Below are 57,671 nucleotides of genomic sequence, written 5' to 3'. Positions count from 1 at the left end.
CAAGTGTAGCGGAACGCACTGTGATGCGACTGTGGGGCCAATCCCGTTCCTGGTTCAGCTAGGTAACCCATTCCAATATGGCTAAAGACACCAAGGTGCGCATCCTCAATGCAGCGGAAACCCTGTTCGCGGAGCAAGGGTATGCGCAAACCTCCATGCGCACCATCACCGCCCGGGCTGATGTCAATCTGGCTTCGGTGAACTACCATTTTGGCAGTAAAAAAAATCTTATCCAGGCAGTACTCAAACGCTATTTTGATTTACTGATGCCGCAAGTGGATGAGGCCCTGCTCACGGTGCAACCCAGATTAGGCGCCCAGGGCGTTGAGGCGGTTCTGGCGGCACTGGTGCCGCCGATGATGACGCTCAGTCAGTTTCGCTCCAATGGTACCGAGATCTTTGTTCAGCTGCTTGGCCGGGGCTACAACGAAACCCAGGGGCACCTCCGCCGTTTTATCATGAACGGATATGGTGAGACGGTTGGGAACCTGGTTGCTGCCATACGGGCGTGTTTACCACAGATACCCGACCAACAAATATTCTGGCGCCTGCATTTTGCAATTGGAAGCTTCGTATTTTCCATGGCGTCGAGTAAAGCACTGAAAGAAATTGCCGCAGCCGACTACCATCAGCAGGTGGAAATCGCAGATGTGATCAATAATCTGGTTCCGTTTGTTGCCCAGGGCATTGCTGGCAGTCCGGTGGCACCCGATTGAAAAAGGCGCGGGTCCCGGATCAGAAAAGTGTGGGTTACTTAGCGAATGAATGTGTCCTCAATAAAGGGCTCTGCGTGGTATGCCATATCTTTTAAAAAAGTGGGTTGTGCTTCGCCCCGTTATAACAATTCAAAGCATATTCTCTGAAATTTCCGGTTTGCTTTGTTAAACCCGTCAGCGGACAACAGACTCTTTTTATAGATATCAATAAAAGGTTTACCCGCAACATGAAATTGACCTGAGCACGCCATCATTTTCTCGAATGCTGTCGAGACCGATCGTGGCAGGCACCCTAGGACAATCAGTTTTGGAGGCATGTGCTCATAGTACCAACCCTTGCCTCCGGAATGGTTTAACAATGCAGTCATAACACATGAACAACGGCAACCAGCGAAACCGGATTGAGATTCATACGATCACGTGCTGTCTTTTCAGAGCCAATAAAAAAGGGACCTGAACTGATCCCATTTTTGCTTTTTAGCCCGGAGTGTATCCAGGGCTTACCGCCCTAATCAACGGGGCAAGATTGCGCCGGAATTGGCGTCGGTAATTTTGCTGGCCCAAAAGTCCTTAACCGAAAAACCAGTGTCTTTGGCCTTCGGTTTCGCTTTGCGCTTGGCCGGCTTTTTGACAACGGCTTTTTTCGCAGGCGCGGCTTTCGATTTGCCGCTCATGGCGCCGATCATTTCAGCAAGCTGGGCAAGACGAACGTTTTTGCCGCCATCGACACTGTACCACCCCCCTTTTGCTTCGATGCTGGGCTCTTTTCCGTTGGCTTGTTGATACGCAGCTTTAAAGTCAGCCAGGACTTTGTCTTTATCTAATGTACTCATTATTTAGGATGACTCTGTTACCTAGGTTGATGTTAAAATACCTACTTTTTATAACGTTTTTTGTACAATTTGTCCAATTTTGAGGGGGAAACCGTGCCCATAACCACCCAGGAACTGTTGCAACAACTGAACGATGTTCTTAAACCGTGGGAGGTTTCTGACTATTGCCCCAACGGTTTACAGGTTGAAGGCAGCCCGAACATATCCAGGCTGATAACCGGAGTCACTGCGTCTCAGGCGCTCATTGATGCAGCAGTGGAACAACAGGCGGATGCGATTCTGGTCCATCATGGCTATTTCTGGAAGGGCGAGTCTGCGGCAATAACGGGCATGAAAAAACGTCGTATCCAGACCCTACTCGAACACGGTATCAACCTCATTGCCTATCATCTGCCTATCGATGTGCATCCCACCCTGGGAAATAACGCGCAGCTTGGAAGGTTGCTGGCCTTGCCCAATCCGCAGCCGCTCAGCAGCGTCAAACCATTAGGTATCGTTTTTCAGTCGCACCTGACAGAGCCGGTAAGCCAGGCTGAACTCGGTGATCGTATCGGCCAGGTTTTAGGGCGTGATCCACTGGCAGAAGGCGACCCGGGCAAGCCCATCCAGCGGGTAGCCTGGTGCACCGGTGGAGGTCAAAGTTTTATAGAGCAGGCGGTTGAAGCCGGGATGGATGCCTTCATCAGTGGTGAAGTATCAGAACAGACCATACATGTGGCCAGGGAAATGGATATTCATTTCTTTGCTGCCGGTCATCATGCTACCGAACGTTATGGCGTAAAAGCGGTGGGCGAATGGCTGAGTCAAAACCTTGGTCTGGATGTGAATTTTGTTGATATAGATAATCCGGCCTGATGAAGCATAACGATCAGTACTTCAACGGCATTGCCGATAAATTCGCTAAAAACATCTATGGCACCAGTAAGGGGCGTCTTCGTCATCAGTTGCTGGTTGAAGCCTTGTCTCCCTGGCTGTCGAAAGCACCGATGAGAATTCTGGAAGTTGGAGGGGGTACCGGCATCATGACCCGGGAACTGTTGGTAATGGGCCATGATGTGCTGCTGACGGATGCGTCGGAGGATATCCTCGGGCTGGCCCGGGAAATGTTAGCGGAATACACCACCAGGCCAGGGCAACTGGAAATCATGCAGATACCATTATGGGAACTTGAACCACAGGCAGATATTGATTTGGTTGTGTGTCATGCGGTGCTGGAATGGCTCGAGAACCCACTGCAGGCCATAGAACACCTTTATTCACTGACGCCCGCAGGTAAGCGCCTCAGCCTGAGTTTTTTTAACAGGGACGCCGCCCTGTTCGGCAATGTGCTCTACGGTAACTTTGACTATATAGCCCGGGGGATGAAAGTGAAGAATCAGGTTCGGCTTAACCCGCAAAATCCGGTTTCACCACAGCAGGCAATCGCACAGGCTGAGAAGTGCGGGTTTGTGGTGGAGCAGGTCACAGGCATCCGCTGCTTTCATGATTATCTCAAAGAGCGGTTAGGCAGTGATGAGGCGTTTGAGCAGTTACTGGCACTGGAACGCCAGTACAACCGTCAGCCACCGTTTAGCTGGCTGGGGAAATACCTTCACCTGATGTTGCACAAACCCGCCTGAAGGAAATCGTCAGAGGATTTTTCAGGTGTGGGATTCGGGCGGCGCCACCAAAAACGTGGGGCTTTCGGTTTCACCCCCGGCGACTTTATGAATGTTATTCAGGGTGGTGGAAGCGATTTGATCCAGAGCTTCCTGAGTGAAAAAACCCTGATGACCGGTGATCATTACATTGTGAAAGGTTAGCAGCCGTTCAAATACATCGTCCTGGATAATTTCAAATGAGTGGTCACGGAAAAACAGCTCTGATTCCATCTCGTACACATCAAGCCCAAGGTAGCCAATTTTGCGGCTTTTAAGACCGTTAATAACAGCGTGTGTATCGATTAAACCGCCCCGCGAAGTGTTTATCAGCATTACACCATCGCGCATTCTTGCCACCGTCTGATCGTTAATCAGGTGGTAACTCTGTTCATTCAGAGGACAGTGCAGGGTAATAATGTCAGATTGTTCCAACAAATGGTCAAACGTCACATACTGGGCGCCAGCGTCGATGAGTTCCTGCTTTGGGTAGGGGTCGAAGCAAACCACTTTGCAGCCAAAGCCCAACAGAATGTGGGCGGTGGCGTGGCCGATATTTCCGGTTCCAACTACCCCTGCTGTTTTTCCGGCCATGGTGAAACCCGTCAGACCGGTCAAATCAAAGTTGCCTTCCCTTACCCGGTTGTAGGCCTTATTCATTTTTCGGTTGAGGGTGAGCATCAGTGCTACGGCATGTTCGGCAACGGCTTCGGGGCTGTAGGCTGGTACATGGGATACTGCCAGCCCGCGAGCCTTTGCCTGCTCCAGATCGACATTATTGTATCCGGCACAGCGCAGTGCGATGTGTTTAACCCCATGATTAGCCAGGGCATCCACCACTGCTGCGCTAACGTCGTCATTGACGAAGACACAAACCACATCAAACTGGCTGCAGATGGCCACAGTGTCACAATCAAGGTGGGCCGGAATATAGTGTAGTTCTATTTCAGACGACGGGTTTGCCGAATTAAATACGGCTTCGTCATAGGCTTTTGCGCTGAATATACCAACCTTGATTGGAGACATAATGTTTCCTCTAGCTGCTGTGTTTCAGGAGATGGCGAATTTCACCGTCAATTATGGCGGGCTTGGTGGCGGGAGCGTATCTTTTTACCACTTTTCCTTTCTGATCAATCAGGAACTTGGTGAAATTCCACTTTATGCGCCTCGTGCCCATCACACCGGGCGCTTTGCTTTTCAGATAACTGTACAGCGGGTGAGCGGCTTCACCATTGACCTCAATCTTTTTGAACAGGGGAAAACTGACTCCGAAGTTGAGTTCGCAAAACTGCCGAATGTCGTCGTCGCTGCCAGGCTCCTGGTGGCCAAACTGGTCACAGGGAAACCCCAGCACTTCAAACCCCTGCGAATTGTACTTGCGGTAGAGGGATTCAAGGCCGTCGTACTGGGGCGTAAATCCGCATTTACTGGCGGTGTTGACGACCAGCAACACCTTACCCCGATAATCTGCCAAAGATTTTAACTCACCGTTATTAAGGGTAGCGCTGAATTCGTAAACCGGTGATGACATTAGATTTCCTTACCTCTGAGTATCCGGAGGAGTTGTCCGTGTGCAAAAAGTGCGAAGCACAAGCTGGGCACAAACGCTGAGTCGGTGTAAAACTCAGCCGATGCAGATTTTTTTGTTAGTATGCATTTGTTTTAAGTATAACCCTGTAATGAATAAAGAGAATCCTGATGACAATGAAAAAAATCACATTTCTGGGTCTGGGCGTGATGGGATATCCCATGGCCGGCCATCTGGTCAAAGCCGGTTTTGACGTTACAGTTTACAATCGCACACAGCGTAAGGCTGTTGAATGGCAACAGCAGTACCACGGAAATGTCGCGCAGACTATTGAACAGGCCTGTGAACAGGCCCAACTTGTGATGATGTGCGTTGGGGATGATAACGATGTACGTGACGTGGCGGGCAGGGCCATTTCTGTTATGAAACCCGGAACAGTGCTGGTAGATCACACCACGGCTTCTGCAACAGTGGCCAGAGATTTACAACAGCTTTGTAGTGAATCGGGGATAGGTTTTCTGGATGCACCAGTTTCCGGTGGCCAGGCCGGGGCAGAAAATGGCCAGCTAACCATAATGGTGGGCGGTCAGCACGGCCATTATGTTCAGGCCGAGCCGGTTATGGCGGCGTTTGCAAGGCACAGCCAGTTGCTGGGTGAATGTGGCAGCGGTCAGCTGGCCAAGATGATGAATCAGATCTGTATCGCCGGTGTAGTCCAGGGGCTGGCTGAAGCTTTGCACTTTGGGCAACAGGCGGGCCTGGACTGTAAACAGGTTATCGAGGTGATCAGTAAAGGCGCTGCACAGTCCTGGCAAATGGAAAACCGCCATGAAACCATGCTGGCAGGAAAATACGACTACGGTTTTGCGGTTGACTGGATGCGCAAGGATTTGGCGATTGCGCTGGAAGAAGGCAGAAAAAATGGCTCTACGCTAGCGCTGACCGCACTGGTAGACCAGTACTACGCCGACGTGCAAAAAATGGGTGGTGGACGGTGGGATACGTCCAGCCTGCTTGCGCGGCTGACTTCATAACTAGTCTGGCTAGGCGGATGCTTTAATTGTGGTTTCCGAAGGCCCTGAGATTTCTTCCGGGTTTGCTTCCAGAGGTGGCGTTGGCATGAATACGTCGGGCGTCGCCAGGATCTGGTTTTTAAGATTGCGAAAACGCTGGCGGTTTGAATCGTTCATCGCCAGTTTTTCAAGGCTTTCGAGCAAGGTTTTGCAGGAGCAGGAGCGAAACACGGCCCTGCCATCCTCGACCATGCTCTGCAGCAGGTTAAGTCCATAGGCAGCTACGCCAGGCATCAGTTCGTAGGCTTCATAAAACGACTGCATGGCCTGACAGAGTGCTTTTTCTAAATACAGCTTCGTTCCCTGCCGGTTCAGTACTTTTGCCTCGCTTTCCGCCAGCCCCAGAGCTCGCTGGCTGTCGAGTATCTTTGCGCCCAGGCTCATGCGGTCGGCCAGATTCAGGTCGTTTTGGTTGCGCTGTTTGGCCAGCGCGAGGACCTGCTTTGCCTGATCAGGCTGATTCAGCGCCGCGTAGACTTTGCTGGCAGTAATAAGGGTGGCGGTATCCGTGCGTTCAAAGTGGCCCATGGTGTCATCTTCGATGAGGTGACCTGCGCGCTGCAGGTCCTGATCAAGTATGGCGGTGTGAGCGAGCAGAAAATCCCGTTTCTGAACCAGCTGCAGGTCAGATTGATTACGGCCTGCCAGGCCAATAAGGCGGCGGGCATGAGCCAGCGCCTCTGTGCGGTTGTCGTGTGGTTGCTGCTCTGCGATGGCGAGATAGAACTCGGCCAGTTCAAACGTAAACTCATTAAAGCGCTCTTTAGCGGTACGGTTGTATTCCCGCTTTTTCTCGAGCAGAGCAAGCCCTTCCAAAATCCGGTCCTGTTTTTGGTAGGTAAGTGATTTCAGGCGTGTCGCGGCACCACTCAACTCACTGACTTTAATCCGATCAAGGTAATATTCGGCGTGGTCATAAGCCTGCTGTTCAAAGCACAGGCATGCAAGCCATTCAAACGCTTTGTCCCGGGCTAGGGTGGTGGTGAGCAGATTGGCCAACTGGGCCTGGCAATCGTACCAGTTTCCTTCCAGATACTGACATTTGATGCGCCCCCATTGGGCCCACAATATTTTGTCAGAATTCAGCAAAACACTTTCGAACAGGGCCTTGGCCTGAGAAGTTTTGCCAAGGCTCATCAGCAGCCTGGCTTCAAGCTTGGTCAAATCGGTATGCAGCTTTTGAGGCAGGGTCTTATGGTACAGGCTGTTGAGCTGCTCCAGTGCCTGATGATTATTATCATCGTCCATAAGCAGTAAAACGGGGCCAATCTGCTTACGCAAAGACAAATAGTGCTTCAGATTACGCAACACCAGTGCTGTTGTGTAGGGCTTTATGATCAGCATGTCTGGCTGGGCATCAATGATTTGCCCGATGGTCTGAGGCAAGCGGTCAGACGTGATGAAACCGACGCCGGTACTGGGCTTGATAAAGCGGCTGTGCCTCAGGTCCTGGACCCATTCTACGCCGTTTTTTTGCTGACCAAGATGGAAGTCGAACAGGATCAACTCAAAGTTCTGCTTCCTGAGTGCCTGTTTGAGCTCCTGGCCGCTGGCAAAGCTGCTAATCTCAAATTCACCTAGCGGCAGTATGAGGCTGCGCAGGTTGGCTCTGGCAGTGGCATTATCCTCAACAATGGCAAGGCGATAGGGCATTTCAGGGTCCTTGGTCGGTGCACTGGCAGCGGCGCTTATGATTATTGAGCAAGCTTAGCAATACCTGTCGGGATGGTCTGTATGGTATTTCATTGCATAGGTATTGGCCGGAATAACCCGGTAGCCGGTCTTTGCTGATCCTTGCGTGTCACATTATATTTACAAATGAGTTACATTGCGTTTAATGAGTGACGCTTACGTAAAGGTAAAGTTTCCGTTAGGGTGAGAACCGAGCGAAAGAATGCGTGAGGACAATATGCAAACCGTACCACTGTCTATCAATGGTGAACTGATAACCTCTTCCACCGGCCAATGGCTGGATGTGACTAACCCGGCTGATAATTCAGTAATTGCCAGAGTTCCATGCGCTACTGCCGATGAACTGGATCACGCAGTAAGGAGTGCTGCATCGGCTTTTTCCCAGTGGCGACATGTCCCTGTTACAGAGCGCGCACGTGTGATGATGCGGTACCAGGCGTTGTTGAAAGCCCATCAGCAGGAAATAGCTGAGCTTCTGTCGCAGGAAACCGGTAAAACCTATGAAGATGCTATGGGGGACGTGTGGCGCGGTATTGAAGTGGTGGAACAGGCCATGAACATTCCTTCACTGATGATGGGGGAAACCGCAGAAAATGTGGCAAGAGGAATTGATACCTTCAGCTTTACCCAGCCACTGGGCGTGTGCGTGGGTATCACACCGTTCAATTTTCCGGCAATGATTCCACTTTGGATGTTTCCTCTGGCAGTTGCCTGCGGCAATACCTTTGTTTTAAAACCGTCGGAGCAGGATCCGTTGACGCCAATGAAACTTGCGCAACTGTTTGAGAAAGCTGGTGCGCCGCCCGGGGTACTGAATGTGGTCCACGGGGGCAAGGAACAGGTAGATCGTTTGCTTCATAGCCCGGAGGTTAAAGCGGTTTCTTTCGTGGGTTCAGTTCCGGTTGGCCGGGCAATCTACCAGACGGCGACCGCCAACATGAAGCGAGCACAATGTTTCGCCGGGGCTAAAAACCATTCTGTAATTATGCCTGACGCGAATAAAGAGCATGTTCTGAATAATTTGGTCGGAGCCTCTGTAGGTGCGGCTGGGCAACGTTGTATGGCCATATCGGTAGCGGTATTTGTAGGAGAGTCAGAACACTGGATCCCCGAGCTTGCGGATCGGATAAGCCAGATAAAACCGGGTTTGTGGAATGATCAAAAAGCCGGATTCGGCCCTCTTATCAGCCCGGCAGCCAAACAGCGGGTGCTCAGTTTGATTGAAAGCGGTAAGCAGCAGGGGGCACGTTGCCTGGTCGATGGCTCTGAGGTAACGGTAGCCGGATATGAAAACGGTAACTGGATTGGGCCTACAGTGTTTACCGGTGTGACATCAGACATGGATATTTATCAGCAGGAAATTTTTGGTCCGGTGCTGAGCTGCATGTCTGTTCGTGACTTGGATGAGGCACTGGCGCTGGTGAATCGCAACCCTTACGGAAATGGCACGTCTATATTTACCAGCAGCGGCTCGGCGGCGCGCAAGTACCAGAGTGAAGTAGAAGTCGGGCAGGTGGGAGTAAACGTACCGATACCCGTACCTTTGCCATTCTTTTCATTTACGGGCTGGAAGAACTCCTTCTTTGGTGATTTGCACGCGTACGGCAAACAGGCCGTTCGTTTCTACACGGAAACCAAAACGGTAACCTCCCGATGGCTGGAAAATGACATTCCGGGCGCGCCTAACATGACGATTTCGATTGATTAGTGAGAGTGGTTGAACATGAATTTTGAGTTGAACCAGGAACAGCAGGCCTTTGCTGAAACCGCCCGCCAGTTTGCAATGCAACAGATGGTACCCTTTGCAGCTGAGTGGGACCGCAATCATACTTTTCCGCTGGAAACCCTCAGACAGGCAGGAGAACTGGGATTTTGCGGCCTCTATACACCAGAACAGGACGGGGGGCTTGGTTTGTCCCGGCTGGACGCATCTATCATTTTTGAACAGCTTGCGATGGGGTGCACCACCACAACGGCCATGCTCACCATTCACAACATGGCTACCTGGATGATTGCCCGTTGGGGGCAGTCGTCTGTCAAGCAACGTTGGGTTGAAGAACTGGTAAGTGGTGAGAAACTGGCTTCTTACTGCCTGACGGAACCCGGGGCCGGCTCTGATGCTGCATCACTGAAAACTACCGCACGTGCTCACCCAGGCGGCTATATATTAAATGGCTCAAAAGTCTTTATATCCGGTGCCGGCAGCACCGATGTGCTGGTTGTAATGGCACGTACCGGTGGAGAAGGGCCAGGAGGAATTTCTGCGTTTGCGGTTCCGGCGGATGCTACCGGTATCCTTTACGGAAAACCGGAGGACAAAATGGGCTGGAACGCGCAGCCTACCCGGATGATCACATTTGATAATGTGGAACTGGACAGCAGCTGGTTACTCGGAGAAGAGGGCGAGGGGTTCAAAATGGCGATGCAGGGGCTGGATGGTGGTCGCATCAACATAGCAACCTGTTCAGTGGGAACAGCACAACAGGCCCTCAATACAGCGCGTCAGTACATGCAGGAGCGACAGCAGTTTGGAAAGCCTCTGGCGGCATTTCAGGCTTTGCAGTTCAAGTTGGCTGATATGGCCACAGAACTGGTGGCTGCGCGCCAGTTGGTGCGACTTGCTGCCAGCAAACTGGATAATGGCGATGCGGATAAAACCGCCTACTGCGCAATGGCAAAGCGTTTTGCCACCGATGTCGGATTTACGGTTTGTAATGAAGCCCTGCAGCTTCATGGTGGCTATGGCTACATTCGGGAATACCCGCTCGAACGCCATGTGAGAGACGTGAGGGTGCACCAGATTTTGGAAGGCACCAACGAAATCATGCGGGTAATCATCGGGCGCAGGCTGATTGCCGACGAACGGGAAATTCTTTAATCAGGAGGTGTAATCAGCATGACAAAAGCCGAAGAGTCTCCACTTTTAGTCCAAGAACTGCCTACGGTATCAGGGCATGTGATTGGCCACCTCACTCTTAACAAGCCCGGTGCTCTTAATGCACTTGACCTCACCATGGCCCAGCTGATGCTGGACGCGTTACAGCGTTGGCGTTCGCGGGACGATGTGTTGTTTGTTTACATCGATGGCACCGGTGACAGGGCATTTTGTGCTGGCGGCGATGTGGTTTCCATGCATAAGGCCATGGAAAGAGAGCAGGGAACAATTCCAAAATTTCTGTGTGATTTTTTCACTACGGAATACTCCCTTGATCATACCATCCACTGTTACCCCAAACCCGTTATCGTATGGGGTAACGGTGTTGTCATGGGAGGTGGAATGGGCTTGCTGGTTGGCGCAAGCCACCGGGTTGTTACCCAGTCGTCGCGGCTGGCGATGCCGGAAATCACCATTGGTCTCTACCCGGATGTTGGAGGCAGTTATTTCCTGCCTCGCCTGCCCGGAAAAAGCGGACTGTTTCTGGGGTTGACCGGCGCCAGTCTTCACGCATCAGATGCCTTGTATCTTGGGTTGGCTAATTATCTTTGCGACGACGGAGACAAGACTGAATTGCTTGCTGCGATGGCCAGTTATCCCTGGCATCAGATTCGCGACGTTCACCTGCAAATCAGTCAACTGCTTGAAGATCACTGTTTGAGCCTGGCTGACGTACCGGAATCTAACATGAAGCATTACCAGCACACCATTAACGAACTGTGTGGTGAAGGCGACTTGCAGAGTATTGTCGGTGCTATATGCAATATGCCGGACAGCCAGGATGGCTGGCTTCAGCGCGCGAAGCAGACACTGCTGGCAGGGTCGCCTTTAACCGCTCACCTGGTTTACCAGCAGTGCATCAGGGGGGCACACATGGGGCTGGCCGACTGTTTCAGGATGGAGCTAATCATGTCTTGCCGGTGTGGCGAGTATGGTGAGTTTCAGGAGGGAGTGCGGGCGCTATTGATAGACAAGGACAGGCAGCCCCGCTGGCACTACGCCGATGTGAGCAGTGTGCCTGATGATGTAATCAATGTTTTTTTCCGCTCTCCCTGGCCAGAACATTCACATCCACTAGCAAAATTAGGAGCAGGGTCATGAGCCATATCGCCTTTATTGGTTTGGGAAACATGGGTGGGCCCATGGTTTCGAACCTGTTAAAACACGGTCAGTCGGTTTGTGTCTTTGACCTGGTGCAAGACGCCATGGCGCATTGTACCAGGCTGGGCGCACGTCAGGCCAAAACCGCAAGCGAGGCTGCCAAAGACGCCTCCGTGGTGATCAGCATGCTACCGGCCGCCACGCATGTACAGGAATTGTATCTTGGTGAAAGCGGGCTACTGGCCAGCATCGAGCCAGACACTCTGGTAATTGATTGCAGTACGATTGATGCTGAAACCGCAAGAGCAGTCGCCTGGGAAGCAAACCTCAAGGGGTGCCCATTTGTTGATGCCCCGGTTTCCGGCGGCGTTGGGGGAGCAAAGGCAGGAACGCTTACTTTCATCATGGGAGGAGATGAAAGTGCGGTAGCGCTGGCTCGCCCGGTATTGCAAAACATGGGCGTGAACCTGTTTCATGCCGGACCGGTCGGTGCAGGACAGATTGCAAAAATCTGCAATAACCTGCTCCTCGCTGTATTGATGGCCGGAACCTCCGAAGCATTGCAGCTCGCTATTCACCATGGTCTGGACCCAAAAGTAGTGTCTGAAATTATGCGCAACAGCTCGGGTGGAAACTGGACGCTGGAGAAATACAATCCCTGCCCCGGGGTGATGGATAACGTACCGGCGGCCAACGATTATCAGGGTGGCTTCCTCGTCAGGCTTATGAACAAGGATCTGGATCTGGCGCTGGCTGCAGCGTCCGAAACCGGAAGTGCTACACCGATGGCGGCGGCCGCCCAAAGCCTGTTCAGGGTGCATCAGAATCATGGTAACGGGCATCGGGACTTTTCGAGCATCTTTGAACTGTTTGCTAAATCCTGAGAGTACCAAACGCCAAGGGCTTGCACTTCGCTTGAGTGTGACTCTCTGGTAGCATGCCCGCATGAATGTTATCAGGAGTCTGCTCGCATGTGGCAGTGCCCGTTGTGCCACCTGGCACTCAATACCGAAGACACAAGCTGGCGGTGCGCCAACAACCATACGTTTGATCGTGCCAAAAGCGGGTATGTTAATTTGTTGCCGGTGCAACAGAAAAAGTCCAAACACCCCGGTGACGATAAAGCCATGCTCAATGCCCGGCGCGCATTTCACGACAGCCATGGCTATTTGCCATTAATGCAGGCCGTGGCCAGGCAACTGGAAAATCTTTTTGTGCAGCACAATAAGCCCATCAGATATTCCGTAGAACCGCCCGCTGCTCCGCTTATATTGTATGACGCAGGCTGTGGTGAGGGGGCGTACCTCAAGTTTGTCGCCGATGCATTGGCTGTAGCCGGTTATTCGGTTGTTGCTTCGGGCAGTGACATTGCCAAGCAAGCGGTGGAAATGGCATCAAAATCTTTTCCGTCAGCCCAGTTTGTGGTTGCCAGCAGTGTCAGTTTGCCGGTAATGGATGAACAGCTTGATGTGATCATGCAGATTTTTGCACCCGGTAAAGATGATGAATACGCACGTGTTCTGAGGCCTCGAGGGCTCCTGGTTACGGTTGACCCTGGACCGGACCATTTGTGGCAACTCAAGCAAAAGGTTTACCAGCGGCCCCAGCAGCACCAGCAGAAGTCCAGTCAAAAAGCGGGCTTTGAATTGCTCGAAACCTGCCGGGAAACCTTTGAGCTGGTGTTTTCCAGTGACACGCAAAGGCAAGCCCTGTACGCGATGACGCCGTACGTATGGCGGCTGAACGAAGAACATCGCGTGGAACTGGATCACCTAGCGGAGGTTACGGCAGATTTCACCGTACGATTCTGGAGAAAGTTAGCGGGCGACAGGCCAGGAGGGCAGTATGAGCAATAAGGCGTTGTTTCTCGACCGCGACGGGATTGTAAACGAAGACAGGGGATACGTTGGCAATATCAAGGACTTTGCATTTACCGACGGGATCTTTGAATGTGTGCGGCGTTACCAGAATAGCGGCTATGTGCCCGTAATTGTGACCAACCAGTCTGGCATAGGACGGGGTTTCTACAGTGAAGTGCAATTCCGTGAACTGTGCGACTGGATGAACGGACAGTTTGAATTGCAGGGTGTCGGGCCACTGGCGGTCTATTATTGCCCTCATCACCCGCACGATGCCATGGGGGAATACCGGCGTGACTGCCACTGCCGCAAACCACGGCCAGGCATGTTGTTGACCGCAGCCAAAGAATTGAAATTGAATTTGGCTGAATCAGTAATGGTGGGCGACAGCTGGCGCGATATGCAGGCGGCCGATGCCGCAGGCGTGAAAAAGCTGATTTGGGTGAATCAGTCGGAAGCGCTGCAACCAACTGACTTACCCGTAATCAGAGTAGACCAGGTTAAAGATGTCCCCCTGTTAACCTGAGTTTCGTTATTCCGGATGTGAAAAACGGGTCAGATGTTTGATGGCCTGACTCAGAAGATCAACATTCAACGCTTCATTGCTGCGGTTACCGGTCTGAATATCGCTGATTTCATAACTGCCGTTGCTCAGTACTTCAGTGCGCAGGCTGTTGTGGATTACCACCACCCGCTCACCTGAGGTGCTAACTAACCAGTTTCGGGTAGGCTGCAGAAGATTTTGCCCGGTTGAGTAGTAGTTTACCGGTGCAGTGCATCCCAGTGCGTTGAGCATGGTTGGGGCCAAATCTTCAGTGCTGGAGAGAGGGGCGTTGATGTTAAGGTTGGTGAACAACCTGCCACGCGGGTTGCGCGAATCCGGACCAAAACCACTGGCAATCAGCACAGGCCCGGATACAAGCGCCTCATTGCTCAGGTAGCCCTGAATTTTGTCTGCCGGCAAAAACGCAATGTGCAAGCCCGGATGATGGTTGCTTAAAGGCTTCTGATAGGCTTCAAACATATTGGTCGGCAACGACTCGTCAACATGCAATGAGGTTGGCATACCCAGGCCAATTGGCAAAGCCAGCATGATCGGGGTCTCTTTCGCCAGGCTTTCCTGATAGATTTCCGGAACGCCGAAAAGGGTGGTCAGCAACAATCCGTCGAGGGTTGAGGCCGTACTGAAGTAATTTTCCACCACTCGCAAATTCAAATTACCCGGTTCGGGCAGAGGTGCACTGTCAGTCTGAACTATCAGCAATGCGTTTTGCTGACTGTTGATTGAACAGTAGACCGGAGCGGTTGGGTAGGTGAATTGGTGAATATCCGGGTCAAACTGAAGCCGTTTGCGCTCTTCATATCGGTCCAGATCGAGCAGACCATATCGGGACATGGTGGTTTTCGCCGTTGCCGGGTAGGACAGGGGAAACATGTTGTCCTGTTTAATGATCGGTTGATACAGGTTGGCGTCTGCCCAAACGTGCACGGCATGGCTGGCAACAAAACACACTACAAAAAAACTGGTGACCGGGATCCCGATTTTGTGACTCATCAGACGGTCAATCCGCTTCCAGAGAGCGTTCGCCAGTATGAGCTGAAATCCGAACCAGACTACGAACAGCATGGACAGAAAGCCCCATTGCTGCAGACCAAACTGGCTGATTTGGGTTTGTGCTTCGCTGCGTAACAGATTGGCAGAACTCACGCTGATGTGAAAGCCTGTGCGGTTATACAGGAGTGCGTCAAATGCAAGCAGGGCAAGCCCGGTGGCGGCGATGGCCGAGGCGGAAACTTTAATTACCCTGGGGTTGGATACCAGGTAACACAGAGGGAGTATGAAGATTACAAACCCGAAAAAGGTCAGAAAGCCGATATGACCCAACCAGTTTGCCACCAAATACAATGACCCGGAAACAGTGCCCGGAGAAGGTGATGAAAAGATAAAAATCGACGCAATGATAATTGCAATCGCAATATTAACCAGGGCAAACCAGTGGCCCCAGTTGACCAGCTTGGTCACCCGCTGACGTCGGGGAGATTCGGCTAAAATCATAGTATGAAGTGCTATCCCTTAATGCTTTTTTTCAGTGCATTGGCAAATTGTTCGGCCATGCTGTCCCTCTGGCTGGCGGGTACCTGCGTGTTAAAAATATGCGTGATCACGTTGCCAAGTACCATTAGGGACAAATCCCGGTTTACCTGATTCTCTTCCAGTATGAACAGGATTTTATTCATCAGTGTTTCGAATTCCTGATCGGAATAACGGCTATTTTGGGGCATTAACGGTACGCCTCTGGTTATGAATTTCTTTAATAAAAAAGAACAGCTTTGCAAATAAAATGATTATAATCGTTGTTTGAGTAATAATACCAACTCTTCTAAGCATCTGTTGCCGTATCGGTGGCAGAATGCCGCCAATACCGGACCGGTATACAGGTTTAAATCTGCCTGCAGGGCAGTGGCATGGCGACGATCGCCTGTCAAACTGCGGGCCGGTTGCCTGGGTATTGTTCAAATAGATTCTAACAGGATACCGCTATCGTTATGAGTGCATTGATTCATCATTTTGTTGTTCATCGCCTGATTGTAAATGATGAGGGAAAAATTAACGCTGTCCCGCGTGAAAGTTGTCTCACCGTGACACCGGAAATTGAACAACTGGCTCATCAAATTAACCACAGTTTCAATGCAAAGCCGGGGAAAGGCGTGGGCCATTTTATTGCTCAATCCCAACAGGGCGAAAGTGACGAATCCCAAGATATAAGCGGTTTTTCGACGAGTTTGAGCGAATTTCTGAGTGCCCAGAAAAATAATGAATCTGAAGTAGCCTCGACATTTCACCAGTTTTCTGTGCAGGCCACGGATAAGTTAATCAAAGCCCTGGTTGATACTGGCAGCGTTGAAACCGGCTTTTTGATTTTTTGCCAGTACGAATTTCTTGCAACCCAGTACCTGATGATAACGCTGCTCAATACCCGGGCTCACGTCGAGGTTAATCAGGCGCTGGAATTGACTTCCAGAGAGCATCTGGATCTGGCCCGAATGCAGCTGGCTGTAAGAATTGATTTGACCCAATGGCAAATTCAGCCCGAACAGCAGCGCTATATCTCGTTCATAAAGGGCCGTATGGGCCGTAAGGTGTCTGATTTCTTTATGGAGTTCATTGGCTGTGAAGAGCTGGTAGATGTCAAGCAGCAGAACAAGCAGTTGGTTGCGACTGTGGATGCGTATCTGGCCAGTGAACAGTTGGATCAGCAGGAGCAGGAAGGGCATCGTCAGGAAGTGAAGGCCTATTTCAAAGAAAAAATTGATAGTGGTGAGACCTTGTCCATCGCCGAGCTTTCAGCCCGGTTGCCGTCTGATGAACAAACCCAGCGTGATTTTGCAGCCTATACGGAATTACTGGAAACTCCGCTTGAAAAAGACATTCAGCCAGACCCGGCAGCACTGCGACAACTGGCTAAATATACTGGTCAGGGCGGCGGGGTGTCGCTCAGTTTTGAGCGCAAATTGCTCGGCGACAGAATTATATTCGATGCGGCGTCAGACACGCTGATCATCAAAGGGGTCCCGCCCAACCTCAAGGATCAGCTGGTTCGCCAGTCAAAAGGCCCCCAATAGCCTCTGCAGTGAATGCAGAAAATAACTATACTATCGAGCTAAAACGAACACGTTGTAAGGGTGTTATGCAATTATTTGTGAATGACTTGACCGTGATGGACTTCTCCTACCTTTGTGCCGAGCGTGGCATGGTCGGTGAGAGCTGGATCGTGGATGTGTTGCTGGACGGCGCACTTAACGACGAAAGCATGATCCAGGATTTCGGTAAGGTTAAAAAAGATTTAAAGCGACTGATTGACGAGTACGTTGACCACAAATTGCTGGTGCCTGCAGATTACGCTCAAACCCGGGTGATTCATGATGAGAACAGCGCCCAGGTTGAAGTTCAGTTCCGCTGCCATGACGGCCGTCAGTTTATGCTCAGCAGCCCGGCCGATGCCTATGCGTTTGTCTATGCACCGGAAGTAACTATGACGTCGGTCAGCGATTACCTCAAGGAGGTACTGGCGACCCATCTGCCAGACAATGTCGATGATATTGAATTGATATTACGTACGGAAGTTATTGATACGCCCTTTTATCACTATACCCACGGCCTGAAAAAGCACGACGGCAACTGTCAGCGGATTGCCCACGGCCATCGTTCCAAAATTGATATCTTTATCGACGGTGTGTCGTGCCTGGAGAGCCAGAACTATTGGGCCCAGCGTTGGAAGGACATTTATATCGCTACTCGTGAAGATCAGGTTGATCTGGCTGATACCTGCATCCAGGGTGAAATATCCGCGCCTGAAAACTATCACTGTTTTGCTTACGAAGCGTCCCAGGGGCGTTTTGAAATCATTCTGCCCAAATCCGATTGTGAAATTATTGACACGGATTCCACGGTGGAGTGTCTGGCACAGTACATATTTCAGCATCAAAAACAGCGTCGTCCCGAGGGTAAGTGCAAGGTGCTTGCCTACGAAGGGGTAGGTAAGGGCGCAATGATATCGGAGTAGTCTGTGAAGCGAATATCAGAATGGTCGCTTGTGGTGGCGTTCTGCCTGTTGAGTGCAGCCGGCGTTGCCAACCCGTCCAACGATGCACTTATACTGAATGGGCCACTGACACAGGGAAGCCTGCTCCGGGGGCAATTACCCCCCGGTAGTAAAGTATTTCTCAACAATCAGTCGCTGAACGTAAATCCACAGGGTAAATTTGTGTTTGGTTTCGAGCGGGATGCCGGGCCAAATCACCAACTGCACTGGATTTTACCAGACGGCACCCGCCAGCAAAGGGCACTGGAGCTGTCCCAACGGCAATATGACATTCAGCGTATTGACGGCCTGCAACAAAATATGGTTTCGCCGCCCGAGGAAGTGCTGACGCGGATACGTGAAGACGGTATAAAAGTTGCCCGTGCCCGGTCGGGGGTCAGTGAACTGGACGCAGTATTTACCCGTTTTATCTGGCCGGCTGATGGCCCCATTACCGGTGTATATGGTAGCCAGCGTATTCTTAATGGTGAGCCCAGAAGACCCCATTTTGGCGTTGATGTGGGCTCTCCAACCGGTACTCCTGTGGTTGCGCCAGCCACTGGAGTGGTAACCCTGGCGGACGATCTGTATTTCTCAGGTAATACGGTGGTTCTTGATCATGGTATGGGGGTATTCTCAACCTTTCTGCATCTGAATGAATTCAGTGTAAAAGTGGGTGACCGTCTGGAACAAGGTCAGCAGCTGGGCACTATCGGTGCGACCGGGCGGGCCACCGGGCCGCATCTGGACTGGCGTATTAATCTTGGCACCATGCGTCTTGATCCGGCACTGCTGTTGCCACCCAGATAGCGAAAAAAACAGCTGGGCCGTCAGCTGGGCTGCTAGCTGGGTTTCCTTACGGGCGGCCCAGCCATTGTTTAAATGCATCCGGGTTACTGATGGTCAGGTAACACACATCCTCCCGACTGCTCAATATGGGAAGTTCCAAATTCAGCAGGCGCCCTTCACGGATAACCGTAACCTGTGCGTGGCTTTGCTGGCAGGCATCCAGCAGGCGCTGCAACAAAGCATCGTTGACCACATAGCCATTGAAAGCAACAAGCCGGTCATTAATCTGAATACCAGCCTGGCAGGCCGCCAGTCCTTCTCTGACCTGCAAAACAGTAACACCGGCCTCTGCGTTTTTGACACTGGCACCGAGCTGATGTCTGTGTGGCGCTGAGGCCGGTGGTGTGCCGCCTTTGTCGTCTTTGCCCTGACGAGGTCGAAAGTTCATTTCTATACCAATATCCGACAGCCAGTGTTGGAGTGGCACATCCTCAGTACCGTAAACAACTGATTGAAGATAATCCGTTATGTCGATACCAAATTCTGAGTTACATACCTCAGCAATTACATTGTCCTGTGTGCCAGATTGCTCAAGGCCGTAATCCCGCCACAGAATCTGCATCACGTTGTCGAGAGTGACCTCGTTATTGGAGCGCCTGCGCAGCAACAGGTCGAGCCCAAGAGCGATGATGCCGCCCTTGTTGTAGTAGCTGACAATATTGTTGGTGGCACTGGCGTCCTGTTTGTAGAACTTGGTCCAGGCGTCAAACGAAGACTCTGCAACACTCTGTTTGTTACGCCCGGCGGTTTGTTGCAGTCGGGTCAGGTTCTGCCCCACCAGTTCGAGGTATTTTTCGCCGCTGATGACACCGGCCCTGGCGAGGGTAACGTCGTCGTAAAAGCTGGTAAAACCTTCGTAAATCCAAAGCTGGTCGGTGTAGACCTCGGCAGACAAATCCGGCTTGATCATCACCGAAGGCTTGATTCGCTTTACATGCCAGGTATGAAACAGTTCATGGCTGCACAAACTCAAAAACGCGGTGTAGGTGTCGCTGTTCCTTACGGGCTCCCCGGTTAACGGAAGATCAAAACGGGGATACAGCAGTGCTGTGGAACTTCGGTGTTCCAGGCCGCCGTAACCGGAATCGCTGAGCAGGGTCATAAACACATAACGCTGCATTGGATAGGGGCGACTAAACAACTTCAGATGGTGCTCACAAATGGGAACCAGGTCGGTACTTATCTTACTCACGTCTACCTGTGTACTGCCGCTGAAAAGCAGGACAAATTCTACATCACCAACCATAAAGGACGCCCGACTGCAGCGGCCGATAAAAATGGGGTGATCAATAAGCTCGTCGTAATCTTTGCTCAGGTAGCAGGCATCGGACTCCCGTATGTTGTCCACTGGCATTGAAGTCTCAACGTGCCATAGTGACAGATGCGTCGGGGGGATTATCTGCAACCGGCAGGGCAGTTGTTCATGACCTTTGACCGCCAGAAATACGCTTGTGCCATTGCAGAATGCGAATTCATCGTTGATAAACGCAGAGCGAACCGATAAATCGAACGCGTAAACCGTATAGCTTAACGTGAACGCCCGGCCACTGGTGGTGATCTTCCAGCTTTGCTTGTCGAGCTTGCTAACCTCCAGAAACTCGCCATCTGAAGTGCTGGCCTCAAAGGTAATGATGTTGCGGGCAAAGTCCCGAATCATGTAGCTGCCCGGGATCCAGGCTGGCAGGCAAACTGTAACGGACTCAGAGTCTAAATCCGGCACTGTCATCGTTACTTCAAACAGGTGCTGACTTTGGCTTTTTACCGACAGACGATAGTCAATAACGGGGGATTCGGTGTTCATGAAGGTGATCAAATAAAGACAATGAAATTACCCGTATGATGCATGAGTCTGTGGCGTTTGTCAGCAAACACGAAAAGATGGTGCTTATGCGGTTCGTTTGTTATAACTATGTTAAATCAATGGGATGCGGCCAGGTGGCTGTGAGTCCAATTCAGAATGTCCGGTGCACACAGAGCAGGGGATGATATGCGACAGATAGAACGATTATTAACCCGTTATGGCGAAAGCCACCAAAACAAAACCAATGTGCTGATCCACACCATTGCGGTGCCCAGCATTTACTTTGTTACCGTAGGATTGCTGTGGGCACTGCCGGTGCCAGAGTGGCTGGCACAATTTGATGTGACCTGGGCTCACCTGTTTGCGATACCGGTCCTGTATTACTATTTTCTGCTATCCGGCCCGATAGGTGCAGCCATGACGTTGCTGACAATTGCTTCATTTGGCGGTATTTTGCTGCTGGAGAAATTTGGCATCCCGGTGGGACCGTTCTGTCTGGCGCTTTTTGTTGTGATGTGGGTCCTTCAGTTTGTGGGCCATAAAATTGAAGGCAAAAAGCCATCCTTCCTCGAAGATTTACGGTACTTGCTGGTTGGGCCCGCTTGGTGGTGGGTGCACTGGCTTAAACGAATGAATATCAGTTACTAGGAATGGCTGCGACAAGCCGTACGAGCAGTGCGACCAACTCGGTCTTCTTGATATTCAAACTGCGTATAATGAATTTCGGATTAATAATTTCGGTAGTATTGTGAGCCGCTGGCAACGCTTATTTGACAGTAACGAACGTCTCTTCTGGACCCTGCACAGCGCTGGCTGGGCGGGTTTCGCGATCATCTATTACATTGGTTCGTTTCTGCATGACGTTCGTTCAATCTGGGTCTTTATCATCTTACTGAACGCGTATTCAGGCTGGCTGCTGACCATCCCGTTGCGATACGTGTTTCGCTGGGCCAGACGACAACACCCTTTAAAAATGGTGATCACGGTCATTTTGGCATGTTACGCAGTGGCGTTGTTGTGGGCGGTGGTGAAAAACATAAACTACTGGGAGATCTACAAGCATGGTTATCGCCCTGAAGCCTGGTACATGTATTTTACCAATACGATTAATTCACTCATCATGGTTGGCTGTTGGAGTGGGGTGTATTTCGGCATCAAAAACTTCCAGATGCTGCAAAAAGAAAAGCAGAATGCTCTGAAGGCCAGTACCATGGCGCATCAGGCACACATAAAAATGCTGCGCTATCAGCTTAACCCGCATTTTTTGTTCAACACACTTAATGCAATATCAACCCTGATCCTGCTTAAAGAAAATAACTCTGCAGAAAAAATGGTCTCCCGTCTGAGTGACTTTCTGCGCTATTCCCTCGACAACGACCCCATCAAGCGCGTCCCGTTAGGCCAGGAAATCAAGGCACTTCGACTGTATCTGGAGATTGAAAAGGTACGCTTTGATGATCGTCTGGAAGTTTTATGGGACATTGACGAGACCTGTGAATCAGCATTGGTTCCCAGTATGATACTGCAACCGATTATTGAAAATTCCATCAAGCATGCCATCTCCAAAATGGAGCAGGGGGGGCGCATAGCCATCACTGCCCGCACATTTGGTAACGACCTGCTGATGGATGTTGCCGATAACGGCCCCGGTGCCGATATTAAAAACGGTCAGCTGAGCCGTGAGCATGGCGTTGGGCTGGTTAATATTAAAGAGCGATTGCAATCCTTGTATAACCGGAATTTTGCGTTCTCCATTGAGCACAATCAACCCTCCGGTGTCAGGGTGAGGATCCGTATACCTTATGAAGTGAAGGATGCATGATCATGAGTCACCAACCCATCAAGACCATAGTGGTCGATGACGAACCTCTTGCCCGTAAAGGCTTGAAAGCCCGCCTGGAGCGGCATGCGGATATAGAAATTGTGGCAGAATGCCAGAATGGGCTGGACGCCGTCAGTATGATTTCCCAGCATCGTCCTGATTTGGTATTTCTCGATATTCAAATGCCCGGCCTGAACGGTTTCCAGGTTATCCATAAACTGCGGGAACTGAATCAGCCTATTCCCATGATCATATTCGTGACGGCGTATGACAGTTATGCCATCAAGGCGTTTGACGTGCACGCACTCGATTATCTGCTTAAACCTGCCGATGACGAGCGTTTGGCCGCTGCGCTTGAAAAGGTCCGTGAATACTTTACAACGCAAAATCAGGATGAACAGTCCCGCAAGCTTGTCACTTTGGTGGCTGAACTGACTGGTGATGACTGTGAGGAGATTCTGCGTAAACTGGCCAGCGGTGAAGTAATTGAAACCAACCCTTACCCTGACGTTCTGGCGATTAAGGATGGTTCTGAGGTGACCCGGGTTGCGGTACAGGACATTCAGTGGATTGATGCCGCAGGCGACTACATGTGCGTTCACGCTCTGGATGGCATGCACATTATGCGTAAGACCATGAAAGAACTTGAGCAGGAACTTAATCCTCAGTGGTTCGTCCGGGTCCACCGTTCTGCCATTGCCAACATACGGTTTGTGAAAAAACTGGTGAGCCATATCAGTGGTGAATACCACCTGATTTTACAGAACGACACTGAACTCAAGGTGAGCCGCAGTCACCGGGACAAAGTAAAAGCGGCTATGCGAATGTAGCCAGGAGGCCGCATTTTGAGCGGCTTTTTAGGTGTTAAAGCGGTTACGTGTAACGGTTGTTCATTAGGGTTTCCAAGGTTTCTACCGAAAGTTTCTCCAATAGCTTGGGCTGGGTCCAGGTTGCTTCAAGCGGCACCTCCACTGCTTCTCCATTTTGCTCGCCGACCATTACCCCGGTGCTGCCTTTTGCTATCAGGGACACAGCGTAACAACCGAGCTTAACTGCCAGCAAGCGGTCCTGGCTGACCGGTGAGCCGCCGCGCTGAACATGGCCGAGTATCACCGGGCGTACTTCGGAACGGGTCTCTGTTGTCAGTCGTTCTGCCAAAGCGGTTATGCCGCCGGGCCATAGATTTTCTGTGAGCACGATGATGTAGCTGATGTTTTTACGTTTTTGCTCACGGCGTTCGTTGAGTTGCAGCACGATGTCTTTAACCGTTTTGTCTTCGCTTACAAAAAGCTCCGGCAGGATCACGTAGTCTGAAGCGGAGGCGAGTGCGGCGTTAAGGCCCAAAAAGCCGGAATGCCGCCCCATAACTTCAACCAGAAAAATTCGTTCGAAGGCATCGGCTGTGTCACGTACTTTGTCAATTGAATCCACTGCAGTCTCAATTGCGGTGTAGTATCCAATGGTGGCGTCGGTGCCACTGATGTCGTTGTCGATGGTGCCGGGTAGGCCGATGATTTGGCCTTTCCAGAAGCGGCCAAGGTGCGCAGCTCCGCGAAATGAACCATCGCCGCCAATCACCAGCAGGGCATCAATGTGCAGCTTCTCGAGATTTGCCGCAGCCAGCCGGGCAGATTCTTCGGATTTGAACTCCAGGCATCTGGCACTGTGAAGCAATGTGCCACCCCGTTGGATCAGATTGTGTACGACTTTATTGTTCAGCAGGCGATATTCCTGGTGCAGCAGCCCATTGTAGCCGTGTTCGTAACCAAAAATTTTGTATCCTGCACGTTCGCAGGCAAGAACGATAGCCCGAATACAGGCATTCATACCCGGCGCATCACCACCGGAGGTTAAAACAGCAACATTCTTTGTCACAGCAAAACACCCTTTTTGTTGTATTCAATCCATAAATTATTATTAAGGCAGAAAAAGCCAAAGGCGTGACGTTTCCCAACGGCCAGGCTCTGGAATAGCATGGCAGAAGCCAAAGCAAGTGCCAAGTTTGATAATGGGTTCAACACTGTGCGGAATTTTGCAGTAAACTTTTTTGCCGATTACGGGACTAACAATGTGGGCAGTCAGATCAAGGACATACAATGAAAATATGGTTTAAGGTGGCGTTTCTGATCCTGCTGGTAACGGGGTGTTCCTCCAAGCTGGCGTACAATAATCTTGATTGGCTGGTTTACTGGTATCTCGATGATTATGTAGAGCTGAACGACGCTCAGGAAAGCCTTTTTGACACCCATCTTCAGAATTGGATCTCGTGGCACAGAACGGAAGAGCTATCACGCTACATCACGCATCTGAAATCCCTGCGAAACGATATTGAAAGCGGCTCGCTAAATGAGGAACGGCTTCAGTGGCACATGAACGAGGCAACACAGCACTGGGCCCGTATTCGTGAAGAACTGAGCCCTGAACTGGCGAAATTTGCACTCACCCTGTCCGACGATCAAATTGTGCGCATGTTTGCCGCGTTGGAAAATGACAATCGTGAAGAAGAAGAGAAGTGGCAGGACAAGCAGGATGACTCTGCGGAAAAGCGCCTGGCAAAACGAAAAGAAGAGTTTTACGACAGTTTTAAACAGCGTATCGGTCGCTTAACCGATGAGCAAAAGGCCATAATAGATAAATATGTAACGCAATTTGTTTCCACCCATCTGCACTGGATTGAGTACCGCAGGGCGGTGCAATCAGAAGCCCGGCGTATCTTTGCAACCAGGAACTACTCTGAAGACGCTTTTATCGCCAGCCTGCAGGCGTTAATGACCGACCCTGACGCGTATCGAAGCGAAGAGTACACCCGGGTACGGCAGCAAAATAATCAGTGGTACACCCAGATGGCCGCAGAGCTGGCGTCGTCGTTAACGGCTAAGCAAAAGCGCAAGCTTATTGATGAAATTAGCGATATTATCAGCGATCTTAGTGAGTTACTGGATGATAATTGAGTGAGCCACGATGTTCGGCCCGTTTATGGTTTTTTTCTCGCACTGGTCACAGCCTTTTTGTGGGGTATATTGCCGATATTTTTGACGCTTTGTCTGCAGGCAATGGATAGCCCTACGATTACCCTTTACCGTTTCGCGAGTGCAGGTGTCGTGGTTGGCCTGCTTCTGGTTAAAAAGCGCCAACTGGGCGCCTATTCGGGTTTATCACAGGGCTTGTGGCTACTCTGCATTGGTGCAACCTTCATGCTGGTTATTAATTACGTGACTAACGTAATGGGGCTGGAGCATCTCAGCCCGGCGAGCGTTCAGGTGCTGATGCAGATTGCGCCGTTTGCACTTATGGTTGGTGGCGTAGTGTTTTACAAGGAACAGTTTAACCGAATACAACTGGTGGGGGCAGTTTGTCTGCTGGTTGGATTGGCGCTGTTTTTCAATCAACGGTTGTCGCAGATTGCTGCCTCAGAAAGCGAAGATTTCATTGGTATTGTGTTTGTCGTCGTCGCTGCGCTCAGCTGGGCGATGTACGCGCTGTGTCAGAAAGTGTTGCTGGGCCCCATGTCTGCCATGCAGCTTACGTTGTTGCTGTACGTATTCGGTTCAGCGATGCTGCTGCCGTTTAGTGAACCCGTTGACCTGACCAACATGAATTCGGTTCAACTCGGTGCTTTGGTATTCTGTTGCCTGAACACGCTTGTGGCTTATGGCGCGTTTACCGAAGCCCTGCGCATCTGGTACGCCTCACGTGTCAGTGCTGTGCTGGCACTAGCACCGCTGTTTACCTATTTGAGTATGCTGATTGCCGAGCAGGTGCAGCCAGCAGTATTTACGCAGCCGGAATTGGGGGGCGTTGCCTATTTAGGTGGCGTATTGGTGATTGTTGGTTCAGTAGTAGCGGCGCTGGGAAGAGAGCGGTTCCGGCCTGCGGCCTGAACCATACGCTGCAGAAGAGTTAAATCCGTTCAACTCAGTATCCGTTATTAACCTTTATTGGCAGACTGCCTTTTCTGCCAAATGTACGCCAAAAGTTTTCTAGATGTGGTCAAGAACCGGTGCCCACTGCACCCGAAGGGCAGGACCGTTAAAGTTTTGTGGCGGTATTTTTTCCACCCCATAGTGGTTGGCTAGATCTGCCCGGATTTGCTCTGCAGGGCCAGTTTGGCCTGCTGTGGTCAATACATTGAACCTCAGTTTGAGCAACCTAATCTCCTCAGATGTGTTGTTACGTACCACCCGGTTGTTAACCAACCATAATGCCTGCTCGTACTTGCCTTGTTTCATGCAGGCCTCAACTGCCAGAATAAAATTTCCCAGTGCAGTTTTAGGGGAAGCCAGGTCAAACTGCTGCAAAATTTCCAGTGCATTTTCATAGCGGTGCAGCTTTATTAGTGCTGCAGCGGTACTGTATCGCAACGGCACCGGAACCTTTTCCGGTGCACCAAATCGTTGTGTGACAAGGTCGAGATAGTCACTCTGCCTGTTTTGCTGTTGCAGTAAAAAGTGTTGCACAGCTGTGGTATGAAAAGCTATTTCACGTTGTTGTGGGGCAGGGAGAGCGGGGCGATTGGCGTACCAGGCGTCAATCTCTGAGTATGCCAGGTTCAACACATCGTGACTGGGGCTAAGTGCGTCTTTGCTTAATGCAACCAGTTCGCGCATTTGGCGGTTGAATTGTGCATTTTTGGCAGTGTCCGGGCGATAAATGGAATACTTATTCTGATTTGCCCTGTGAGCCTGGACCCGTAGCGCCATGGCATGGAGACGGTCAGTTTCGTCGGTAACTATGGAGCTGTTGAATTGTGCACATGCCACGGAACTCAGCAGTGTACCCACGCAGGCCAGAGCAACGAATTTCAAACGGAGCGTTTTTTCACTTTTTAACGATTCCAGTCGCAGTAAGTTTGCGCTGGCCTGGCTGTGAATGCTGGTAAATCCACTTATTTGAGCCGCTTGATTACTCGTACCTGAATGGCTTTGCAGGATAATTGCAGCGAGATCCTGGCTGTATTTTTCACGCTTTACGGCATAGCAATGCTGGTCACAACTCATTTCTACCAGCAGGTCAATTCGTTCAATCAATTTAATAACCAGTGGGTTCCACCAAAACACCCGCCTGGCCAATTGCGTTACCCACTTAAGGCCTGGATCACAATGGCGAAGGTGGGTGACTTCGTGTAACAATACCGAATGAAGCTGTGAGGAATTGAGCAGTCTGCGGTTAAGCCATATGGTTGGCCGAATAACACCTGTCGCCATTGCTGGCGGACAACCCTGGCAAATTTTCACTGAAATGCCGCATAAATAGTGAGCTTTGGCCGGTAAGTTGTAATGCACCAGTAATTCTGTCCGATCCTCTGCGGTTTTATTCAGACTGTCCAAATAGCGTAAGTAACGCAGCACATCACCAAAAAACAGCAGAATGCCTAAACACAACAGGCCCGTAAACACATGGCTGAAAGAAAACCACTCAACATTTTGGACAACGTTCCCCCAATGAGAAATGTTGGCGAAAACCTGCCCTGGGGTTGTATTAGAGGCCATCATTTCGGTGGGCAGAAAATAGTCGATGTTGTGTGGCAGCAAAGAGGAGGGGGCGAGGAGGCTGACTTCCAGATCATGCCATGGAATAAACCAATTGAGCAGTGCAAGCATCAATAGTGTTATCTGTAGTCTTGCGGGGGCTTCTTGAATGAATTTGACCGTGATCAGCATCAACACAGTGGTAGCAAAATTGGTTAACAGGTAGTCCATTTATTTTCTTACGCTATTGTTTTTTTTTGTCTTTCAGGTATTGCTGCAGATATTCAATTTCATCATCCGTGAGTTTGTCGTCGTCGATTATATGGGTGATAAGCCCCTTGGCACTACCGCCGAAAAACCGTTTGATAAAATTGGGTAGTACACTGGGCGTTAACTCTTCCTGTGTGACAGCGGCCTGAAACAACAGCGCTCTGCCATCCTTTCCTACCCGTATGATGGCCCCTTTTTCTTCAAGTCGATCAACAATGGTTTTCACCGTGTTGTACGCAACGGGCTTTTGCTCGCCTATCCACTGGTGGATTTGTTTCGCTGAGCACTGAGTCTGTTTCCAGAAGTAGTGCATTACATCCAGTTCGAATTCACTTAATTTCATATCTATTCCACTTGAACTACATTTGCAGTGCATATTGACTACAAATGTAGTTTGAAATGTGTTGGAACGTCAACCGTTTTTAATGGGATTCAGAAATAGTCTGTCACGGTGACTTTACCTCTGGTCATCCTGGCTAGCAGAGCTTCCCATTCTGAGGTGTCCCAATTTGTACGGTTACCCATTACAATGGCTTGCTCCAGGTTTTTAACTGCCAGTGCAAAGTCACGGTCGGGTCTGTCTTTATAGGAAAGGGCCAGCAGGTAAAAATACTCCGGATTGAGATGTTGCGACTTTTCCGCCAGTTCCAGGTATTCCATGGCGCCTTCAATGTCTCGTAGCGACGTGTTATCTGCGGTAATTTTAATCCTGGCTGCATTCAGGGTTGCGGCTTCGTGCCCTTTTTGCATAGCTGACTCAAACCAGAACAATGCTTTTTTCTCGTCTTTTTCAATCCAAGGGCTGGTCATTAGTAACTTTCCAAGCCGGTATTCTGCTCGGGCAAGGCCAAATTTGCTGGCTTCAGTTATCCACTTAATGGCTTCAGGGATGTCTTTCTGCTCCATGTAGAGTTCCAGCCCATACTCGTACATCGCAGCCGGATGCCCTTTTACTGCAAGGCTTTTCAGTAAGGTTTCCGCCTGGTGAGGCTGTTCTTCCATCCAGGGAAAGAGAACCATTGACATAGCGTATTCATACTGGTCTTCCAGCGTGTCGCTTTTCTTTGCGGTGCGCACAATTTTACGGGTTTCACCATAAAGTCGAGGCAGGTCTTCTATCAGGCCAAATTTATCGTTAGTTGCGGCACCCAAGTAAGCCCTGTTCACAAATTCAACCGGTTCACCTTTGAACTGGGGCTGCGCAAAGGGAAATAACTGGTAGGAATCGATATACCTGTTCACATAACCGGTTTTCTGAATTTTGCTGATGTGCCGGACAGAACCGTCGGTAGCTACGTCGTTCTCAACAACTAAGAACGCCGGTCTGCTAACGATAACACCTACAGGAAATACAATTTCACTGTCGATTTCCGTCATGTCGTAAAAAAACTTCCGTTCTAATGCGGGGCTACCGTTGAAGGTGACTTTGTAGTCCAGGTTTTGCTCGATGATCTTGGGCAGATACCGTTGTTGCTCGTTGTGTTGTCGCAGAGCGAATTCGCCGAGTAATTCATCTACCCGTGCCAGTTGTTCGCCATCGAGTTCAGCGAGCATCGCGTCTCGAACGGATTCCGCATTATGGTATTTTTGATCCGCCGCCAGGGAGAAATAAATCAATGAGGAAATAGGGTCAGCTTTCACACCCAAACCCTCAGAATACATCACGCCCAGTTGGTAGTAGGCATGGGCACTGCCGACCTCCGCACCTTCCTGATAGAGAGAAAATGCAGAATCATATTGCCCGTTTTTGAATTCCGTGTTCGCTTTTAACAGGTTGATAGATGCAGCCTGAAAAGGCAGCGTGATTGCCAGAGCGGTTATCAGGTTTTTGCCAATATATTTCATTTCAAATCCCTCGTTCCTAAGGTGTCTTAAACTACATTTGTAGTCAATGGTAACTACGAATGTAGTTTTATGTGCTGAGGGTGTCAAGTAAGTGGACGAAAAATGATCAGACTGGTGTGTGTAATTGTATCGGTTGCAACAGAAACAAATAGGATCTTCAGGCAAAGAGTAGTTAATGAACAAGGTTTGTTCAATGAAATCACACGCACAACGATAGCAGGCTGAAACGCAATGCGAAGCGGCTTGAAGTTAAAGCTGGCTATCTGACTTACGGTTGTCCTGCCTGCATCTGGGGAGTATGTCCGCCAGAACAGGCAAAACGCCGGCAATTCCAGAAAGTCAAAGAGGTGTATAAATTAATCAGGGATTGTTCTCATCAGATTTTTTTTCACCGATTGGCTTTTGATTGCCTTTGCAGATGGTATCAAAATCATCACGATAGTAGCGTAATTGCTCACATTCGACCTCAAAGCGTTTACGAGCGGTCAGTGCCTGCTGCGGATGACTGCTGTCATTCATAACGCGGGATAACTCTGAGCAAACCTGTTGCTGGTGCCTTACTTCGAGAATGTCTTCGCAGGCTTTGTCGTTTGTGCTGCAGGCCGATAGCGAGATGGCCACACCGGTTGCGGCCGCAATGCGGTAATGTAATGTCATGCAGAAAGTCCCAAGTAATCGAATAATTCGCCGCGCAGGTCATCAAACTTTTGTTGGTGTTCTTTGCGCAGCGGTATGTCTTCAATTAGTTTATAGACCCGTCTGCATTCTTTAATCAAGGTGGGTTCTGGTTTTTTCTGATTACTCAGTACCTTAAGTAAACACTGAAGTAAATTCAGTGCTACTCCGGTGTTAACCGGGGCAAATTGGAGTGCAAGGCTGAACGAATCCCGGGCCTGACCATACTGGCCTTTCTGGTAATAATCGATGCCTTGCCGGTTGTGTTGCTGGTACAGTGACTGGCGTTCTTCAGCCCGTTTGCTTTCATACTGCATCAGATGCTGGCTGTTAGGGTCGAGATCTTCGCCATTTTGCCGGAGTGTTTTAATCAGATCCTGCGCTTCATCGAATTCCCCTAAATCGTACATCACCTTTAAACTGTCGGGTGCAAAAGCCGTAGGGTAGTGTTCGTATTTTTCCTCTATCGCAAACTGGGACTGGAACAGATCCCGTTTGGCGTCGAGCATTTTACCGTCGAGGGAGTATATGCGTGCATTGACGACCTGCTCATAAATGTCCAAATCGAGCTTGTCGCTCTGACGGTTCAGAATGTCGTCAAATTTACCCCGTTGTAGCAGCAGTAAAGCCTCTTGCTGAAAGCGGTTTCGGGTACGTTTGTCTTCAGCATGTTCTGCAGCATCCAGTACGCTGCGTATGTAGCTGCACCAATGGGAAACATCCTGGTGTACAGTTCGCTTTGAGAGCTGCCAAATTGCCTGACTGGATTCGGTAACGAGCTGATAATCCTGGTTTTCCCTGGCGATGGTGCAAGCCGTGAAATGACGGGGCAATGAAAACGGCGACAGTTTTATGGCCTGACGAATAGCATCAATTGCACGTTCACCTTCTTTCAGTGCGTGCTGGGCTTCGGCAATCAGGTCATAGGCTTCGGCACTGAAGCGATTGAGTACCAGAATTTCTTCTCCGACAGCGAGTGCCTGATCAGGTTTATTTAACTTGAGATAGGTTTTTCCCAGCGCAATCTGGGCCCAGAGTACCGGTTTTCCTGTTTGATAGTTTTGCAGGATTTCGAGAGACTTCTCAGGCTGTTTTATTTTCCAGTACAGCTCAACCAATGCCTGTTCACAATAGCGGCGATAGGGTGAATCGGTATTTACCAGCATCTGACAGGCAGCAATGGCCTTATCCCATTGCTCTTCAAAGATAGCCCGGTAAACCACCAGCATGTGCTGACGTTTCTGCCAGGCCCGTGCTATACGTGATTTAAGCTGAGACTGGGAAAACGGTTTAATCAGGTAATCATCCGGACGTCGCTCCAGCGAACCCAGTACGATAGGGCGCGCGCTGTCAGCACTGATGAGCAGAAATATCGTGGAGGGCTTGATGAATTTACGAAAACGAAGCTCTTCAATCAACTCGTAGCCCGTTTTTTTGTCACTTCCCAAATGCAGATCGGCGATGATGATATCGAACTTTTGTCGGCGACAAATTGCGATAGCCTGCTCTGCAGATGGTTTGGTGACGACTTCCGTTGCACCCATGGAATTAAGCAGACCGCGCAATAGCAATAAGAACGGGCGCTGATCTTCAATTATTAATACCCGCTTATCGGTAAAATTCATGCAAACTACTCACGCCGTACCGGACTTCTTATCCAACTCTTCCGCACATCTTCCGTGAATTCAATACGCTAAGCAAGTATCAGAGTGACAATCCAAAGATTAAAGGTTCCATGTGATGCGCCGATAACCAAATGCAGTAAACGAGGGAGCATTTTTTGCACAACAGCATCCATTCAAAGGCAGTCGGCGATCACGAATGGTCGGGAAATCTTGCCCGCGCTGCGGGGAAGGGCGCGGTGTTCTCGCTGTTCCTGGCTATGCACGTCCAGCCTGGCCGTTTACCCTCGCGTATCAGTGAACCGGCTGCGTCTGATCCAGATAAGGTGGTCAGCCCTACCAACCAGTCCCACTACCGTAACCCGCCTTTGCAGACAGACGAACAGGATGTGGCACATTCGGCTGTTTCAGCCAAACTTTTGGCGGCCCGGCGCACAGCTGACTTGAGTCTGTGGCAGGCTATGCACCCAGAACCGCTGGCGGTGAAAAATGATCCTCAGTGGATAGATCCTGGTGTAATTGCTAACTGCAGCATTGCAACTCAGTCTGCGTTTCGTGGAGGCGAACAACCTTTGCGTGTCCAGCAGCCGGAAAATCTTGCTGACATAATACCGGTTGCCCAAACCTTGCTGAGAGCCTGACTGGCTCTGGCTTTCACTGGCCGCCTCTGGTATAGTCGCGCCCGCATTTTGCACTGGTTTTACGTTCCAATTAGCAAATAAAGGTACAATTTTCATGTCTCAATATGTTGTTTGCGCAATGTATAAGTTTGTTGCGCTTGATGATTTTGAAGCCATGCGGCAGCCGCTGCATAACACTATGGTCGAACTTGGTATTAAAGGAACTCTGTTACTGGCCCATGAGGGCATCAACGGTACGGTTTCCGGTACCCGTGAGGGCATCGATGGTCTGCTCGCGTATTTGAATGCCGATGTGCGTATTAACCCCATTTCATTCAAGGAATCGCTGCACGAAGAGCAGCCGTTTTACCGCACCAAGGTCAAACTCAAAAAAGAAATTGTTACCATGGGCGTCAATGGGATCGATCCGCGCCATACGGTGGGCACCTATGTGAAGCCCAAAGACTGGAATGCGCTTATCAGCGACCCGGATGTTACCGTTATTGACACCCGCAACGATTACGAAATTCAGATTGGGACGTTCAAACATGCCATCGACCCTAAAACCAAAACTTTTCGTGAATTTCCCCAGTATGTGAAAGAGCAACTGGATCCGGGTAAACATAAGAAAGTAGCGATGTTTTGTACCGGCGGCATACGCTGCGAAAAGTCCACCGCCTATCTGAAAGAACAGGGTTTTGAGGAAGTGTATCACCTCGAAGGTGGCATTCTTCAGTATCTGGAAGACGTGCCCAGGGAAGAGTCTTTGTGGGAAGGAGATTGTTTCGTTTTCGATAATCGGGTAGCGGTTAACCACGAACTTGAAAAAAGTCACTTTGATCAATGTTATGCCTGCCGGTTGCCCATAACTGAAGAAGACAAGCAGTCGGATAAATATGAACCCGGTGTGAGCTGCCCGCATTGTTATGGCACCCACACGGAGGAACAGATTGAGCGGTTCCGTGAGCGTGAAAAACAGGTTCAGCTCGCAAAACAGCGCAACGAAGAGCACGTAGGCACCGATGCCCGTCTGATTATGGAACAGAAGCGCCAGGAAAAGGCCGAAGCCCAGCGGTTGCGTGCCGAGCAGGCAAAGCTGAATCAGGCGTAGACAGCATAAGAGCGGGGCGGTACACTGCTTGTCCGACGTAGGAAACGATAAGGGACGCCCAGTGGAAGCCCAGCTATCTGATCAAAAAATTGAAGAAATCAAAAGCGATTTCAGTTTTTTCGACCGCGATGGAAATGGTCAAATCGACCTGCCTGAATTCATCGAACTTTTAACGGTCTTATCGCCAAAAACCAAAGCCAGTCACGTGGAAGAAGGGTTCAAACTGATCGACAGTAACGACGATGGTTACATCGACTTTGAAGAATTTCTTGCCTGGTGGCAGGAAGGCTGGTGGGAATACTGAGCGAACACTCTCAAGCGGTGTTGCAGTGGCTTTTATGAATGCGACTGCAATCCGCTGAGTTGATGAACTGCATACCTTATGATGTTTGGTACGCCAAAAGAGCCGCTTCTACTGGCTGCTAAATACATGACAACAGACACGGAAATCGGAAGCAAAACCAGCGCCTATCTGGTAAACGGACCGTGGTAAATCGCAATCCATTTTTTCTTTTTAAGTGATGAAAGTGATATGCTCCAATGTCACAAGGGCAAAAAAGTTCGGTTTACTTTTGCCGTTACTTCATCAATGTCGTATTCCCTACTGCCTTAAATACCATCCAAGCACCCATCGCGATGTCCTGCCAGAATAGTTGTTTTAGTTTTATACCAGTTTTGGTTTTGATCGCTGCTTTGGCAGCGTTTTTCCTGGTTAAATTCCTTTCAGCGGTTCTTTGACTGCGCGGTTTCTTTCGCAGTGTAAAAACCTTTCTGATAACTCTCAATTAAAAATTCTTCTTTGCGTAACCCCAAAATGCTGTCTACGATTGTTAACGAATAATACGTTATTATTATACTATTTATTAACAATTGGCGATTACCCCAGGAGTGGTGCCCTTCGTTTACACCTGAATTACGCATAAGCGAACGCACGGTAGTTGGAAGACGTGGTGAAAGCCACCAACAACCTAGGAAGATCTATGACAAGAAAAATTTATGTGGTTATTTTAGGTGTTGTGCTGATGGGGTTAGGGTTCAGCACATTTGCGGCACAGAGTGTCAGTACGCTGCAGAACAGCTATACGGGTAACACAACCTGGGATGCCGCCACCGGTACAATTACGTTTACGTCCTCGGGCACTATTGCGTTAAGCGGACGGCCAACGTATTTTGATACCGTTTGGGAAGTGCCTACATCGGTGCAGAAGGTGGTCATTAACAGTGGAGTTACCGTAACCGGTCAGTTTCATTTCTCCGCCAGCGCGACGGTAGAGGGTAAAAATAAAACCACATCGGTCGTATACGGTACACCCGAAACAAAGTACACAAAGAACCGGGAAGGTGTGAAGGCATTTGAGATTTCAACCTTTTACATTAGTGGTGGCACGTTGACGGTCACAAACCTGACAAGTCTCGACCCAAAAGGCTTTCATTTTACCGCCAGAGGTACTGATAAGATGAACCTGGATGGCATTCGTGCCATTGACAGCCGTGGTGGAGAGGGTAACAACAGCGACGGTGTGGTTGCGGGCGATGGCTCGGTGATTAAAAACAGCTATTTTGAAACCGGAGATGACATCTTCAAGGTGTATTATGGCACCACTACCTATATCAACAATGAAGTAAAGATGATCCTCAACGCTGTACCTATTCAGCTTGGTTGGGGGACCAATATTGACAACAATGCCAAGGGGATTTTTCAGGGTCTGAAGGTAAATGGTGATAGTGGCCGTGGAGCAGATGGACGAGCGCTAATTGTGCACCGAGAAGGAGGTTTGGCGCGCACAATTGAAATAGATGATTTAGTGTTTGAAAATCAAAATGCGACCGTGGTCAGTCAGCGAGAAGCAGGTATGAGCCTGAGTCTCACTGTAACCAATGCATTGATTGATGTGCAGCAGTGGGCTGGCTACTCAAACGGAACCGTTACCAGCAATATCTGCGGTAGTTCCTCAAAAACCAACTATTACGAATGCCGCAACCAGGGCGTGGCTGCGGGGATCAAAGTTCTGGACCACAAGGCGTCCGGTGAGCATCTGCGTTATCATACCTCAACCAATACCGTTAGCCTGAACAACAATGTTTCAATTTACCACCAGTGGGATCTGGTGAAAACCGATGGTGAATGGTTCCGACTTGAGAGCGAGGCCAACGGTAACGTGATGGGCTCAACGGATGGCCTCAATGTGCTGCATTTTAGTGCGAGCAATACCGGTTCTGATTACGAATGGAAATACGTGGCAGAAGGGGACTGGGGCCGGTTAATACATCGCACCAGTGGTCTGCGGTTACATATAAAAGAAGACGAAACCATGTTCAGGCTGGGGCCGAATACCTGGACCGGCGACAGAACACTGTGGCAACTTACGCCTTCGAACTGACCCGTCTTAAAGGCCGATTCTATCGGCCTTATTCTTCCTCATCATCCGCTTTCAATTCCCGCTTGCGACGTATAATGGGCAGATTACCGGCTTCGGTGCCCAGCATGGTTTTAACCCGTTTTGGTGTTGGGCGTACCGGCGCTGAATCATTGCTTTTCGCTGTTGCAGCGTCAGCATCACTGCCGACCTCATTTTTAACCCGTTTTTTGGCAACTTTTCCGCTGAATTTCGCCGGAGATTGCTCCAGAGGTTGGCATTCCATTGGGTAAGCTACCCGTGATTTAATGGCAAGATAGCTTTTCCAGTCTCGGGGCCCTACAAGCGAAATGGCAATGCCGTGCTGCCCGGCGCGCCCGGTGCGGCCAATACGGTGAATATACTCATCGGCCTGTTTGGGAAGATCAAAATTGATCACCAGACCAACTTTCAGCAAGTCAAGGCCGCGGGAAGCCACATCTGTTGTGACCAGAATACTGTACTGGCCACGACCAAAGGCGCTCATAATCTGAGCCCGCTGATTCTGTGGCAAATCTCCGCGCAGAGCGATGGCTTCACGATGTTGCTGGTTGAGGGCCGCAGTGATCCGATCGGTATCTTCCCGTGTTGCGGTGAACACAATAGCCTGATTAAAGCTGTGAGCGTCCAGCAGCACCTGTAGTAACTCGTCTTTATGTTCAACGTTGTCGGCAAAATACAATGACTGCTCTATATCCTGATGCTGTTCGGCAGCGCTGCCAATGGCAACCCGAACAGGAGATTTCAGCAACTCGCGTGAGAAGTGTTCCAGTTCCAGGTTATCCAGTGTGGCAGAAAAAAGCATGGTCTGGCGTTTTCGGTGATCAGCGTACTGATTAATCAGGTTCAGTTCGCTGGCAAAGCCCAAGTCCATCATCCGGTCTGCTTCGTCAAAAATCAGCAATTCAAGCCCATTAAGATAAAAACTTTTGTCTTTAAGGTGGTCTGCAATCCGTCCTGCTGTACCCACTACGATATGCGGGCTTCTGGCCAGCGCTTTGGCCTGATCATTAAAGTTTTCGCCACCCAGTATCAGTGTTGCTTGCAACCCCTGCCGGGCAATCAGGTTTTTTACTTCCTGGAAGACCTGTTTGGCCAGTTCCCGGGTTGGCGCCAGAATTAATGCGCGAGGATCCTGGCGGGAAAGGGCTTTTGTGGTCATCAACCTGTGCACCGCCGGGATAAGAAATGCCAGTGTTTTTCCGGATCCGGTTTTCGAAGAGGCGATGATGTCCTTGCCTTGAAGGGCTGGCAGAATGGTTTGTTGCTGGATTTCCGTGAGGTTTTCCAGGCCCCGATCTGCAAGGCGGGTAATGATTTTATGATGGACGGGAAGGTCTTGGATTTGCAAAAGGCTGCCTCATTGAAAAAACTGCCGCCATTATCGCTGAAATTGGCCTGAATACCAATGCCGGGGGCCGGTATTCAGGAGGATTTGGCGCCGTGGGCCATGGCCCAGCGACGCATAACATCAAAAAGGCTTAAAAAATCATTTCAGGAATATCACCCTCGACTATCAGACGCCCAGCGGTTTTTTGCCGGATTTCTTCAACAGCCACTCCCGGAGCGCGCTCCTTCAGGTGGAATGCACCGTCGGCCACTTCCATTACTGCCAGGTCAGTAATGATTCGGGTAATGCAATTTACGCCGGTGAGGGGCAGGGTGCACTGGGCTAATAATTTGGAGTTACCATGCTTGTCGGCGTGGGTCATGGTGACAATAATGTTTTTTGCACCGGCAACCAGGTCCATGGCACCGCCCATGCCTTTTATCAGTTTTCCGGGGATCATCCAGGACGCGATGTTGCCATACACATCCACCTCGAAAGCTCCCAGCACGGTGAAATCCACATGCCCGCCACGGATCATGGCAAAACTCTCTGCAGAGTTGAAAATCGATGCGCCGGTAATGGCAGTAACGGTTTCTTTGCCAGCGTTAATCATGTCTGCATCTACTTCCGCTTCACTCGGGTAGCGGCCCATACCCAGAAGCCCGTTTTCTGACTGAAGCATCACCTCAATACCTTTTGGTACGTAGTTGGCAGCCAGTGTCGGGATGCCAATCCCCAGGTTTACATAGCTGCCGTCTTTGAATTCCTGTGCCACTCGCATGGCGATTTGCTCTCGGGTCAGTGCCATATCAGTTCGCCTCCTTTGCCAGAACTTTTCTTTCAATGCGTTTTTCAAAGGAACCCAGTATTACCCGGTCTACGTAAATACCCGGCGTGTGAATGTGGGCCGGATCCAGTTCGCCGGGCTCAACAATTTCTTCCACCTCCACAACGGTAATTTTGCCTGCGGTTGCAGCCATGGGGTTGAAGTTCTGAGCGGTGTGGCGGTATACGCAATTTCCGTATCTGTCGGCTTTCCAGGCCTTCACGATGGCGAAATCGCCAGTGATTGACTCTTCGAGTATGTATGGCCTGCCGTTGAATTCCCGTACCGGTTTACCTTCTCCTACCGGGGTGCCGTAACCGGTAGCGGTATAGAATGCCGGGATACCTGCACCGCCGGCACGCATTTTTTCAGCCAGAGTGCCCTGGGGAGTGAGTTCCACTTCCAGTTCCCCACTTAACAGTTGTTGTTCGAACAGGGCATTTTCACCCACGTAAGAGGAAATCATCTTCTTAATCTGGCGGTCTTTTAGCAGCAGGCCAAGGCCAAAGTCATCGACACCGCAATTGTTGGAAACCACGGTAAGCCCTTTCACACCCAGTTTTTGAATTTGGGCTATCAGGCCTTCCGGAATGCCGCACAATCCAAAACCGCCGGCGATGACAGTCATGTTGTCATCCAGCCCCTGCAGCGCGGCGTCATAGCTGGTGACGACTTTATCGAAACCCGACATATAAGCATCTCCTTGTTAATACAAAGTAAACAAAAAGGAGTATCGGTTAGACACGTGGTTATGTAAAATTGAATTAATATCATTATTAATAAGAAAAATTTATTAAATGGCCATTTCCTACCGAAACATGCTGGCGTTTATCCAGGTGGCGGATTCTGCCACGTTTGCTGAGGCCGCAGAAAAACTGCATCTCACTCAGCCTGCACTTTCCAGCGCGATTAAGAAGATGGAATCACAACTTGGCGGTAAGCTGTTCAGCAGAACAACCCGTCGGGTGCAGCTCACCCCTGAAGGCTGTGCATTGTTGCCTGCCGCTCGTCGTTTGGTAGGCGAGTGGGATGAAACCTTTGAGGATATGCAGAACCTGTTTGCTATGCAGCAAGGCAAACTCACCATTGCCGCGATGCCTTCGTTTGCTGAGTCTTACCTGCCCGGATATTTAAAGCAATACCGGAACCACTGGCCGAATATTCGCCTCAGGATCCTCGATATCGTCATGGAACAGGTGATCGACAGTGTATTGAACGGCAAAGCGGAAATTGGTTTTACCTTCGAACCGGAGTCTCTGGATGGGCTGGACTTTATCCCTTTTTTTGAAGACCGCTTTATGGCCGTATTTGCATCTGAGCACCCCTATGCTTTGCAAACTAAAATCTCAGTTGAGGAACTTTTAAAGTGCCCGTTCATTGCTATGAACCGGGGTTCGGCAGTGCGCGGCTGGACTGATTCGCTGGTACCTGAGGGCTGGTTTCTCAATATTGTTGCTGAAACCGGTCAGCTCAGTTCTGTCAGGCAGTTTATTGCGCAGGATATAGGAGTGTCTGTGGTACCCCAGTTGTGCCGCGAGCAAATGGAAAGCCAGGGGCTTATCTGTTTGCCTATCGATGGGAACCCCCTGGTTAAGCGAGTGGGTATGGTTAAAGCTTCACGGGGCAGCATATCGGTCGCTGGACAGGCGTTGTGGGAGCAGTGCATGGCAAACTCTGCGGTGTGAGATAAAGTGGAGCCCGATCCCACCTTACAGGAGTGAATGCCTGCCCTTAATCGGTTATTGAATGGAGCCCGCCTTTCATATCACTGGTTAAACAGGCAAATTAGCCAATTCTTTCTTAAGCTGAATAGCGACGAAGGATTTGAATAGTGAAAGTGGCATCAACGCTTTCAACTGAAATCCGAGAAATCTGGAAACAGGTGCCCGCGAAACGTTGCTTATGACGCCATTCAAACGCAACCTCTCAAAACTGATGTTTTTCATCCTCGTGTTAGTACTGGGCGGACTGATTTTTGGTGTTGTCTATTATTTCAAAATGGGCCGCAACGAGGACACGCTCAACACATTGTTGTTCCGCGAACTGAAACAGATTGAAGGAACCATGTTGCTGAGCCTGGAAAAAGTAAAGGCCACCACCGATTACCTGTTGTCCTATAACGTTTCAGGCTCTGAAAAGGGGACAAGTGAAAGTAAAGGCCATCAAGGTTCAACGTCTAAAGACAAAGATGCAGAAGTTAAGGATTGTAAAGGTGAAAGTTCCGAAAAAACAGAATGTTGTGTCGAAATTAAAAGTATTCTGACGGAATCCGATCCGCAAAGGGCATGCTGCAGCAAGTATTTCAAAGAGAAAGCTTCAAAAGCAATCGAAAAGCTATCACAGTCAGGGGCAAGTGAAAGTAAAGGCCATCAAGGTTCAACGTCTAAAGACAAAGATTCAGAAGTTAAGGATTGTAAAGGTGAAAGTTCTGAAAAAACACAATGTTGTGTCGAAATTAAAAGTATTCTGACGGAATCCGATCCGCAAAGGGCATGCTACAGCAAGTATTTCAAAGAGAAAGCTTCAAAAGCAATCGAAAAGCTCTCACAGTCAGAGGATCTGGCAGACATAGAATTTAAGAAGTTTCATGTTGCCTCAGACTGGGGCTGGCTATCCGAATCAGACAGTGATTTTTCGTTTACCATTCCTGCCTTTGACACCATTCGTTTTGTCTCAAAAAAGCGTTATTCCGAATTCAGTAAAACCTTGAGCATCCAGCTCGAAAGCAGTATTCACAACTCCATGAAACAGCGGGTTACCCAATTTAAAACTGTTGCGCTGGTTACCGAGTCTGGTGAGGTTAAGTCGGTGGTCAATGATGCTTCAAAGCTGACCAATGATACCGAATTGCTGATTCGTAAAGTCCTGAACCCTCATGAAGAACAGACTTCCGGCACCGGGGCTGTTGCAGCCAGCCGTTTATCCCTGCAGGGGAGCCGGTTTGTTGATACGCAACTGAGTGACCGGGGAATTCGGGTGTACATCCATCCCATATTAGGCAAAGGGCTTAACCGGGAAGGCACCAGCTATTACCTGATTGGGGTGATTGAAAAGCGTGTGGTAAATGCCCAGAAGCTCAAACTGTCGCCTAATGTATTGATGTGGGTGATCATGTCGCTACTATTTTTGATCGCCATCATTCCGTTGATAAAGTTGCGCTTTGTGAGCACCACTTACGCCATTCAACAGGGTGACAAGAGCCAGATCGTGCTCGGATTAGTGCTGGCGACGTGCATAGTTACGGTGGGGTTATCACAGGAGCTGTTTTTCAGTTACTTCAAAAGCGTCAAACAACAGCAACTCAACCAGATCTACACAAGCATTCGCCAGGAGTTTAATGCTGAAATTCACGGCTTGCTTCAGGTTATCAATGAGTTATCGCCAGATACGGGCTGCAATGAATCAACTGAAGCGCATCTTCCGCAACAACCCTATAAAAACAGTCATTGCACCAACCGTGAGCTTGTTTCAGAGTACCCGGCGGGGACATTCAGACGCTCTTTCCTCGAGTCGCTGGCTGTCGTTAATGCAGACAAAAGTGTGAACAAAAAACTGCACATACTAAACATTTCGGAGGCAGTGGTATTCCGGCAGGAGTTGGATTTGTCCAAACGTGAGTACGTTCGGGCGGGCCTGGCTGACGATTACTGGAAAATGACAGTAAACCGCGCTCAGCCAATGAAATTCTTTCTGCAACGGCTCAATAATATTGAAGACGGGCGCAAGAACACTCTGCTCGCAGTACCCTTCGGCAACAGGAAGTTACCTCCAGATAACACAGGCTCAAATACCCAGGGCCAGGAAATTCCTGAAATTATTATCGCCGGAACCCGCATTACCAGTCTGGTTGACAGGATATTGCCGAATAATTTCGGTTTTGCCGTACTCAATAACAATGGCGATGTATTGTTCCACAGCGACGACAGCCTCAGTCTGATTGAAAATTTTTTCTCCGAAACCAACAACAATCCTGAATTACTGATAGCCAGCCATCATGAAGCCATGGCGGTTCCCACCATGATGAATGTTGACTACAAGGGCAGCCCCCACATGCTTGTTGTAGGTGCGTTATCCGGTGAAACCCTGTTACACAACGATGGCAGAAATCCAGTTATTCATACCAACGTACCCTGGCAACTGGTAGCGTTTTACAACCCTGAGGAACTCTACACCAACAATATGATTATGGTGTTTTTGGCGGTGGTTTTTATACTGATATTGGTTATTCCCTGTTTTTTGATTTTACGTTATTTGTCCCACCAGCGTTACTGGCAGGAATTGTTTGGTTTTGATGAAAACCGTGTAACTCGATATGCTTTGTGCGCCTGTTTAACGCTAGCATCCAGTCTGGCGGTTCAGTTCCAGCTGGGGGTAGTGCAAACCCTGAGTGGAAGGCTATTGCTGTGGGCACTGGTTGTCTGGTTATTGGCAGGGGTGTTTTTGTATCGTTTTTTTATACATTTTAACTTTTATCAACGCTGGAAAAAGCCGCTTTACTCAATTGGAATTGTAATTTCCACCCTGCTGTTGATTCATTTGCTTGCAAGCCAACAATGGGGGTTTGATGTCATAGGCATTAATCAGGCATACAGCGTAGCCGGAGCAGTTCTGTTTGCAGTCGCACTGGCAGCTTTTGCTCTGTTTAATGATGAAATGCCACAATCAGGTTGCCAGCGTCGAGTCAACAAGGCTGTGGAATCCAAACGGTACACCAAAGGATATGTCTGGTTTTTAACTGGTGTTATCTATCTCGTTGCGGTGGTTCCTGCGGCAATAATTACCTACAGCGCACACGACTATTTGTTGCAGCGCCAGGCTCATTTTGAACAACTCAACGCAGAACACAACCTTGCAGAACGCAAACAGGCGTACAACAAGTATCTCGCATTCCTCAATGTAACTAATGAATGTAGCAAGCCGCCAATTGACGCAATAATTTCTTCCAGGCTGGAAGAGCCGAACTTACGCGCCGTGCTGGCTGGTTTTTTCCCGCACGATGTGGTGTGTGAAAACACCAAACTGAATACGTCCTGTGAAAGCGGCTGGGCAAATTTAGTTAACTACAGCCAAATAGGAGTACACAACTTCACCGACAATCTGTTTGACAGTGTATTCAGTAATACTCCAAGTGATACGGAGTTTGTGAGTCACCTGACCTTTGCTGCCAAGCAGGATCTATCCACAGAAGTCGTCCCTGAACACAGAACTGAGCTGCGTTATCGAGCCGACCTGTTTATGACGGCGGCGTCCCGGTCAGGTATCGGCCCGCTTATTATCATGCTTATGATGTTTGGGTTACCGCTAACTATGTATGTGGTTATCCGGCAGATGATTGTGCAACGTATGTTGGGTGAACATTTGCATGACCAGTATCGGGTTATGCCGCAACGCACGAAAGGGGAGCAGAGCGCCGCAGAATTTCCGCAGCTCAATGTATCCGCTGCGCTGCAAAACGGCCATTCACAATTGATCCTCAACGCTTCCCGTAAAAAAGCCGAGCTGGAGTTACTAGAGCAGGTTGAAATGCTCTATCAGGACAAGGTATTCAGGGTGCATGACTGTCTTGAAACACATCATTGTCTGGATACGCACTCCAAAGAATTCTTGTTTATTGCCAATGTTACCGCTCAACGAGATGCCAATTTAAACAGGGCGCTGGTGGTTGCTGTGCGTGGACTGGAACAGATAAGCCAGGATAAAGAGCTCAGATATAACGTATATGAGCTGTTACATGAGTTACATACTATGCCCGGAGTTCTGCTCGTGGTTATTGCCGACACTGCGCCGCTATACCGTATTCTGAACCCGTCTGATTACGAAACCGGGGAATCCGTCGCAGCGCCGAATACAGACGAAAAAGCCGCCTGGTGCAAGCTGTTTTCGGAGTTTGATAAACACTATGCCTGGTCACCACTGCGTAAATCCCGGCTTACCAACCCATTTGATGCCAACGAATTATTACACCATGAGTGCCTGGCCTGGCCGGAAATATGTGAACTGGAAGCCAAGTTTAAAATGGTAACGAAAAAGATTAAGCGTTGTGCAGAGACAATTGAAAACCCTCTGGATCTGAACGATTACTGGTACCCGGAGCAGGTCATTGAGTTCATGCAGGAACAAGCCGGCCCGTTTTACCGCCGTAAATGGGAAGAGTGCACCGTTCAGGAGAAACTTATTCTGTGGAAAATGGCCCATGGGGCCAGCATTAATCCGGCCAATGAGCGGGTTATAGAACGTTTGGTAAGGCGTTGTTATCTGTATCGTGACAAAGGCTGGCATCTGGTAAACGAGAGTTTCAGGCAATTTATTCTGACGGCGGAAAAGGATTCGGTTGTCAGTCAATGGGTAGATAACACAAGTGAAGGTGCCTGGAGCGTATTACGGATCCCGATTTTTGCGGTGCTGCTGGTACTGCTGGCAATTTTTGTGTATTCAAGCGGCAGTTCGCTGAATACCTTACTTAGCATTGCGACGGCCACCTTGGGGTTAATTCCTCTGTTGATCAAAAACGTCAGTTTACTTAAAGGTGGCGGAGTGGAACTTGAGTAGCCAGGGCACAACTTCAGACCTGTAACAAAAATAGGGCAGGAGTCAATTCTACCATTTCTTTTTGGGGGCAAAGAGTTCATCCAGTTCGTCCCGCTCAAGTGCACGTTTTCTCGCGCGGTCTTCGGCGTTGGCGTTCTTGAGGTTATCCTGAATGGCCTCCAGCCATTCCTGCACGTTTAGCAACCGTGCTTTCACATATTCATCCGGTTGGGACTGACTTTCCAGCGCGGTACTGGCTTTTTCAAAGTATTGACGTGCTGAGCCGAGCATACCGGCCTGCAGGGCACTGCGGCCCCTGCGGATCAGGGTCTCGACATTGATCCTGAGTTGAAGGCGTTCAAGCATTTTGTCTTCTTCAACATAGGTTTTAGTATCAATTTTTCCCTTCGAATGCTCTGAACGAAGCAATACACGTAACTTTTTAACCGCCTGAATGTACTGAATAATTAACTTATCGTTATCCGGGAGGGAAAACTCGATTATGGGGGGGGGCGAGTCATCGGCGGATTCTGCAAGCTGTTTGGCATCTTCCATTCGCTGTTTCAAATCAGTGGATTTGGGGCTTACTTCCTTCGCTATCAATAACGCGTTGTAGATACGGCGATGCAGAATTTTGATTAATCGTGGAGTAACAGGCATGTGCCCGCACGCCATCAACACGTTTTCGGTTTCATCGATTATGCTGCGTTGTTTGGCTACTTCGGCCCGCTTCTCCGCTTCTATTTTGGAGCGGTGTTGCTGAAACGCATTGATAAATATAGCTGCGATCACCAGCACGACGATTAGTATTATTATTGTCGTAAACATGTCTGCTTCCGTCTCATTACCCTGGTACTGCCTTGCGGAACAACCGCTTATTCTCTTTTCCTTTATACTATGTCGGCAGAGTTTACGGTAGTTTTACTTCAAATACACTTCCGCCTAACATGCCACCGTTAGAAAGGCTGATTTTTCCGGTATGTTGCCCCCGACAATGGGCTTCTACAATCAGGCGGGCAAAATACAGCCCAAGTCCGGTGCGGCCCTGGCTAACTTGAAATTCAGACAGTTGCGCAAGGCTTTTGTCCAGCATTTCCTGGGGGTATCCGGGCCCGTCATCTTCCACCCGCATCACCAGTTGCTGATTTTCGCTATGAGCACTGAGACGAATGCGGGATGTGCCGTATCGAAGGGCGTTTATTACCACATCGTTGACCAACAAAAACACCAGTTCGCTGTCCAGGTACCAGGTTAAATCATTGTCGACTTCAATGTCGACCTGTATGGATTTTTGCTCAGTGTATAAACGGTTTGCGCCAATCACGTCTTCGAACAGGTCACTGATAAAACATTCATCCACGGTTATCGGCAACGCATCCAGTTCTGAACGGTACAGAGACAGCATTTGTACCAGGTTGGTATTTAATCGCGACGCTTCGTAATGCACGCTGGCAACCTGGTTTCGGGCTTTGTCATTATCGTCGGGGAGTTGATGGGAAAGATCTTCAATTGCCTGCAATAACAGGCATAGCGAGTTTTTCATGTCGTGGGCAGCAGCAGCCAGTACAGATGAAAAATCCAGTTGATTTGCCGTAGAATTTTGGTCAGACATGGAAAACACCGTCGATCCAGTTTTAAACCTTATGCTAGTATCTAATAAATTTTTGCTAATTTCCTGACTTTTTGAAATAAGAGATGCTCAGGATGATAAAGTTTATGGCATTAGTGGGTTGTTTTGGTTATAACCTAAACAACAAGTCAGGTCGGCCCAGCAGGAAAGGGACAACAGAGCATGAAATTACAGCAGCTGCGTTATATTGTTGAGGTGTTGAACAACAATCTGAATGTTTCAGCGACAGCGGAAAGTCTGTTTACTTCACAACCGGGGATCAGCAAGCAGGTCAGAATGCTTGAAGATGAGTTGGGAGTTCAAATATTCGGGCGCAGTGGTAAGCATCTGACCCATGTAACCGATGCGGGGAATGACGTTATCAACATCTCCCGCGAAATCCTGGCTAAAGTCGAAAGCATCAAAGCGGTGGCTCGGGAGCATACGCTGCCGGATCAGGGCAAACTGAACATTGCCACGACCCACACGCAGGCGCGCTATGCGTTGCCGGATGTAATCCAGGGTTTTATGAATAAATACCCTAAGGTGTCTTTGCACATGCACCAGGGTACGCCGTCGCAAATCTCTGACCTGGCAGCGAAAGGTGAGGCGGATTTTGCGATTGCTACGGAAGCACTCCACTTATATAACGATTTGGTTATGTTGCCGTGTTACCACTGGAACCGCAGCGTTATCGTTAATAAAGAACACCCGCTGGCGAAAAAAACTTCCATTGATATCAGTGATATTGCCAAGTATCCACTGGTTACCTACGTATTCGGTTTCACCGGCCGTTCTGAACTGGACCAGGCTTTTGAACGGGCAGGGCTTACGCCGAAAATTGTGTTCACTGCCACCGATGCGGACGTTATTAAAACCTATGTTCGTCTGGGCGTGGGTATTGGTGTGATTGCGTCCATGGCGGTTAATGAAGAAGCAGACTCCGATTTGGTAAAAATCGATGCCAGCCATCTGTTTGATTATTCCACCACCAAAATCGGGTTCCGCAAAGGTTCTTTTCTGCGTAGTTACATGTTTGATTTTATTGAGCGTTTTGCGCCGCATCTGACCAAGGATAAAGTCGAAAAGGCGATGATGCTGAAGAACAATGACGAAGTAGAAAAAATGTTCAAAGGGGTGACGCTGCCAGTGAAATAGCAGCGCCACGGACTGCCGCTAACATTCAATAATGTTCACAGCCAGACCGCCACGAGCGGTCTCTTTGTATTTGGTTTTCATATCATTGCCGGTTTCACGCATGGTTTTAATTACCTTGTCGAGGGAAACCTTGTGTTCTCCACTGCCACGCAGGGCAAGGCGGGATGCGTTAATGGCTTTGATGGCGCCCATGGCATTGCGCTCAATACAAGGTACTTGAACGAGCCCTCCAACCGGATCGCAGGTAAGACCAAGATTGTGCTCCATACCAATTTCTGCCGCATTTTCCACAGCAGAAACGCTGCCTCCCATAATTTCAGTCAGTGCGCCGGCAGCCATTGAACAGGCCACGCCAACTTCGCCCTGGCAGCCCACTTCTGCACCGGAGATTGAAGCGTTTTCTTTGTAAAGAATGCCAATAGCTCCTGCGGTCAGTAAAAAACGACTGGCGGTTTCAGCATCAACCGGGCGAATGAATTTATCAAAATAGCGTAAAACGGCAGGAATGATCCCGGCAGCACCATTGGTCGGTGCGGTAACTACGCGGCCGCCGGCGGCATTCTCTTCATTGACTGCCAGGGCAAACATGTTTACCCAGTCCATGGTTTGCATCGGATCACTGGTGTGCTCGGTTTGTAACCGGCGGTGTAACCCCGGAGCACGGCGCATTACCTTAAGGCCACCGGGCAATATCCCTTCGCTTTCAATTCCACGCTGGATACAGGCTTTCATGACCAGCCAGATGTCGTTTAACTGGGCTTTAACTTCGTGAACAGGGCGAAGGGCCGCTTCGTTTTTTAACATCAGTGAACTGATACTCAGGCCCGTCTCACGACAGAGATCGATTAACTGAGCTGCACTCTTGAAAGGGTAGGGAACAGCAGCCTGCTGAGTAATTGCCTTCTGCCTGGCTTGATCAAAGTCTTCGTCCTTGATGATAAACCCACCGCCAATACTGTAGTAAGTTTGTTCACGAATTACGGTGTCGGCGTTTTTCGCGCAAAACGTCAGCGCATTGGCATGTCGGGGAAGGGATTTGCGACGATGGAATACTATCGCATCTTTATTCGGGAAGCGGATTGTGTGTTCACCATTCAGGGCTATTTTCTGTGATGTGTGAATGGATTCCAGCGTGGTCTCAATAGTGTCTACGTCTATTGATTCGGGCAGTTCGCCAAGCAGGCCCAAGATTACCGCTTTCCCGGTTCCGTGACCTTTGCCGGTTTGGCCCAGCGAACCGTACAGCGACACTTTAACCCCGCTAACCGACTCCAGAAGACCATCCTGGCTCAGTTCAGCGACAAATTCAGCCGCAGCGCGCATGGGGCCAACCGTGTGCGAGCTGGACGGGCCGATACCGATACTGAACATATCAAAAACACTGATCATAGCTGGGTATTCCTTGGTTTTGGGCATGAATTCTGGTTGCCCGAATGAGCCTTTTATAGTGTACCGATCATGCATACAGATGATCGCAACTACAATACAGAAATGCTAATGACAGGATAAGAAAAGCTAATGGGTTGTAAACAAAATTGGTACAGCCGTAAAAAGGTGCGCTGAATGCTGTTGTCAGGATAAGAAACGCTCAGTTTTGCAGATGGTGTGAAAGGGTTCGAATCATGGCTGCTGTTGCGCCCCAGATCATGCGTTGTTGCCAGGGTATGAAATAGATGGGGTGCACACTGCCTAACCGGTGGCTGTGGTGTACCAGGTGATTGGTGTGATTGATGAGATAATCCAGAGGAGCCCAGAAGGCACTGGCGACTTCATTACTGTCGGGTTGCAGGACAAAATCATCAATGACGCTCACGACAGGAGTAATGCGAAATCCTGAAATTGTCCTGTAAGCAGGCAGGGTGCCAATGATCTGCGCATGTGTTGGCGGCAGACCGATTTCTTCCTGGGCCTCACGTAACGCCGTATCAAAGAGGTTGTTGTCGTTGAGTTCGGCCGCGCCGCCCGGAAAGCTTATTTGGCCCGGATGATGGCGCAGGTGATGGGCACGCTCGGTTAATAACATTTCCAGCTGGCCGTTGAATTCCCTGAGAGCGATAAGGACGGCAGCGGGTTTGCCTGCAGACGCCAGCGGGAAGTCCGGTTCCGGATCAATCTGGCGTACATGGTGAAAACGTTGCAGGAACTCTTTCCTATTCAAACGTTCCCTCCAGTACCGGCAATATTCTGGCGACCTTGTCGAAAGTTTCCTGGTATTCCGAATCAGGCTGTGAATCCAGCACAATGCCGCCACCGGCCCAACAGTGCAGTTGTCCTCTCTCTGCCAGTAAAGATCGGATGCAGATGCTGGAGTCCATGTCGTTTTTGAAACCAAGGTACATCATGCTACCGCAGTAAAGGCTACGGCGATGTGGCTCGAGTTCTTCAATGATTTCCATCGCCCGGACTTTTGGTGCGCCTGTAATGGAGCCGCCGGGAAATGCACCAGCGATCAGGTCCAGGGGGGACTCGTTCGCTCCGAGCTCGCCTACTACGGTACTGACCAGATGGTGCACTGCAGCGTAACTTTCTACTTCAAACAGATTTGGAACTTTTACCGAATGGGGGCGGCAGTGTTTACTTAGGTCATTACGCAGCAAATCGACAATCATCAGATTCTCAGCGCGGTCTTTTTCTGAATTGAGCAGTTCCTGTGCGCTCTGGCTGTCCATTGACGGATCTGCATACCTGGGCCGGGTACCCTTGATGGGTTTGGTTTCTACATATCCGTCCCTGACTGCAAGAAAGCGTTCCGGTGAGATACTCATTATGCAGCTTTTTTCCAGCCGCATGAATGCAGAAAAAGGCGCCTTGTTGGCTGCCTGTAACCGCGTGTAGGCATGCCACTCAGAGCCTTCGTAGGTGGCAGTGAAGCGCTGTGCCAGATTGACCTGGTAGGCGTCGCCCGCCTTCAGATACTGATGGATCTTGTCAAGCGCGGCCAGATACGCGCATTTATCAAAATTGGACTGCCAGTTTGCAGTTAATTGGAAATGGCCGGCATTGGGCGTGGTGTTCTGGATCCAGGATTCAACGCAAAAGGCCGGTTCGCTGTCCAGTCGGCAGTCGTATAAAGTGCCTGTGTGGGCGTCTTCTATCAAAGCCCGCTGATAAATACCCACAGCCATATCCGGGCACAGATACTGGTCCTCTGCGGTGGCAGGGATGGATTCATAGTAGCGCCCGAGGTCGTAGCTTAACAATCCTGCTGCGCCAATCAGAAAGGGCAACTGACTCGCCAGTGAGCCAGATTCGGTTGGCAGGCTGACGTCCGCAATGAGTTTTTGGTGCTGCTGTTTTACCAACTCCAGCGGTGGATCCGCCCACTGAGTCTGTTCCCCGCTTTTTTTATCAGTTACTGTGGTAATGCCATTGCGCGCGGTGATGGTAGAGATGGGATCCCACACCATAATGTTAAACCGGCCGTTGCTTTCGGTGCTGTCCGATGTGTCGTATAAAATCGACCAGGGGCTGGATTCAACCTTTTCAAATAACCGGTGCAGGGAACAGCCTTGTGTGTTTTCGATAACAGAAATTTGAAGGGTGCGAGGTTGAGTCTTTGGCATAAAATGGGGTTAACAATCACTACATTAATAAATACGAGTTATTTAAACAGGGCACCCCTGAGAGGAGGTGAAACTTCGGTTGTACCACGGCAGACGGAAATACCCGCAACCGCCGTTGTTACAACAGGATTTATTTGGAGCCTGTTCGTCAGTTGCGCTAGTATACGCTTTTTTAGCACGCTTAGACCACGGTAAGGCGAAAACAAGAAGAGGACCCCATGACCGTTATTCGTCAACAAGACTTCATCGACAGTATTGAAGATGCTTTGCAGTTTATTTCTTACTACCACCCGCTTGATTATGTTAAAGCGGTAGAACAGGCGTATCTGAAAGAGCAAAGCCAGGCGGCGAAAGATGCGATGGCCCAAATTCTGATTAATTCCAGAATGTCGGCAGAAGGCAAGCGCCCAATATGTCAGGATACCGGTATTGTTACCTGCTTTGTGAAAATCGGTATGGCGGTCAGCTGGGACAAGACGGACATGACAGTCCAACAAATGGTTGACGAAGGTACCCGACGTGCTTATACCAATCCTGACAATCCGTTGCGGGCCTCCATAGTTGCCGATCCTGCCGGGGCGCGCAGTAATACCAAAGACAACACGCCTGCGGTGGTGCACATTGATATGGTGCCGGGTGATAAAATCGAAGTCATGATTGCGGCCAAAGGCGGCGGTTCTGAAAACAAATCCAAAATGGTGATGCTCAACCCCAGTGATGACATCGTGGAATGGGTGGTGAAAACCCTGCCTACCATGGGGGCAGGCTGGTGTCCGCCGGGAATGCTTGGTTTAGGTATTGGCGGCACCGCTGAGAAAGCCGCGGTTCTTGCCAAGGAAAGTCTGATGGATCCGGTGGACATTCAGGAACTGATGGAGCGTGGTCCGCAAACAACGGACGAAAAGCTGCGCCTGGAAATCTTCAAGCGCGTGAATGACCTGGGAATAGGCGCACAGGGCCTGGGCGGCCTGACTACCGTAGTGGACGTAAAAATAAAATCCGTGCCTACCCATGCCGCGTCAAAACCGGTGGCCATGATCCCTAACTGCGCAGCAACCCGACATGCGCACTTCTATCTGGATGGCAGTGGGCCTGCTGAGCTCAAAGCGCCTAAACTGGAAGAATGGCCGGAAGTAACCTGGGAGGTTGGTGCCAATACACGCCGGGTTAATCTGGACGAAGTGACCAAAGAAGACATTCAGGAATGGAAGGTGGGTGAAACCGTATTGCTGAGTGGCAAAATGCTGACCGGCCGCGACGCCGCTCACAAACGTATTCAGACCATGCTGGAAAATGGTGAAGGATTGCCTGAGGGCGTTGACCTCACCAACCGGTTTATTTATTACGTGGGCCCCGTTGATGCAGTGGGTGATGAGGTGGTAGGCCCCGCAGGCCCGACTACGGCTACCCGTATGGACAAGTTTACCGATATGATGCTGGAAAAAACCGGTTTAATCGGCATGATTGGAAAAGCTGAGCGCGGGCCGGCCACCGTGCAGTCTATTGCCGCGCACAAAGCCGTTTATTTGATGGCCGTAGGCGGTGCGGCTTATCTGGTATCAAAAGCCATCAAGAAGTCCCGGGTTGTGGCCTTTGAGGATTTGGGGATGGAAGCTATCTACGAATTTGAAGTGGAAGATATGCCAGTAACCGTAGCAGTGGACAGCACCGGTGCAAATGCGCACCAGACCGGTCCGGCGGTCTGGAAAGCGAAAATCGCCGAACTGGATGCCGAATTGTCTAAGTGACAGCGGCATTAGCGTCGTAAAGTGCCCGGTTTGGGGCATTCGAACGACGTTGTTAGGGTACCCCTGTGGTACCCTTTTTGTATCAAAATGACATGGAATTATGATGATTGCAGTTGATCTCGTGCATGTATTGTTCGCCCTGGCTGGCGTTCTGCTGGGGGCATTAGTCGCCGGGTTGCTGGTCCGCAGAAAACTCGAACAGGCGTTAGCACAGGCTACCAGCCAGCTGGATTACCAGCAAAGCCAGTTGCTCCAGAGTAACCAGGAACTCCAGCAAGGCCGTGAACAGATACTCGGCATGCAATCCCAGTTGGGCGAACTAAATCAGAAAGCACATCAACTTTCCCGAAGTGAACAGGACTGTGCAGACCTGCGCGCTGAGCTAAAAACCGCGCTGGCAGAGCAGGGTAAATTGCAGGCCCGCCTGGATGCACAGGCGGCTTCGTTTGCAGAAGCGAACAAAGCCAGTGAAGAAAAACTGGCTTTGATGGCTTCTGCTGAGCAACGCTTGCAAACCCAGTTTGAAAACCTCGCCAATCGCATTTTTGAACAGAAGAGCGAAACTTTCAGCAAGCTGAACAAGACCGGGCTTGATGCGTTGTTGAATCCGCTCAAAGATCAGATTGAGGGCTTCAAGCGCCAGGTAAACGATCAGTATGTACGTGAAGGGCAGGAGCGGGCGTCGCTCAAAACCGAGATTTTAACCCTTAAAGAGCTTAACCAGAAGATAACCGAAGAGGCATCGGCATTAACCAAGGCATTAAAAGGCGACAACAAGCAGCAGGGTAACTGGGGTGAAGTGGTGCTTGAGCGTATCCTGAAAGAGTCCGGGTTACGGGAAGGCCACGAATTTGAAACCCAGGTGTCGGCGCGAAGTGATGAAGGTAAGTTGCAACAACCGGATGTGGTGGTGCATTTGCCCAATGACAAGGATGTGATCATTGACTCCAAGGTTAGCCTGTCAGCCTACGAACGTTTTTTCAATGCTACTGATGAAAACGAGCGCCAGCGCCTGCTGAATGAACATGTTGCGTCATTGCGCAATCACATCAAAGGCCTGGGCAGTAAGGACTATCATGAGTTAAAAGGCCTGAAAACCCTCGATTATGTACTGATGTTCATCCCCATCGAACCGGCTTTTTTGCTGGCAGTTGAGGAAGACCCGGGGCTGGTATCTCTGGCTTTGAACCACAATATCATGCTGGTGAGCCCCACAAACCTGCTGGTTGCCTTACGAACCATCAACAACATCTGGCAGTACGAATATCAGAACCAGAATGCACAGAAAATTGCCCAGCATGCAGCCAAACTTTATGACAAGTTTTCCGGGTTTGTGGGTGATATGGAAAAAATCGGTCGGGCGCTGGAAACAACACAAAAGCACTACGATGGCGCGCTGTCGAAACTGAGTTCCGGGCGCGGCAATATGGTGCGCCAAATCGAGCAATTCCGTAAACTGGGTGTTCAGCCAAGTAAGAAATTGCCTGATTCGGTTACCAGTCAATACGACGAAGACGACACGAGCGAGTAAGTTTCCTCTTCCGCGACGGAGGCACAGACAACCTGGTTCCGGCCCTGAAGTTTTGCTTTACGCAGAGCCTTCTCTGCAAGTGTAATCAACTGCTCCAGGCTGTCGGCCTGGCGGGCCTCGGCACACCCTATACTTACGGTGAGTGGGGGAGTGTGGGCGCGCCAGCGGCTTTTGGCAAAAAGCGCACACAATTTACTGGCAACGTGCCGGGCGTTTCGCAGCTCATTTCCGGGCAGTACAATCAGAAATTCCTGGCCCCCCAGCCGGGCTGCAAAATCACACACACGCACCGCCCGATTGAGTAGATCCCCCACAAACGTGATGGCAACGTCACCCTGCTCGTGACCATACATGGTGTTGATGCGTTTGAAGGCGTCAAGGTCGAGTATAAAAACTGAAAAGGTCTTATTGGTGATCTTGTACTCTTGCCACTGAGATTCGAGTTGCCTGAATGCCACTTTACGGTTGGGCAATCCGGTTAACTGGTCCCGATCAGCGAGGTGTTTCATACGTAAAACCAACCGGGTGATTGTGGCCGCAATGCCGCTGCAGTTGAGCAACAGACAGAATGCGATGTACAGCCAGGCTACGGTATTGGAACCTGCTGGCTGAAGGGGGGCCACAGATGTGTTGTCTGCAGCGAACAGCAGGCCGCTTACCAGCACGTAAAGTATACCGGCAAGAAGCAGATCCGGTATGGCGAGCACGCGGGCCATCCAGGCTGAAAATTCCAGGTGTAGTGATATGTATTTAATTCGCGCAGTAAAGAGGGTGATAACGGCAGCAAGCAGGCATATTAATGCGTTCAGAAACGTATGATTGCTGGCGCCGAACAGGCTTGCTACCAGGGCAATCCCTGCAATCGCAACCACACCTGTCACCAGCCTGGGATGAATACTGCGGTGAAACAACTGGCAGATTGCCAGCTTGTAGTAAACCAGGGCAAAAAGCACACCGATATCCGCCAGAAGCCAAAGGCTGCCGGCTTCATCAGGTTTCTGCCAGTTGGAAAACAACATTGCGAAGATCAAAAACAGATTTGCAATTGCAAAGCGACTGCTGGCCCGCCGGTAAACCCGTAACGGAATGCTGAGCAGTAACCAGGTGAATGATGCCAGCCCGGCGAGTAACACGACGACGTTAATCAGCTGAAAGTTGGCATTGGTGAATAGTGATGTGTCCAAAACAGGTCATCCCTTACCGAGCCCCAAACTAAACGGAGTTGTTATCCCTAAACAAAATAAGTATTAGGTTATATCCTGAAAAATACCTAATATGAACTGATTATATTTTAACCGTTATGAAATTGAAAACGCTATTCTGCATTATTCAGTCAGATTCACAATCAAAACCCCGCAGGGGAAAGTGACGGGTATATGTGTGGGCGTTTAAACATTACCGATTCTCTGGGCGTGAGAGCACTGTGCGAACAACTTGAAATTGATCTCTGGCCAGCCACGAATATGCGCTTCGGCCGTTTCATACGAGCAACAGACACGGTGTCGATTGTTTTTGAACATGGCGGAAAACGGTTGATGCAGGAGGCCACATGGTGGTTGCTGCTCGACGCTCAGCGACAGAATGGCACGACAGTGTTCAAACCTTCACGCTACACCTCCTTCAATACCCGTTATGATAAACTTGATCGCCCAGGTTCGGCGGGTTACGCGAGCTTTCGCCAGCAGCGGTGTGTTATTCCGATCACCGGATTTGGTGAAACTGTGCACCGGGACGGAAAAAATTTTTATTACGATATCAGCGCCCAAGACGGTATGGCTCTTGGAGGGCTATACCGAATCTGGCGCAGTGTCAGTCCGGATGGGACAGTAACTGAGCAGTTTTCCTGCTCAGTAGTAACGTTGCCGCCACACCCCAAGATGGCGACGCTCCATCCGAAATCCTGCCCATTGATGCTGTCAGTACAGGATGGCAGCGTATCGCAATGGCTGAGTTGCCATGCCACTCATACCGGGCAATTAAAACCGCTATTGCAACCAGCGATTCGCCAGCGGTTGTGTGCACAGCAAATTGACAAACCGTCAACTTACCAACCGGTTGGCGATTTTTTCTGGCTCGATGCCGATTAAAACCCAAGGTTCAGATTGTCCGGGTGGCAACCGCCGGCGGCACCTTCGCAGCTTTGAGTGCCGGGCCCAGTGCGGCAAGTTGGCCAATTATCCAAAAGACAATGATCCCGGCTGGCAGGTAATACCAGTCAAGGGGCCGAACAGAAAACCATTCTATCAGTGCCATATTGAGCCCAACGGTTAAAATCACCCCAAGTGCAATTCCTGCTGTACTGATCAACCAGTTTTCCAGCAGGAAATAGCGAATTATGGCGGCCTTACTGGCACCCAGCGCGCGTCGGGTGCCAATTTGTTTTCTGCGGCGGTTCACATTAAAACTGGCCAGCCCAACAATGCCCATTGCAGTGATCACAACAAGCAGGACCATTACCAGTGAAAGTATCTTAATCATGGCGCTATGATGACGATAACTGCGCTCACGGGTGTCGGTTAACGTAGTGACATCCCGGATAATTCGGTCCGGATAACGATCAGAAAGCGTCGCTTCCAGCGTTGCCATCATAGTATTGAGATCGCCCGGTTCGGTGCGGATCAGGTAGCGTGCAGATACAGTATCCATTCGCTCAGGGCTTAGCATGGCGTGCTCCAGATTTTCCCAGCCTATCCATGGAGCTTGAAGTTTTTCGATGATCCCTTTGATGATGACCGGTTCGTCATCGCCAATATAAATGGTCTTGCCAACGGTTTCCTGCCAGGGCGTATCAGGAAACAGGCTGTTTGCCAGCGCTCTGGTGATGATTGCGGTATCCGGCCAATCTGGCTGATTGCGCGCACGCCAGCGAACCTCAGAGGCTGTAAACGGCTCACCGGCAATCAGATTGGCGTTCAAGGTTGTCAGTGCATGGTCATCAACCA

Annotated in this window: 52 protein-coding genes (2 of these 52 cut by a window edge); 29 read left to right on the top strand and 23 right to left on the bottom strand. The window is 50.0% G+C overall.

Features of this window, described 5'->3' with window-relative positions:
* Together sohB and DXV75_RS08110 are read left to right on the top strand one after the other, a co-directional pair.
* Positions 1–62 carry the final stretch of a protease SohB gene (sohB, locus tag DXV75_RS08115; protein WP_115592907.1) on the top strand. 961 nt of this gene lie to the left of the window's left edge, so the window shows 62 of its 1,023 coding nt (coding positions 962–1,023); the start codon falls outside the window, past its left edge; it ends in the stop codon at positions 60–62.
* Between the two features lie 15 nt (positions 63–77).
* Complete coding sequence (locus DXV75_RS08110; protein WP_115592906.1) at positions 78–716, top strand: TetR/AcrR family transcriptional regulator; 639 nt, start codon at positions 78–80, stop codon at positions 714–716.
* Positions 717–1,228: 512 nt separating this feature from the next.
* On the opposite strand, the gene DXV75_RS08105 is transcribed toward DXV75_RS08110, so the two are convergent.
* Positions 1,229–1,549, bottom strand: a complete 321-nt coding sequence (locus DXV75_RS08105) for a hypothetical protein (RefSeq protein WP_115592905.1) — start codon at positions 1,547–1,549, stop codon at positions 1,229–1,231.
* A 93-nt stretch (positions 1,550–1,642) separates the two neighbouring features.
* Here DXV75_RS08105 and DXV75_RS08100 point away from each other — a divergent pair, with 93 nt between their 5' ends.
* Positions 1,643–2,404 carry a Nif3-like dinuclear metal center hexameric protein gene (locus tag DXV75_RS08100; RefSeq protein ID WP_115593064.1) on the top strand — a complete coding sequence of 254 codons (762 nt, stop codon included), beginning with the start codon at positions 1,643–1,645 and terminating at the stop codon, positions 2,402–2,404.
* Positions 2,404–3,168 (top strand): methyltransferase domain-containing protein, encoded by a 765-nt coding sequence (locus tag DXV75_RS08095; protein WP_115592904.1) that lies wholly within the window; start codon positions 2,404–2,406, stop codon positions 3,166–3,168. Before DXV75_RS08100 ends, DXV75_RS08095 begins: the two co-directional genes overlap by 1 nt.
* A 21-nt stretch (positions 3,169–3,189) precedes the next feature.
* Here DXV75_RS08095 and DXV75_RS08090 read toward each other — a convergent pair whose 3' ends face one another.
* Together DXV75_RS08090 and DXV75_RS08085 are read right to left on the bottom strand one after the other, a co-directional pair.
* Complete coding sequence (locus tag DXV75_RS08090; RefSeq protein ID WP_115593063.1) at positions 3,190–4,203, bottom strand: 2-hydroxyacid dehydrogenase; 1,014 nt, start codon at positions 4,201–4,203, stop codon at positions 3,190–3,192.
* A gap of 19 nt (positions 4,204–4,222) precedes the next feature.
* Complete coding sequence (locus DXV75_RS08085; RefSeq protein WP_115592903.1) at positions 4,223–4,717, bottom strand: glutathione peroxidase; 495 nt, start codon at positions 4,715–4,717, stop codon at positions 4,223–4,225.
* A 167-nt stretch (positions 4,718–4,884) separates the two neighbouring features.
* On the opposite strand from DXV75_RS08085, the gene DXV75_RS08080 reads away from it, so the two are divergent.
* A complete protein-coding gene (locus DXV75_RS08080) occupies positions 4,885–5,748 on the top strand; it encodes an NAD(P)-dependent oxidoreductase (RefSeq protein WP_115592902.1) in 864 nt (287 codons plus the stop codon).
* 9 nt (positions 5,749–5,757) lie between these two features.
* Here the strand turns inward: DXV75_RS08080 and DXV75_RS08075 are convergent, their stop codons facing one another.
* Positions 5,758–7,440 (bottom strand): response regulator, encoded by a 1,683-nt coding sequence (locus tag DXV75_RS08075; protein ID WP_115592901.1) that lies wholly within the window; start codon positions 7,438–7,440, stop codon positions 5,758–5,760.
* Between the two features lie 256 nt (positions 7,441–7,696).
* Here DXV75_RS08075 and DXV75_RS08070 point away from each other — a divergent pair, with 256 nt between their 5' ends.
* The 6 genes from DXV75_RS08070 (at position 7,697) to gmhB (ending at position 13,900) form a co-directional block, all read left to right on the top strand.
* Entirely contained in the window at positions 7,697–9,187 is a 1,491-nt protein-coding gene (locus DXV75_RS08070) for a CoA-acylating methylmalonate-semialdehyde dehydrogenase (protein ID WP_115593062.1), read from the top strand.
* A 15-nt stretch (positions 9,188–9,202) separates the two neighbouring features.
* Positions 9,203–10,357: an acyl-CoA dehydrogenase family protein gene (locus tag DXV75_RS08065; protein WP_115592900.1), complete on the top strand. Its 1,155-nt coding sequence runs from the start codon at positions 9,203–9,205 to the stop codon at positions 10,355–10,357.
* 18 nt (positions 10,358–10,375) lie between these two features.
* Positions 10,376–11,515: an enoyl-CoA hydratase/isomerase family protein gene (locus tag DXV75_RS08060; protein WP_115592899.1), complete on the top strand. Its 1,140-nt coding sequence runs from the start codon at positions 10,376–10,378 to the stop codon at positions 11,513–11,515.
* Positions 11,512–12,399: a 3-hydroxyisobutyrate dehydrogenase gene (mmsB, locus tag DXV75_RS08055; RefSeq protein WP_115592898.1), complete on the top strand. Its 888-nt coding sequence runs from the start codon at positions 11,512–11,514 to the stop codon at positions 12,397–12,399. The genes DXV75_RS08060 and mmsB overlap by 4 nt, the downstream gene beginning before the upstream one ends.
* Before the next feature lie 87 nt (positions 12,400–12,486).
* A complete protein-coding gene (locus tag DXV75_RS08050; protein ID WP_115592897.1) occupies positions 12,487–13,371 on the top strand; it encodes a putative RNA methyltransferase in 885 nt (294 codons plus the stop codon).
* A complete protein-coding gene (gene gmhB, locus DXV75_RS08045; RefSeq protein WP_115592896.1) occupies positions 13,361–13,900 on the top strand; it encodes a D-glycero-beta-D-manno-heptose 1,7-bisphosphate 7-phosphatase in 540 nt (179 codons plus the stop codon). The genes DXV75_RS08050 and gmhB overlap by 11 nt, the downstream gene beginning before the upstream one ends.
* Before the next feature lie 6 nt (positions 13,901–13,906).
* On the opposite strand, the gene DXV75_RS08040 is transcribed toward gmhB, so the two are convergent.
* A complete protein-coding gene (locus tag DXV75_RS08040) occupies positions 13,907–15,430 on the bottom strand; it encodes a DUF3413 domain-containing protein (RefSeq protein ID WP_115592895.1) in 1,524 nt (507 codons plus the stop codon).
* 11 nt (positions 15,431–15,441) lie between these two features.
* Positions 15,442–15,657, bottom strand: a complete 216-nt coding sequence (locus tag DXV75_RS08035) for a YejL family protein (RefSeq protein ID WP_115592894.1) — start codon at positions 15,655–15,657, stop codon at positions 15,442–15,444.
* A 264-nt stretch (positions 15,658–15,921) separates the two neighbouring features.
* On the opposite strand from DXV75_RS08035, the gene yejK reads away from it, so the two are divergent.
* From yejK to DXV75_RS08020, 3 genes are all read left to right on the top strand, one after another.
* Positions 15,922–16,998 carry a nucleoid-associated protein YejK gene (gene yejK / locus DXV75_RS08030; protein ID WP_115592893.1) on the top strand — a complete coding sequence of 359 codons (1,077 nt, stop codon included), beginning with the start codon at positions 15,922–15,924 and terminating at the stop codon, positions 16,996–16,998.
* A gap of 65 nt (positions 16,999–17,063) precedes the next feature.
* Positions 17,064–17,939, top strand: a complete 876-nt coding sequence (locus DXV75_RS08025) for a 6-carboxytetrahydropterin synthase (protein ID WP_115592892.1) — start codon at positions 17,064–17,066, stop codon at positions 17,937–17,939.
* A 30-nt stretch (positions 17,940–17,969) separates the two neighbouring features.
* The gene (locus DXV75_RS08020; protein WP_115593061.1) at positions 17,970–18,767 is read left to right on the top strand and encodes a M23 family metallopeptidase; all 798 of its coding nucleotides are present in this window, start codon (positions 17,970–17,972) and stop codon (positions 18,765–18,767) included.
* Between the two features lie 46 nt (positions 18,768–18,813).
* Here the strand turns inward: DXV75_RS08020 and DXV75_RS08015 are convergent, their stop codons facing one another.
* Complete coding sequence (locus DXV75_RS08015; RefSeq protein ID WP_115592891.1) at positions 18,814–20,607, bottom strand: M61 family metallopeptidase; 1,794 nt, start codon at positions 20,605–20,607, stop codon at positions 18,814–18,816.
* Positions 20,608–20,793: 186 nt separating this feature from the next.
* Here DXV75_RS08015 and DXV75_RS08010 point away from each other — a divergent pair, with 186 nt between their 5' ends.
* The 3 genes from DXV75_RS08010 (at position 20,794) to DXV75_RS08000 (ending at position 23,259) form a co-directional block, all read left to right on the top strand.
* Entirely contained in the window at positions 20,794–21,255 is a 462-nt protein-coding gene (locus tag DXV75_RS08010; RefSeq protein ID WP_115592890.1) for an Mpo1 family 2-hydroxy fatty acid dioxygenase, read from the top strand.
* A 100-nt stretch (positions 21,256–21,355) separates the two neighbouring features.
* A complete protein-coding gene (locus DXV75_RS08005; protein ID WP_115592889.1) occupies positions 21,356–22,429 on the top strand; it encodes a sensor histidine kinase in 1,074 nt (357 codons plus the stop codon).
* A gap of 2 nt (positions 22,430–22,431) precedes the next feature.
* A complete protein-coding gene (locus DXV75_RS08000) occupies positions 22,432–23,259 on the top strand; it encodes a LytR/AlgR family response regulator transcription factor (protein WP_115592888.1) in 828 nt (275 codons plus the stop codon).
* Between the two features lie 43 nt (positions 23,260–23,302).
* On the opposite strand, the gene DXV75_RS07995 is transcribed toward DXV75_RS08000, so the two are convergent.
* Entirely contained in the window at positions 23,303–24,304 is a 1,002-nt protein-coding gene (locus DXV75_RS07995; protein ID WP_115592887.1) for a 6-phosphofructokinase, read from the bottom strand.
* A 221-nt stretch (positions 24,305–24,525) separates the two neighbouring features.
* Here DXV75_RS07995 and DXV75_RS07990 point away from each other — a divergent pair, with 221 nt between their 5' ends.
* Positions 24,526–25,380 (top strand): DUF6279 family lipoprotein, encoded by an 855-nt coding sequence (locus DXV75_RS07990; RefSeq protein ID WP_115592886.1) that lies wholly within the window; start codon positions 24,526–24,528, stop codon positions 25,378–25,380.
* Positions 25,381–26,310, top strand: a complete 930-nt coding sequence (locus tag DXV75_RS07985; protein WP_245953150.1) for a DMT family transporter — start codon at positions 25,381–25,383, stop codon at positions 26,308–26,310.
* 99 nt (positions 26,311–26,409) lie between these two features.
* Here the strand turns inward: DXV75_RS07985 and DXV75_RS07980 are convergent, their stop codons facing one another.
* The 5 genes from DXV75_RS07980 to DXV75_RS07960 form a co-directional block, all read right to left on the bottom strand.
* Entirely contained in the window at positions 26,410–28,128 is a 1,719-nt protein-coding gene (locus tag DXV75_RS07980; RefSeq protein WP_115592885.1) for a M56 family metallopeptidase, read from the bottom strand.
* 13 nt (positions 28,129–28,141) lie between these two features.
* Complete coding sequence (locus DXV75_RS07975) at positions 28,142–28,510, bottom strand: BlaI/MecI/CopY family transcriptional regulator (RefSeq protein ID WP_115592884.1); 369 nt, start codon at positions 28,508–28,510, stop codon at positions 28,142–28,144.
* Positions 28,511–28,599: 89 nt separating this feature from the next.
* Positions 28,600–30,012, bottom strand: a complete 1,413-nt coding sequence (locus DXV75_RS07970) for a tetratricopeptide repeat protein (protein WP_115592883.1) — start codon at positions 30,010–30,012, stop codon at positions 28,600–28,602.
* A 360-nt stretch (positions 30,013–30,372) separates the two neighbouring features.
* Positions 30,373–30,669 (bottom strand): hypothetical protein, encoded by a 297-nt coding sequence (locus DXV75_RS07965; RefSeq protein WP_115592882.1) that lies wholly within the window; start codon positions 30,667–30,669, stop codon positions 30,373–30,375.
* Positions 30,666–32,312: a response regulator gene (locus tag DXV75_RS07960; protein WP_115592881.1), complete on the bottom strand. Its 1,647-nt coding sequence runs from the start codon at positions 32,310–32,312 to the stop codon at positions 30,666–30,668. Before DXV75_RS07960 ends, DXV75_RS07965 begins: the two co-directional genes overlap by 4 nt.
* A 155-nt stretch (positions 32,313–32,467) precedes the next feature.
* Here DXV75_RS07960 and DXV75_RS07955 point away from each other — a divergent pair, with 155 nt between their 5' ends.
* The 4 genes from DXV75_RS07955 to DXV75_RS07935 all read left to right on the top strand — a co-directional run bounded on the left by DXV75_RS07955 (position 32,468) and on the right by DXV75_RS07935 (position 36,421).
* Positions 32,468–32,950 (top strand): VC2046/SO_2500 family protein, encoded by a 483-nt coding sequence (locus DXV75_RS07955; RefSeq protein WP_115592880.1) that lies wholly within the window; start codon positions 32,468–32,470, stop codon positions 32,948–32,950.
* 94 nt (positions 32,951–33,044) lie between these two features.
* A complete protein-coding gene (gene trhO / locus DXV75_RS07950) occupies positions 33,045–34,040 on the top strand; it encodes an oxygen-dependent tRNA uridine(34) hydroxylase TrhO (RefSeq protein ID WP_115592879.1) in 996 nt (331 codons plus the stop codon).
* A 61-nt stretch (positions 34,041–34,101) separates the two neighbouring features.
* Positions 34,102–34,344, top strand: coding sequence for an EF-hand domain-containing protein (locus DXV75_RS07945; RefSeq protein WP_115592878.1), 243 nt, complete (start codon positions 34,102–34,104; stop codon positions 34,342–34,344).
* 676 nt (positions 34,345–35,020) lie between these two features.
* Complete coding sequence (locus tag DXV75_RS07935) at positions 35,021–36,421, top strand: glycoside hydrolase family 28 protein (RefSeq protein WP_115592876.1); 1,401 nt, start codon at positions 35,021–35,023, stop codon at positions 36,419–36,421.
* A 28-nt stretch (positions 36,422–36,449) separates the two neighbouring features.
* Here DXV75_RS07935 and DXV75_RS07930 read toward each other — a convergent pair whose 3' ends face one another.
* The 3 genes from DXV75_RS07930 to DXV75_RS07920 all read right to left on the bottom strand — a co-directional run bounded on the left by DXV75_RS07930 (position 36,450) and on the right by DXV75_RS07920 (position 39,283).
* Positions 36,450–37,787, bottom strand: coding sequence for a DEAD/DEAH box helicase (locus DXV75_RS07930; protein ID WP_115592875.1), 1,338 nt, complete (start codon positions 37,785–37,787; stop codon positions 36,450–36,452).
* 130 nt (positions 37,788–37,917) lie between these two features.
* Positions 37,918–38,574 carry a CoA transferase subunit B gene (locus DXV75_RS07925; protein WP_115592874.1) on the bottom strand — a complete coding sequence of 219 codons (657 nt, stop codon included), beginning with the start codon at positions 38,572–38,574 and terminating at the stop codon, positions 37,918–37,920.
* Position 38,575: 1 nt separating this feature from the next.
* Positions 38,576–39,283 carry a CoA transferase subunit A gene (locus DXV75_RS07920; RefSeq protein ID WP_115592873.1) on the bottom strand — a complete coding sequence of 236 codons (708 nt, stop codon included), beginning with the start codon at positions 39,281–39,283 and terminating at the stop codon, positions 38,576–38,578.
* 106 nt (positions 39,284–39,389) lie between these two features.
* On the opposite strand from DXV75_RS07920, the gene DXV75_RS07915 reads away from it, so the two are divergent.
* Positions 39,390–40,277: a LysR family transcriptional regulator gene (locus DXV75_RS07915; protein ID WP_115592872.1), complete on the top strand. Its 888-nt coding sequence runs from the start codon at positions 39,390–39,392 to the stop codon at positions 40,275–40,277.
* Positions 40,278–40,494: 217 nt separating this feature from the next.
* Positions 40,495–45,141 carry a hypothetical protein gene (locus tag DXV75_RS07910; RefSeq protein ID WP_115592871.1) on the top strand — a complete coding sequence of 1,549 codons (4,647 nt, stop codon included), beginning with the start codon at positions 40,495–40,497 and terminating at the stop codon, positions 45,139–45,141.
* A gap of 48 nt (positions 45,142–45,189) precedes the next feature.
* Here the strand turns inward: DXV75_RS07910 and DXV75_RS07905 are convergent, their stop codons facing one another.
* Together DXV75_RS07905 and DXV75_RS07900 are read right to left on the bottom strand one after the other, a co-directional pair.
* Positions 45,190–45,948: a hypothetical protein gene (locus DXV75_RS07905; RefSeq protein ID WP_115592870.1), complete on the bottom strand. Its 759-nt coding sequence runs from the start codon at positions 45,946–45,948 to the stop codon at positions 45,190–45,192.
* An 82-nt stretch (positions 45,949–46,030) separates the two neighbouring features.
* The gene (locus tag DXV75_RS07900) at positions 46,031–46,732 is read right to left on the bottom strand and encodes a sensor histidine kinase (RefSeq protein ID WP_115592869.1); all 702 of its coding nucleotides are present in this window, start codon (positions 46,730–46,732) and stop codon (positions 46,031–46,033) included.
* Positions 46,733–46,912: 180 nt separating this feature from the next.
* Here DXV75_RS07900 and cysB point away from each other — a divergent pair, with 180 nt between their 5' ends.
* A complete protein-coding gene (gene cysB, locus DXV75_RS07895) occupies positions 46,913–47,887 on the top strand; it encodes an HTH-type transcriptional regulator CysB (protein WP_115592868.1) in 975 nt (324 codons plus the stop codon).
* A gap of 18 nt (positions 47,888–47,905) precedes the next feature.
* On the opposite strand, the gene DXV75_RS07890 is transcribed toward cysB, so the two are convergent.
* The 3 genes from DXV75_RS07890 to pabB all read right to left on the bottom strand — a co-directional run bounded on the left by DXV75_RS07890 (position 47,906) and on the right by pabB (position 51,450).
* Positions 47,906–49,276 (bottom strand): L-serine ammonia-lyase, encoded by a 1,371-nt coding sequence (locus DXV75_RS07890; protein WP_115592867.1) that lies wholly within the window; start codon positions 49,274–49,276, stop codon positions 47,906–47,908.
* 199 nt (positions 49,277–49,475) lie between these two features.
* Entirely contained in the window at positions 49,476–50,045 is a 570-nt protein-coding gene (locus DXV75_RS07885) for a CoA pyrophosphatase (protein WP_115592866.1), read from the bottom strand.
* Positions 50,038–51,450, bottom strand: coding sequence for an aminodeoxychorismate synthase component I (gene pabB / locus DXV75_RS07880; RefSeq protein WP_115592865.1), 1,413 nt, complete (start codon positions 51,448–51,450; stop codon positions 50,038–50,040). The genes DXV75_RS07885 and pabB overlap by 8 nt, the downstream gene beginning before the upstream one ends.
* Positions 51,451–51,668: 218 nt before the next feature.
* On the opposite strand from pabB, the gene DXV75_RS07875 reads away from it, so the two are divergent.
* Both DXV75_RS07875 and rmuC read left to right on the top strand, forming a co-directional pair.
* Positions 51,669–53,198 (top strand): fumarate hydratase, encoded by a 1,530-nt coding sequence (locus DXV75_RS07875; protein ID WP_115592864.1) that lies wholly within the window; start codon positions 51,669–51,671, stop codon positions 53,196–53,198.
* A 100-nt stretch (positions 53,199–53,298) separates the two neighbouring features.
* Positions 53,299–54,729, top strand: a complete 1,431-nt coding sequence (gene rmuC, locus DXV75_RS07870; RefSeq protein ID WP_115592863.1) for a DNA recombination protein RmuC — start codon at positions 53,299–53,301, stop codon at positions 54,727–54,729.
* On the opposite strand, the gene DXV75_RS07865 is transcribed toward rmuC, so the two are convergent.
* The gene (locus tag DXV75_RS07865) at positions 54,699–55,913 is read right to left on the bottom strand and encodes a GGDEF domain-containing protein (protein ID WP_115592862.1); all 1,215 of its coding nucleotides are present in this window, start codon (positions 55,911–55,913) and stop codon (positions 54,699–54,701) included. The two genes, rmuC and DXV75_RS07865, sit on opposite strands and share 31 nt — an antisense overlap.
* 192 nt (positions 55,914–56,105) lie before the next feature.
* On the opposite strand from DXV75_RS07865, the gene DXV75_RS07860 reads away from it, so the two are divergent.
* Positions 56,106–56,816 carry an SOS response-associated peptidase family protein gene (locus DXV75_RS07860; RefSeq protein WP_115592861.1) on the top strand — a complete coding sequence of 237 codons (711 nt, stop codon included), beginning with the start codon at positions 56,106–56,108 and terminating at the stop codon, positions 56,814–56,816.
* A 10-nt stretch (positions 56,817–56,826) separates the two neighbouring features.
* Here the strand turns inward: DXV75_RS07860 and DXV75_RS07855 are convergent, their stop codons facing one another.
* Positions 56,827–57,671 carry the 3' portion of an ABC transporter permease gene (locus DXV75_RS07855; protein ID WP_115592860.1) on the bottom strand. Its footprint extends 379 nt past the window's final position, so the window shows 845 of its 1,224 coding nt (coding positions 380–1,224); the start codon falls outside the window, past its right edge — the gene reads right to left on this strand; the stop codon is at positions 56,827–56,829.

The organism is Alteromonas aestuariivivens, assembly GCF_003367475.1.
GTDB classification, from domain to species: domain Bacteria; phylum Pseudomonadota; class Gammaproteobacteria; order Enterobacterales; family Alteromonadaceae; genus Alteromonas; species Alteromonas aestuariivivens.
Note: the sequence above shows the minus strand (reverse complement) of the source record. Positions and strands in the feature narration are given on the sequence as shown.

Coding starts and splice junctions, on each gene's coding strand:
- DXV75_RS08110 (WP_115592906.1), top strand. CDS start 78: ATGGCTAAAGACACCAAGGTGCGCATCCTCAATGCAGCGGAAACCCTG.
- DXV75_RS08105 (WP_115592905.1), bottom strand. CDS start 1,549: ATGAGTACATTAGATAAAGACAAAGTCCTGGCTGACTTTAAAGCTGCG.
- DXV75_RS08095 (WP_115592904.1), top strand. CDS start 2,404: ATGAAGCATAACGATCAGTACTTCAACGGCATTGCCGATAAATTCGCT.
- DXV75_RS08085 (WP_115592903.1), bottom strand. CDS start 4,717: ATGTCATCACCGGTTTACGAATTCAGCGCTACCCTTAATAACGGTGAG.
- DXV75_RS08080 (WP_115592902.1), top strand. CDS start 4,885: ATGACAATGAAAAAAATCACATTTCTGGGTCTGGGCGTGATGGGATAT.
- DXV75_RS08075 (WP_115592901.1), bottom strand. CDS start 7,440: ATGCCCTATCGCCTTGCCATTGTTGAGGATAATGCCACTGCCAGAGCC.
- DXV75_RS08070 (WP_115593062.1), top strand. CDS start 7,697: ATGCAAACCGTACCACTGTCTATCAATGGTGAACTGATAACCTCTTCC.
- DXV75_RS08065 (WP_115592900.1), top strand. CDS start 9,203: ATGAATTTTGAGTTGAACCAGGAACAGCAGGCCTTTGCTGAAACCGCC.
- DXV75_RS08060 (WP_115592899.1), top strand. CDS start 10,376: ATGACAAAAGCCGAAGAGTCTCCACTTTTAGTCCAAGAACTGCCTACG.
- mmsB (WP_115592898.1), top strand. CDS start 11,512: ATGAGCCATATCGCCTTTATTGGTTTGGGAAACATGGGTGGGCCCATG.
- DXV75_RS08050 (WP_115592897.1), top strand. CDS start 12,487: ATGTGGCAGTGCCCGTTGTGCCACCTGGCACTCAATACCGAAGACACA.
- gmhB (WP_115592896.1), top strand. CDS start 13,361: ATGAGCAATAAGGCGTTGTTTCTCGACCGCGACGGGATTGTAAACGAA.
- DXV75_RS08040 (WP_115592895.1), bottom strand. CDS start 15,430: ATGATTTTAGCCGAATCTCCCCGACGTCAGCGGGTGACCAAGCTGGTC.
- DXV75_RS08035 (WP_115592894.1), bottom strand. CDS start 15,657: ATGCCCCAAAATAGCCGTTATTCCGATCAGGAATTCGAAACACTGATG.
- yejK (WP_115592893.1), top strand. CDS start 15,922: ATGAGTGCATTGATTCATCATTTTGTTGTTCATCGCCTGATTGTAAAT.
- DXV75_RS08025 (WP_115592892.1), top strand. CDS start 17,064: ATGCAATTATTTGTGAATGACTTGACCGTGATGGACTTCTCCTACCTT.
- DXV75_RS08015 (WP_115592891.1), bottom strand. CDS start 20,607: ATGAACACCGAATCCCCCGTTATTGACTATCGTCTGTCGGTAAAAAGC.
- DXV75_RS08010 (WP_115592890.1), top strand. CDS start 20,794: ATGCGACAGATAGAACGATTATTAACCCGTTATGGCGAAAGCCACCAA.
- DXV75_RS08000 (WP_115592888.1), top strand. CDS start 22,432: ATGAGTCACCAACCCATCAAGACCATAGTGGTCGATGACGAACCTCTT.
- DXV75_RS07990 (WP_115592886.1), top strand. CDS start 24,526: ATGAAAATATGGTTTAAGGTGGCGTTTCTGATCCTGCTGGTAACGGGG.
- DXV75_RS07980 (WP_115592885.1), bottom strand. CDS start 28,128: ATGGACTACCTGTTAACCAATTTTGCTACCACTGTGTTGATGCTGATC.
- DXV75_RS07975 (WP_115592884.1), bottom strand. CDS start 28,510: ATGAAATTAAGTGAATTCGAACTGGATGTAATGCACTACTTCTGGAAA.
- DXV75_RS07970 (WP_115592883.1), bottom strand. CDS start 30,012: ATGAAATATATTGGCAAAAACCTGATAACCGCTCTGGCAATCACGCTG.
- DXV75_RS07965 (WP_115592882.1), bottom strand. CDS start 30,669: ATGACATTACATTACCGCATTGCGGCCGCAACCGGTGTGGCCATCTCG.
- DXV75_RS07960 (WP_115592881.1), bottom strand. CDS start 32,312: ATGAATTTTACCGATAAGCGGGTATTAATAATTGAAGATCAGCGCCCG.
- trhO (WP_115592879.1), top strand. CDS start 33,045: ATGTCTCAATATGTTGTTTGCGCAATGTATAAGTTTGTTGCGCTTGAT.
- DXV75_RS07935 (WP_115592876.1), top strand. CDS start 35,021: ATGACAAGAAAAATTTATGTGGTTATTTTAGGTGTTGTGCTGATGGGG.
- DXV75_RS07925 (WP_115592874.1), bottom strand. CDS start 38,574: ATGGCACTGACCCGAGAGCAAATCGCCATGCGAGTGGCACAGGAATTC.
- DXV75_RS07920 (WP_115592873.1), bottom strand. CDS start 39,283: ATGTCGGGTTTCGATAAAGTCGTCACCAGCTATGACGCCGCGCTGCAG.
- DXV75_RS07915 (WP_115592872.1), top strand. CDS start 39,390: ATGGCCATTTCCTACCGAAACATGCTGGCGTTTATCCAGGTGGCGGAT.
- DXV75_RS07910 (WP_115592871.1), top strand. CDS start 40,495: ATGACGCCATTCAAACGCAACCTCTCAAAACTGATGTTTTTCATCCTC.
- DXV75_RS07905 (WP_115592870.1), bottom strand. CDS start 45,948: ATGTTTACGACAATAATAATACTAATCGTCGTGCTGGTGATCGCAGCT.
- DXV75_RS07900 (WP_115592869.1), bottom strand. CDS start 46,732: ATGTCTGACCAAAATTCTACGGCAAATCAACTGGATTTTTCATCTGTA.
- cysB (WP_115592868.1), top strand. CDS start 46,913: ATGAAATTACAGCAGCTGCGTTATATTGTTGAGGTGTTGAACAACAAT.
- DXV75_RS07890 (WP_115592867.1), bottom strand. CDS start 49,276: ATGATCAGTGTTTTTGATATGTTCAGTATCGGTATCGGCCCGTCCAGC.
- pabB (WP_115592865.1), bottom strand. CDS start 51,450: ATGCCAAAGACTCAACCTCGCACCCTTCAAATTTCTGTTATCGAAAAC.
- DXV75_RS07875 (WP_115592864.1), top strand. CDS start 51,669: ATGACCGTTATTCGTCAACAAGACTTCATCGACAGTATTGAAGATGCT.
- rmuC (WP_115592863.1), top strand. CDS start 53,299: ATGATGATTGCAGTTGATCTCGTGCATGTATTGTTCGCCCTGGCTGGC.
- DXV75_RS07860 (WP_115592861.1), top strand. CDS start 56,106: ATGTGTGGGCGTTTAAACATTACCGATTCTCTGGGCGTGAGAGCACTG.